Raw genomic sequence first — 57,671 nt, 5'->3', positions numbered from 1 at the left:
ACCCGACGCCCTCCAGCTCCTACAGCTACTCCGCGCCGTCCACCTACAACCCGGACGCCACGACCGAGACCAGCGGCAGCAACTGCCGCTACGACCAGTCCACCGGGCAGTTCAAGTACGACGTGAGGGTCACCAACACCGACTCCAGCCGGAGCTTCCGCTACTCGGTCAGCGTGAGCTGGAACGAGTACGGGGACGACGGACTGCTCGGCTACGACAGCCAGTACGTGACCGTCCTGCCCGGTCAGAGCGAGACCATCACCGCGACCGCCAACTACACCATCACCAAGCGGACCCAGTACACCTGCCAGGTCAGCATGGCCTCCAAGAGCCCGACCAGCTGAGCCCCGAGTCACGCCGCGTCAGCGGAGCCGGAAGCCGGGGCTGCGGGCGGCGAACCGCGCGGCCTGACGCTCCGGCGGCAGATTCCCCAGCGCGATCAACTGCGGGGCGTGGGCGAGCGCCTGGGTCAGTGCCGCCTCCTTCGCCGCCCACAGCGCCCGTACTGTCCCCTGCACCGCCTCCGTCGGGTACGACGCCATGACGGAGGCGGCGCGTACGGCGGCCGCCGTGGCCTCCCCGGCCCGGACCACCTCACTCACCAGGCCCGTCTCGTACGCCCGCCGGGCCGAGACCCGCTCCGCTGTGCCCATCAGCGCCATCCGCGCCACCTCGCCGAACGGCATGCGCTGCGCCATGTGGACCGCCTCGTAGGCGCTGACCATCCCGTAGCTGGTGTGCGGATCGAAGAAGGTCGCTGTCTCGTCGGCGACGATGAACTCCGCCTCGCCCAGCAGGTAGAACGCTCCGCCGCAGGCCATCCCGCCCACCGCCGCGACCACCGGCTTCCACAGGTCGTTCGCCTTCGGCCCGACCGCGCGCAGCGGATCGTCGAGGGCGTACGGCGACGGGGGCTGGGGCACCTCCACCGAGCGGTCGACCCCGGTGCAGAAGGCCCGTTCGCCCGCACCGGTGAGGACCAGGGCACGGACCGACTCGTCCCGGCGGAAGCGGCGCCAGACGGCGATGAGTTCGTCCGCGGTCTCCAGGTCGAGGGCGTTGTGCCGCTCGGGGCGGTCGAGGGTGACCACGGCGACACCGTCCCCCTCCGCCCTGGTGCGCACCGTCATGGCCGCTCCAGCAGCCAGCGCGGCACGGTGAGTCCGTCCGCCGCCCGGTGGAAGACCGCCTTCACCGGGGCGCCGATCCGGATCCGCCCGGGGTCGACGGAGCCGAGCGGGGCGTCGGCGGACTCGACGACATTGCCCACCAGCCGGATCCGCGGACGCTCCGCCAGCTCCACCAGGACCACGTTGTAGGGGGCCTGGGCGGCATAGCCGGGCAGCAGCGGCGGATGAGGCAGCACAAACGACCAGATCCGGCCACGGCCGTTGGTCCTGGCCCACAGGCTCTCGAAGGACTGGCAGTACGGACAGCAGGGCCGGGGCGGGAAGCGGGGCTCCGCGCAGCGCGCACAGCTCTGGACGCGCAGCTCACCGCGGGCCGCGTAGGTGAAGAAGGGCGCGCCGTCCTCGTCGGGGACGGGCTGGAGCAACTCGGCGGTCATGTCGGTCAACTCCTCAGCAGCAGGGCGGATGTGGGAACCCCCTCGCCCGCCGTGACCAGGCAGGTCGTGGCGCCGGGGACCTGTGCGGTGCTGGTGCCGCGCAGCTGGCTGACCCCCTCGGTGATGAGGTTGAAGCCGTGGACGTAGGCCTCGCTGAGCCCGCCCCCGCCGGTGTTGAGCGGCAGCCGTCCGCCGATCTCCAGCGCGCCCCCCTCGGTGAACGCGGCCCCCTCGCCCCGCCCGCAGAAGCCGTAGCCCTCGAGCGACAGCGGGATCAGGGCGGTGAAGGCGTCGTAGATCTGGGCCACGTCCACGTCCTGCGGCCCGAAGTCGGCGGATTTCCACAGCTGTCGGGCGGCGGTCCAGGAGGGTCCGGAGAGCGGGTCGTCGTTCCAGTAGTTGACCATCCCGTGGTGTTGGGCGGGCAGCCCCTGGGCGGCGGAATGGACGTAGACGGGCCGTCGCCGGCAGTCGCGCGCCCGCTCGGCGGAGACCACCACACAGGCCAGTGCGCCGTCCGTCTCCAGGCAGTTGTCGAACAGGCACAGCGGTTCGCTGATCCAGCGCGCGGTCATGTACATCTCGCGGGTCAGCGGGCGTTCGTACATCATCGCGGCCGGGTTCTGGTTGGCCCGGTTGCGGCAGGCGAGGGCGACATTGAAGAAGTGGTCGCGGGTGGCGCCGTACTCGTGCATATAGCGCCGGGCCAGCATTCCGATCTCGTCGGCGGGGCGCAGCAGTCCGTAGGGCCGGGTCCACTGGGCCGGGGTGGGCAGCTGAACGCGGGTGCTGGTCCACGGCCGCGGTCCGCTGCCGCGCTTGCGGGAGCGCCAGGCCACCCCGACGGTGGCCTGTCCGGTGGCGATGGCGGCGGCGAGATGGGCGACGGTGGCGCAGGAACCCCCGCCGCCGTAACCGGCCTTGGCGAAGAAGGTCACGTCCCCGGCGCCGATGGCCTTGGCCACCTCGACCTCGTCGGTCTCCTCCATGGTGTACGAGGCGAAGGCGTCCACCTCGGACGGGGCGATCCCGGCGTCGTCCAGCGCGGCGAGGACCGCACGGCAGGCGAGCGCCTTCTCGGACTCGGGGAGCCGTTTGGCGAAGGCGGTCCGGCCGATCCCGGCTATCGCCGTCGCGTCTTTCAGGGTCGCCGCCATCGCCACCTCCGTGGTCGCGGTCCCCGGTGCCCGCGGCCACCGGTGCTGACAGCGGGGAAGGCTACCGCTAATCTGACGGATAGTCAGGTAGTGGTCGGCCAGTGCGGTTCGGACGGAGAACCCCGGCGGGAGGCGGCTCATGGCGGAGGAGACCATCCCGGCACTGGTGCGGGCGGCGGCCGAGCGGTACGGCCCGACCGAGGCCGTGGTCGAGGGCCGCTCCCGGATCTCCTACGCGGAGCTGGGCGCGCGGATCGAGCGGGCCGCCGCGGCCTGTCTCGCCTCGGGCGTGGCACCGGGCGACCGGATCGCGGTGTGGGCGCCCAACACCACGGACTGGATCGTGGCGGCGCTGGGCGCGGTCACCGCGGGCGGGGTGCTGGTCCCGGTCAACACCCGTTTCAAGGGCGCCGAGGCCGCGTACGTGCTGCGCCGCACCCGTGCCACCCATCTGTTCATCACCGGCACCTTCCTGGGCACCTCCTACGTGGCCTCGCTGCGCAGGGCGGCGGGGGAGGGGCCGGGCCCCGGCCCGCTGCCGGGGCTGCCCCGGCTGCGGGAGGTGGTCGTCCTCGCCGACGACGCCCCGGACGACTTCCGCACCTGGAAGGAGTTCCTGGCGGCCGGTGCCTCCGTACCGGACCCGGCGGTCCGGGCCCGGGCGGACGCGGTACGTCCCGACGACCCCTCCGACATCACCTTCACCTCCGGCACCACCGGTGACCCCAAGGGCGTGGTGATCACCCACGCCCAGACCGTGCGGGTCTACAGCACCTGGAGCAGGATCACCGGGCTGCTGCGGGGCGACCGCTATCTCATCGTCAACCCGTTCTTCCACACCTTCGGCTACAAGGCCGGGATCATCGCCTGTCTGCTGCGCGGCGCCACGATGGTGCCGCAGCCGGTGTTCAGCGTGGAGACCGCGCTCGCCAACATCGCGGCCGAGCGCATCAGCGTGCTGCCCGGACCGCCCACCCTCCACCAGTCGCTCCTGGACCATCCGGCGCGCGCCGCCCACGACCTGTCCGCGCTGCGCCTGGTGGTCACCGGCGCCGCCGTCGTCCCGCTGGAACTGGTGGACCGGCTGCGCGGCGAACTGCGGATCGCCACCGTGCTGACCGCCTACGGTCTGTCGGAGGCGTCCGGCACGGTCAGCATGTGCCGCCGCGGCGATCCGCCGCGGGTCGTCTCCGGAACCTCCGGGCGCGCCATCCCGGACACCGAGATCAAGGTGGTGGGGCCGGACGGCGCCGCGCTGCCGCCGGGCACCCGGGGCGAGGTCCTGGTCCGCGGCTACCACGTGATGCGCGGCTACTTCGAGGACGAGGCGGCCACCGCCCGGGCGATCACTCCCGACGGCTGGCTGCGCACCGGTGACATCGGGGTGCTGGACCCCCGGGGCAATCTCCGGATCACCGACCGGGTCACGGACATGTTCATCGTCGGCGGGTTCAACGCCTATCCCGCCGAGATCGAGCGGCTGATCGCCCGCCACCCGGATGTGGCCGACGTGGCCGTGGTCGGCGTCCCGGACCCACGACTGGGCGAAGTGGCCAAGGCGTACGCCGTCCGCCGCCCCGAGTCCACGCTGACCGCGGACGATCTGATCGCCTGGTCGCGGCGGGAGATGGCGAACTACAAGGTGCCGCGGCAGGTGGAGTTCGTAGCGGTCCTGCCGCGCAACGCCAGCGGAAAGGTGCTCAAGACGGCGCTGCGGGCGCGCTGAGGCCGACCGCCCCGGCGCTGACCGGCCGTGTGCCGCTCAGCCGTCCAGCCGCAGGTCAGGCTCCTCTCACGGCCGGCGCGTCCGGCGCCGCGATGAGCCCCTTTGCAGACCTTGGCATCGGTGTCAGGGTCAAGCCGGCCGGGAGAGGAAGCGTGCGGACGCGAGGTTGCGTCAGCGGGGGCTGGGGGCCGGCGAGTGGCCCTCGCCCAGTGCGCCCGCGGCCGCGCCGTCGGCGGACGAGTCCGCCACGATCACGGGGGTGTGGCTGTCATTCGCGACCGCGAAGGTAGTTGACTGGCCGGTGCCGACCGCGGCGCCAATCGCAATAACCAAGGTAGCTATGCCTTTTGTGGTACGAGACATTCCAGTTCCTCCGGTACGGGGGGTGATGGATAGTTTTGTAGTGCAAATTGGCCATGGATGGGCTGATGGGTTCAGTCATCTGGCCTGAAATGGGCGAAGCTTGGCGAAAAGCGTCTCGCCCACGGCATAGAGGAGCCGATGCCGATGACGTCCCCTCCACGTCATCGACATCGGCTCCATGCGTCACCTCATGAGCTGCGACGGACCCCGCTCTCCTCAGGCGCCGGCGGCGTGTGGCCCTCGCCCTGCGTTGACAGCTGCGGCGGAGCGGGGGTGTGGCCCTCGCCCTGCGTTGACAGCTGCGGCGGAGCGGGGGTGTGGCCCTCGCCCTGCGTCGACAGCTGCGGCGGCGCCGGGGTGTGGCCCTCGCCCTGCGTCGACAGCTGCGGCGGCGCCGGGGTGTGGCCCTCGCCCTGCGTCGACAACTGAGGTGGCGCTGGGGTGTGGCCCTCGCCCTTGGTGCTCAGTGGCGAGGGAGCGGGCGTGTGCCCCTCACCCTTGGTGGAGAGGGAGGAGGGAGCCGGGTCGGCCTCCAGCGGCCGGTAGGCATCGGACTCGGGCTTGTTGTCTGCGTTCGTCACGGTGAACTCCATCGGATGCTGGTCGGCGGGGGCCCGTCGTGCCCGCCCGGCGACTCCCCCGTGGGTCGCCGGACGGGCACCTCAAAGGGCCGCCCACACTACGGTGTGACCTCACAACCGACCCGTCTGCCCCCCGCGGGGACGGATCGACCGTTAAAGAGAATCCCGGACCGCGATAAACGATTGATGAACGGGGGCGACGGGCGGCGTCAGACCGTCGCCGCGGGTGTCAGCAGCCCCCGCACATCCTCCGCCTCCGGAGTGCCCAACCGCTCGTGAATGGACAGGGCTTCGCGCCAGCACGCCTCCGCCCGCCCGTCCTGTCCGAGCTCCAGCAGGGCCCTGCCGAGCAGCGTCAGCACCACGGCCCGTCGCCACTCACCACCGATCCCCCGCAGTGCCAGGGCCTGTTCGGCGTGTGTGGCGGCCTTGGCGGGGCTGGGAAGGGCCAAGTGAGCCTCTGCCAGGCGCTGATGGGCCATGCCCTCCCACAACGGCTGGCGGTGCTCACGGAAGAGCTCCCGGGCCTCGTTGAGCTGCTCCAGCGCCGGTGCGAGGAGTCCGGCGCCGGTCAGCGCGATCCCCAGCGCGTACTTGCCGTTGGCCACGCGCAGGGTGCGCCCCTGGCTCTCGTAGATCTGGACGCCCTGCCGGGCCAGTTCGATGGCGCTGTCGATGCGGTCCATCTCCACATACGCGCGGGACAGGTTGCACAGCGCGCTGGCCTCGCCGGGCCGGTCGTCCACCGCCCGGTACGCCTCGATGGCCTGGAGGAAGTGGCGCTCGGCGTCGTCCCAGCGGGTACGGCTCAGGTGGGCGAGGATGCCGCGCTCGGTACGGGCGCGGCCCACGATCACGAAATCCCGCGCGGCGGTCCCCAGCTCGAGGGCGCGCTCCGCCTCCGCGTCGGCCTCGTCGAGTCGCCCGGCCAGCTGGCGCACCTTGGCCAGGCACACCCGTGAACGGCCCTCGGCCCGCGTGTCGCCGGCCTCGTGCGCGGCATGGCTGATGACCTGGGCCAGCGCCTCGTAGCGCGGGGCGTTGGCGCCGGACTCGGCGAGGTCGATGGCTGCCAGCAGCACATCCGCGGCCCGGCGCAGGGTCTCCCCGTGGGCCGCCTGCTGGGCGCACGCAAGCAGGCAGTCGGCCTCGGTGAACAGCCAGTCCAGCGCCGCGTCCTGATCGGGGAAGGCCAGCCCCGGGTGGTCGGTGGGGGACAGGTGGTCCACCAGGCGGTCGCCCGGCCGCTCCATGGCGTGCACGCGTGCCGCTGTCGCCAGGTAGAAGTCCAGCAGGCGCGACAGCGCGGCCTCGCGGTCGGCCGCCGACTGGTCCCGTTCCGCGCAGTCACGCGCGTAGAGGCGCACAAGATCGTGGTACCGGTAGCGGCCGGGGGCGGCGGACTCCAGCAGCGAAGTGTCGACGAGCGATTCGAGCAGCTCCTCCGCATCGAAGGCGTCCAGATCCAGGGCGACCGCCGCGGCGGCCAAGGAGATGTCCGGCCCCTCCGCCAGGCCCAGCAGCCGGAACGCCTGGGCCTGTTCGGGTTCGAGCTGTCCGTAGCCGAGTTCGAAGGTCGCCCGTACGGCCAGGTCGCCCACCCGCAGTTCGTCCAGGCGGCGGCGCTCGTTGGCGAGCTTCAGCGCCAGCGTCGAGACTGTCCACGTGCGGCGCGAGGCCAGCCGGGAGGCGGCGATCCGGATGGCCAGCGGCAGGAAGCCGCATGCGGCCACCACGTCCATCGCGGCCTCGCGCTCCGAACTCACCCGGTCCTTGCCGACGATGCGGGTGAACAGCACCAGGGCCTCGTCGGGGCTCATCACGTCGAGGTCGACCAGGTGCGCGCTCTCCAGATCCACCATCCTGGTGCGGCTGGTGATCAGAGCCGCGCAGCCCTCGGTGCCCGGCAGCAGCGGGCGTACCTGGGCGGCGTCGCGGGCGTTGTCGAGCAGGGTGAGGACACGGCGGCCGTCGAGGGTGGAGCGGTAGAGGGCGGAGCGCTCGTCGACGCCGTCGGGGATCGCGGACTCCGGGAGGCCGAGGGCGCGCAGGAACGCGCCCAGCACGGCTTCGGGCTCCGCGGGCACCGGGCCCGCGCCCTGGAGGTCCACGTACAACTGGCCGTCCGGGAAGTGGTGCCGGGCGGAATGGGCCACGTGCACGGCCAGTGTTGTCTTGCCGACACCGCCGATGCCCGCGACCGCTGACACGGCCATGACACGCCCGTCAGCGGAGGCGAGTTGGTCGCTCAGCTCGGTGACGAAGGCCGCCCGCCCCGTGAAGTCGGCGACCGTCGCGGGAAGTTGGGCGGGCCGGACGAAAGCGGGACCGGTGACCGCGCGGCCGTCCGGAGGCGCCGCCAGTTCGGCGTCCGCCTGGAGGATGCGCTGGTGCAGCTCGGACAGCTCGGGGCAGGGGTCCACTCCCAAGTCCTCGGCGAGCAGCCGTCGGGTGTCGTTGTAGACGGCCAGCGCCTCCGCCTGGCGGCCGCTGCGGTACAGCGCCAGCATCAGGAGCTCGCGCAGCCGCTCCCGCAGTGGATGGGCCGCGGTGAGGGCCGTCAGCTCGGAGACCACATCGGTGTGGTGGCCGAGCTCCAGGTCCAGGTCGAGCCGGGTCTCGGTGAGTACCAGCTGCCATTCCGACAGCCGCGCCCGCTGCGCCTCCGCGTACGGGCCGGGCAGGTTGGCCAGGGACTCGCCGTCCCACAGGCCCAGCGCCTGGGTGACCAGCTGATGGGCCTGGAGCCGGTCACCGGAGTGCCGTGCCTTCTCGGCGTCCGTCGCCAGTCGCTCGGCCACCTCGGTGTCCAGGGCCCCCACCCCTGCTCGCACCGCGTAGCCGCCCGACTCGCTCACCAGGACGTCCGAGTGCGGCGCGAACGCCTTGCGCAGCCGGGAGGCGTAGGTGCGCAGTGCGGCGATGGCCGCGTCAGGCGGGTCGTCACCCCACAGAGCGTCCACGAGCTCGGAGGCGGTGGCGGTGCGCCCGCCCCGTAGCAGCAAAGCGGCAAGAAGCGCTCTCTGCTGCGGTGATCCCGTACTGATCTGCTGCTCGCCCCGCCATGCGCGTACCGGTCCGAGCACGGTGAAGCGCAAGGGCTGGTCCTGCGCCTGCTCCTTCTCGCCGGCCATGGTCTCCCCCTGCCTCTGCCTCCCAGTTGCAGGGGCCAGTTTGCCTTGCCCGCGGCACCTACGTCAGTAGGGACCGGACCTCTCCACAGGGCCAACACGGTTTGCTGGGTTCCGTAGCCGATGCTGTGTCAGCTCGGTGGGCGCCTTTCGGACAGGGGGTCGCTCGGCCGGGGCATGCTGGTGTGGCCGGGAAGCGAATCCAGGCCCGGCGGCAGCGGCCAACGCGCATCCGAGAGCAGTCGGCGCACCTCGTCGGGCTCCGGGGGCCCCAGCCGTTCCCGGATCTCCCGCGCTTCCTGCCAGCACTCCTGGGCCCGTGTCGCCTGTCCCAGCGCCATCAGGGCCTTTGCCCGCACGGTGAGGAAGGAGAAACGTCGCCACTCGCCGCCGAGCCCGCCCAGGGCCAGCGAACGCTCCGCGTGTGCGAGCGCCTTGGCGGGGCGGTGGGCGGCAAGATGAATTTCGGCCAGCCGGAAATGGGTCATCCCTTCCCACAGCGTCTGACGGGCGTCCCGGAACAGCCCGAGGGCCCGGGTGAGATGGATGAGCGCCTCGTCCAGCCGCTGGGCCCGGGTAAGCGCGATCCCGAGGGTGTACATCCCGTTGGCCAGACGCAGCGGCGCCCCGAGCCGCCGGTAGATGGCCAGCCCCTGCTCGGCGAGGTCCACACCGGACTGGGTGCGGCCCAGGTCCACGTGGAGCCGCGAGAGGTTGGACAGGGCGCTCGCCTCGCCCGCCTCGTTGCCGTCCGCGCGGAAGGCGGCGAGCGCCTGTCCCAGGAAGCGTTCGGCGTCCTCGCGCCGCCCCTGGCCGCCGGCGACTATGCCGAGCTGGTTGGCGGCCCGGCTGGCGACCAACGGGTCGTCGGCGGCCAGCGCAAGGGCGCGTCGCAGCTCTTGGGCCGCCAGGTCGAAGCGGCCGGTGAAGCCGTACAGATGACCCAGTGCCGAGCGCGCGCGAGCCTCGGTGCGTGGGTCTTCCGCGGCGTGCGCCGCTTCGCTGACGGCCAGGGCGGCGCTCTCGTACTGGCGGGGGCGGGCGCCGGACTCGGCGAGGTCGAGCGCGGCCATCAGCAGGTCGGCGGCGCGGCGGCGGGTGCCCGGCCCCGTACATCGCCGCACGCAGGTGATCAGGCCGTCGGCCTCGTTGAACAGCCAGTCCAGCCCGGTCCTCGAGGAGGCGAAGTGGAGCCCGGGAGCACGGGTGGGTTCGAAGTGCGCGACGGTGCGGTCGCCCGGCCGCTCCAGGGCGTACACACGTGCGGCGGTGGCCAGGTAGAAGTCCAGCAGGCGTGAGAGCGCCGCGTCCTGCTCGTCCGGCGACTGGGCCTCGCGCTCCGCGCACACCCGCGCGTAGAGCCGGACGAGGTCGTGGAAGCGGTACCGGCCCGGTGCGGTGGATTCCAGAAGTGAGATGTCCTCCAGGGAGGTGAGGATCCGCTCGGTCTCCTCCGGAGGCAGGTCGAGGACCGCCGCGGCGGCGGTCAGCGAGACCTCCGGCCCCTCGGCGAGGCCCAGCAGCCGGAACGCCCGTGCCTGCGCGGGCTCCAATTGCCCGTAGCCGAGCTCGAAAGTGGCCTTCACCGCCAGGTCCCCGGCGCGCAGCTCGTCCAGTCTCCGGCGCCCGTCGGCGAGTTTGCGGGCCAGGACGGAGACGGACCAGGTGCGGCGGGCCGCGAGCCGGGAGGCGGCGATACGGATCGCGAGCGGCAGATAGCCGCAGGCCGCGAGGACCTCCATGGCCGCCTCGCGCTCCACCTCCGCCCGCTCTTCGCCCACGATGCGGGCGAAGAGGGTGAACGCCTCCTCGGGGTCCATCACCTCGAGATCCACCACATGGGAGCCGGTCAGGCCCGTCATCCGGGCACGACTGGTGACCAGCGCGACACAGCCGCTTCCACCGGGCAGCAGCGTGCGGATCTGCGCGGCGTCGCGCGCGTTGTCCAGCAGGATCAGCACGCGGCGGCCGTCCAGTACCGACCGGTAGAGCGCCGCCCGCTCCGCCGGGCCGTCGGGGATGGCGGAGTCGGGCGTGCCCAGCGCGCGCAGGAAGCCGCCGAGCACCGCCTCCGGTTCGGCGGGAGACAGGCCGGCGCCGCGCAGGTCGGCGTAGAGCTGACCGTCGGGGAAGCGGTGGCGGACGGCGTGGGCCACGTGCACGGCCAGCGCTGTCTTGCCGATGCCCCCGGTGCCCGTGACCGTCAGGACGGTGGCGGCGGGTCCCCGGGTGGCGACGCGGGCGCTGAGCTCGGCCATGAAGTCCGAGCGTCCGGTGAAGTCGGCGACGGCGGCGGGCAGCTGGGCGGGCCGCGTCGGTGCCGCCCCGGCTGCCGTTGGGGGCTGAGCGAGCGCCGGGTCGGACCGCTCGATGCGTCGCCGGAGCCCGGTGAGGGTGCTGCCCGGCTCGACCCCCAGCTCATGGGCGAGCCGCCGCCGGAGGCCGTCGTACACCGCCAGCGCCTCGGTCCGCCGTCCGTCGCGGTACAGGGCCAGCATGTGCAGCCCACACAGTCTTTCGCTCAGCGGGTGGGCCGTTGTCAGGCTGGTGAGCTCGGGAAGGACGTCGGTGTGGCGGCCGCGCTCCAACTCCAGTTCGATGCGGCCTTCGTCGAGGGCCAGGGTCAACTCCCCGCCCCGCCAATACCGCTTCGTGCCGGACGTGGCCGTCGCTCCCCGCCCCTCCGGCCGCTTTCCGCCGACCATGGTCCCCCCGCACGTGCCTTCTCGCTGTACAGCCAGTCTGCCGCTATCGCGGCCGTACGTCAGCACGAAGCGCGGGCTTGACGGCTTCCGCTAGCTGACGGACCGTCAGATCAGCGCTACCGTGACACCCATGGAGAGCTTCCCGAAGATCATCTCGGTGGACGACCACACGGTCGAACCCCCTCACGTCTGGCGGGACCGCCTCCCGTCGAAGTACCGCGACACCGCCCCGCGGATCGTCCGCGCGCCCCTGAAGGAAATGACCTTCGTCGGCGGCAGGTTCGCGCCGAAGATGGGTGCTCCCGGCGACGACGGACCGCTCGCGGACTGGTGGGTGTACGAGGAGCTGCGGCGGCCGCTGACGCGGCTGGACACCGCCGTCGGGTACGCCCGGGAGGAAGTCCGGCTGGAGGCCATCACCTACGAGCAGATGCGCCCGGGCTCCTACTCGGTGCCGGACCGGCTCGCGGACATGGACGTCAACCATGTGCAGTCCGCGCTCTGCTTCCCGACCTTCCCCCGGTTCTGCGGCCAGACCTTCACCGAGGCCCGGGACCGCGAGCTGGGGCTGCTGGGGGTGCGGGCGTACAACGACTGGATGGTGGAGGAGTGGTGCGGCCCCGAGGCGCGGGGGCGGCTGATACCGCTCATCATCATCCCGCTGTGGGACGCCGGGCTGGCCGCCGCCGAGGTGCGGCGGAACGCGGAGCGCGGGGTACGGGCCGTCTGCTTCTCGGAGATACCCCCGAACCTGGGGCTGCCCTCCGTCCACACCGACGAATGGGATCCGTTCCTCGCCGCCTGCGACGAGACCGGCACGGTCGTCGCCATGCACATCGGCTCGTCCTCGCGGATGCCCTCGACCTCCGCGGACGCGCCTCCGGCGGTCGGCTCCACCATCACCTTCGCCAACTGCTGCTTCTCGATGGTCGACTGGCTGATGAGCGGGAAGTTCGAACGCTTCCCGAACCTCAGGGTCATGTACGCCGAGGGGCAGATCGGCTGGATCCCCTACATCCTGGAGCGCGCCGATGTGGTCTGGGAGGAGAACCGCGGCTGGGGCGGGGTGGCCGGGAAGGTGCTGCGTCCGCCGTCGGAGCTGTTCGCGGAGCATGTGTACGGGTGCTTCTTCGACGACGCCTTCGGGCTGCGCAACCTGGACGCGATCGGGGTGGGCAACGTCCTGTACGAGACGGACTATCCGCACTCCGACTCCACCTGGCCCAAGTCCCGGGAGGTCGGCGAGGCGCAGATGGGCCATCTGGCGCCGGACGTCGTCGAGCGGATCGTCCGCCGCAACGCCATCGAACTGCTGGGACTGACGGACGAGGGGCTGTGGGCGGGGCCCGGAACGTGAGCCGGTGGGCCCGGGGCGCTGTCGGTGGCGCCCGGTAGCGTCCGGGACGTGGCGATGATGGTGCTCCCCCTCGACGGCCGATGGCTCGACCGGATCCTGGAGTTCGCGGATCTGCCGTGGAGCCGGCAGGCCCATGACGACGTGTTCGTGCGGAACGGCTGGCATCTGGAGGGCGAGGACGGTGAGCCGGTCGTCCACTGGGTGGACATGTGGCCGCTGGCCGGGGACTTCGGCAAGGGCTGGCACATCGCGCTCGGCGAGTACCCCGGCTGCGATGAGCGGGGTGCCGCGCCCGCGGTGGTGTGCGACCACCCGGAGTGCCGTGCGGACTGCTCGGTGATGCTGCCCGTCGCCTACTGCGCGTTCGGGGTCGTCGACCATGACGATGAGCCGATACCGCCGGAGGACTACTGGGACCTGGACTCCATGGGCGGCGGCATCTGGCTGCCGCACGCCGTGGAGGACGACTGGGAGGTGGAGTACCGGCGGGTGGAGGGGCTGCTGCGCGGGCGGCTGGGCGAGCCGTCGTCGCTGGAGGTCCCGGAGTCGCTGGACGCCGAGCGCGCGCTGATCTGGGAGCGCGGCGGGTATCTGGTCACGCTCTTCTCCGGGCCGGAGTGGTTCGCGTACGGGACGTACGACTGGATCGGCATCGAGGTGCGTCCCCGGGTCCGAGGTGCGCCCCCGTGAGCTGACGTGCACCCCCCCGCTTGTGGCGCGCCGCCGGGCCCGAGGGCCCGTCCCCGGTACCGCCCCGCCCGCCGTTCCGGTGCGGGCGGGGCCTTGTCTGATGGGGCATCAGATATGACGATGGCGGTCCACCGACAAGGAGGCACGCCATGCGCGTCCTGCCCCCGGGACGGCTCAGTTACGGAATGCAGCTGCCGGTCCAGTCGCAGAGCTCCCTCTACGCCGAGCCCTGGGAGGCGGCGGCGGGCCCGGCCGATCTGCTCGCGCTCGCCCGCGCCGCCGACCGGCTCGGCTTCGCGTACCTCGCCGTCTGCGACCATGTCGCGATCCCGCGGCGGCTGGCCGGCGCGATGGGCACCGTCTGGTACGACCCGGTGGCCACGCTCGGCGCGCTCGCCGCCGCCACCGAACGGGTCCGGCTGCTCAGCCATGTCGCGGTGGCCGCGCTGCGCCATCCGCTGCTCAACGCCAAGCAGTACGCGACCCTCGACCACCTCTCCGGCGGGCGGCTGATCCTCGGGGTCGGGGCCGGACACGTACGCGAGGAGTTCGACGCGCTCGGGGTGGACTTCGCCGCCCGCGGACCGCTGCTGGACGAGTCGATCGACGCGCTCAAGGCGCTGCTGGGGCCGGAGGAGTTCCCCGCGTTCCACGGTGAGCGGTTCACCTTCAGCGGGCTGGCGGTGGCGCCGCGCCCGGTCCAGACTCCGCGCCCCCCGCTGTGGGTGGGCGGCTCCTCGCCCGCCGCGGTGCGCCGGGCGGCGTACCGCGGCGACGGCTGGCTGCCGCAGGGCGACCCCCGGGAGCTGCTGCCGGGCCGGCTCGCCCGGCTGCGCGCGCTGCGGGAGGAGGCCGCCCGGCAGGACCCCGGCTGCGCGGAACCCCTGGAGATCGGGGCCATCACCGAACCGCTGTACGTGGGCGAACCCGGCTGGGAGGTGGGGCGGCGGACGCTGACCGGCGCTCCGGACCGGCTCGCCGCCTCGCTGCGCGCGTACGCGGACATGAGGGTGGACCAGATCCAGGTGCGGTTCCGCAGCCGCGGCCGTGCCGAACTCCTCGACCAGATGGCGGCGTTCGCCGCCGATGTCGCTCCGCACCTGGGCGACTGACCGGAACCCCGGAAACCACTGACCAGGAGGCAGAAGTGGGCAAGCTGGACGGGCGGGTCGTCATCATCACCGGTGCGGCGCGCGGACAGGGGGAGCAGGAGGCGCGGCTGTTCGCCGCGGAGGGCGCACGGGTCGTGCTCGGCGATGTGCTGGACGGGCGGGGCGAGGCGCTGGCCAAGGAGCTGGGCGAGGAGCGAGCCCGCTATGTCCGTCTTGACGTGGGCCGCGAGGAGGACTGGAGCACGGCCGTCACCGCCGCCAAGAACACCTTCGGCAGGGTGGACGGCCTGGTCAACAACGCCGGAATCCTCCGCTTCAACGAGCTGACCGGCACCCCGCTGGAGGAGTATCTGACCGTGGTGCGGGTGAACCAGATCGGGGCGTTCCTCGGGATGCGTGCGGTCGCCCCGGAGCTGGAGGCCGCGGGCGGCGGCACGATCGTGAACACCGCCTCGTACGTCGCCCTGTCCGGGATGGCCTTCCTGACCTCGTACGCCGCCACCAAGGCGGCCGTCGTGGGGATGACGCGGGTGGCGGCGATGGAGCTGGCGGACAAGGGGATCCGCGTCAACGCGATGTGCCCGGGCGCGATCGACACCCCGATGACCAACCCCGCCCAGCTCGACCCCGACGCGGACCCGGCGGAGGCGTCGGCGGCGGTCGACGAGCTGTACCGGAAGCTGGTGCCGATGGGGCGGATCGGCCGCCCGGAGGAGGTGGCGCGGCTGGCGCTCTTCCTCTCCTCCGACGACTCCTCGTACATCACCGGCCAGCCGTTCGTGGTGGACGGCGGCTGGCTGAGCGGGGTGTCGGTGTTCTGAGGGACAGCCCTCGGGCCCCGCCCTTGACGCTCCATCCTCGCGGTGCCAGAGTCAATCAAAATCTGACGGTGCGTCAGTTCAGTCGGAGAATCGCAAGCGGGCGATGCCAGAGGCGGTGAACCTCCATGGAATTCGGACTGTTCGTGCAGGGGTACGTACCGGAGCGCCGACGCCGCGCCGACCCCGAGGCCGAGCACCACGCGCTGGTCGAGGAGACCGAGTACGTCATCCAGGCCGACCGGTCCGGCTTCAAGTACGCCTGGGCCTCCGAGCACCACTTCCTGGAGGAGTACTCCCATCTCTCCGCCAATGACGTCTTCCTCGGCTATCTCGCCCACGCCACCGAACGCATCCACCTCGGCTCCGGGATCTTCAACCCGCTGCCGCAGGTCAACCACCCGGTCAAGGTCGCGGAGAAGGTCGCGATGCTCGACCATCTCTCCGGCGGGCGGTTCGAGTTCGGGTCCGGGCGCGGTGCGGGCAGCCACGAGATCCTGGGCTTCATCCCGGGTGTGACCGATATGAACCACACCAAGGAGATCTGGGAAGAGACCATCGGCGAGTTCGCCAAGATGTGGCTCCAGGACGAGTACCCGGGCTTCACCGGCAGACACTGGTCGCTGCCGCCGCGCAAGGTGCTGCCCAAGCCGTACGGGGCCGGGCACCCGGCCATGTGGTACGCGGCGGGATCGCCCTCCTCGTACGCGATGGCGGGCGAGAAGGGGCTCGGGGTGCTCGGCTTCTCCATCCAGAAGGTCTCCGACATGGAGTGGGTGCTCGACTCCTACAAGACCGCCGTCGAACGGGCCGAGCCGGTCGGCGGCTTCGTCAACGACAACGTGATGGTGACCTCCACCGCGATCTGCGCGGAGACCCACGCCAAGGCGGTCGGGATCGCGGTCGGCGGCGGGCTCAACCACCTCCAGTCGCTGCTGTTCCGCTACCACGACACCTTCCCCCGGCCCGACGGCATCCCGCAGTGGCCGGAACTGCTGCCGGACTACACCGAGGAGATCATCGAACTCCTCATCGCCGAGGAGCTGATGGTCTGCGGCGACCCGGACGAGGTCTTCCGGCAGTGCAAGCGGTGGGAGCAGGCCGGGGCCGACCAGCTGTCGTTCGGGCTGCCGATCGGCATCGGCTACGAGGACACCATGAACACCATCAAGCTCATCGGTGAGCAGGTGATCCCGAAGATCGACACCGATCCCGTCCACCGCACCACGCGCTTCCGCCGCACGGCGGGCCGATAGGCCCTGTCCTGCCGCCGAGACGAAGGGATGTCCAGCCGTGCTCGACCACCTGATCAAGGGCGCCACCCTCGCGGACGGTACGGGCGCGCCGTCCCGCACCGCCGATGTCGGCCTCCGCGACGGGCGGATCGTCGCCGTCGCCGGGCCCGGGTCCGTCACCGAGCCCGCCCGGTCCACCGAGGACGCCACCGGGCTGGTGCTCGCGCCCGGCTTCGTCGACCCGCACACCCACTACGACGCCCAGCTCTTCTGGGACCCCTGCGCCACCCCTTCCATGAACCACGGGGTGACCACGGTGGTCGGCGGCAACTGCGGCTTCACCCTGGCACCGCTCAACCCCGAGCGCCCCGGCGACGCCGACTACACCCGGCGGATGATGAGCCGGGTCGAGGGGATGTCGCTGGTCGCGCTGGAGGAGGGGGCGCCCTGGGACTGGCACGGCTTCGGCGAGTACCTCGACGCGCTGGACGGCCGGACCGCCGTCAACGCGGGCTTCATGGTGGGGCACTGCGCGCTGCGCCGCCATGTGATGGGCGAGGACGCGATCGGCGGACAACCCGGCCCCGCGCAGATGGAGGAGATGCTGCGGCTGTTCCACGAGGCGATGGACGCGGGGGCGTGGGGCCTGTCCACCACCCAGTCCGCCACCCACGCCGACGGCGACGGGCAGCCGGTCGCCTCCCGGCACGCCCGGCCCGAGGAACTGATCGCGCTGTCCCGGGCCGTCGCCGACCACGAGGGGACCCAGATCGAGGCGATCGTCGCGGGCTGTCTGGACCGGTTCGCGGACGAGGAGATCGATCTGCTGGTGGAGATGAGCGCCGCCGCCGGACGCCCGCTCAACTGGAATGTGCTGACCATCGACGCGGCCGTGCCGGAGCGGGTGCCGCGCCAGCTCCTGGCCAGTGAACGCGCCCGCAAGGCGGGCGGCCGGATCGTCGCGCTCACCATGCCGATCCTCACCCCCATGAACATGTCGCTGGGCACCTTCTGTGCGCTCAACCTCATTCCCGGATGGGGCGACGTCCTCGGGCTGCCGGTCGCCGAGCGCATCGCGAAGCTCCGCGACCCCGCCGTACGGGAGGAGATGCTGCGCGGCGCCCGGAGTCCCGAGGCCGGGGTCTTCCGGCGACTGGCCGACTTCGAGCGCTATGTCATCGGCGACACCTACAGCGAGGCCAACGCCGGGCTCACCGGCCGGGTGGTCCGTGACATCGCGGCCGAGCGCGGACAGGACGCGTTCGGCTGCCTGGTGGAGATCTGCGCCGCCGACGGCCTGCGTACGGTGCTGTGGCCGATGCCGACCGACAACGACCCGGCCAGCTGGGAGCTGCGGCGGCAGACCTGGGAACACGAGGACGTCCTGCTCGGCGGTTCGGACGCGGGGGCCCATCTGGACCGGATGTGCGGCGCCCCGTACACCACCCGCTTCCTCGGCGACTGTCTGCGCGGCCGGAAGCTGGTCGGTCTGGAGCGGGCGGTACGGATGCTGACGGACGACCCGGCGCGGCTGTTCGGACTGCGGGACCGGGGCCGGATCGCCGAGGGCTACCACGCCGACCTGGTCCTCCTCGACCCCGAGCGGATCGACGCGGGCCAGGCCACCCTGGTCCACGACCTGCCCGGCGACAGCCCGCGGCTGGACTCGCGGGCGGTGGGCGTGGTGAGCGTCCGGGTGGGCGGGGTGGAGACCGTCCGGGACGACATGGTCACGGGGGCGGTCCCCGGTACGGTGCTCCGCTCCGGCCGCCATACCCGGACGGTCACCACCCGAGCCTGAGCGGGCCCGGCCCGGGCCCGGCCCGGGCCAGGCCCCGGCCCGCTTCGGCCCGGTGGTGTGCGTAAGGACACGCTGCCGCGCCGCTCGTCGCATTAGGCTCATCGGATGATTGATCACATAAACGCCTGAATGTGCGTGGAAAGGAGGACGAGATGAGCAAATCTTCCAGGAGATTGCCCGGTTCGAATCCCTAAGGAGTATGGAATGCGTCCTCACAGCAGGGCCGTATCGCCGCGGGTGCGGTGTTCGTGGCGGTCCACACGGCTGGCGCTCGGCGGCCTCACCTCACTGACCGCCGTCTCGCTGGTGGGTGTACTGGGTGCCCTACCTGCCGAGGCGCAAAGCCTCGGAGAGAAGGAGCAGTCGGCTTCGACCGTCGTGTCCGCCGACCGGGCCTTCTCCTTGGCTGACCCTGACCCTGTCGCGGACGCTGCCGGACCCGGTAGGCCGAAGCCGCCGCGGCCGGGGGCCAACGGGTGCTTCGACATCGACACCGTTCGTCAGGAAGCCGCCGGCGGTGGGGGCTTCTACGCGGCCGTCAGTTTCGGGGTCCCCTACGTCGGGGACGAGTCCGGTCCCGGCGGGGACATCGACTGGGACGACCTCTCCGACGAGGGGGGAGACGTACCCGTGGGTGCCTGCGGTGTGTCCATTGACGTCGGCCCAAGCAGCACCGGCAGTGACATTTTCATCGACGTGATCACCACGTCAGGGACCGTGCACGGCATCACCTGCGACCGCACGGGGGCGGTGATCACGTCCTGCGGCACCTGGGTTCAGCGCGCGACCCCGACGCCCGGCGACACGTTGACACCGTAGGTCGTGCCCGCACTCTCCGGACCGTTGACGCGGGCAGCCGGCAACGTCCGGCTGCCCCGACGCGGCGGACACGTCTTGTCAGTGGCCGCGCTCGCCCAGCCAGATGGGGTTGGTCATGGCCGCCATCCGGCCGGGGACACCGGACGCTCCGCCGTCGGCCGGGGCGTGGCGCACCTCGGCGCGTACATAGGCGGCGTACGAGGGCGTGGTGCGCCACTCCGCCGTACCCGCCCCGGAACCCGGCAGCGCCGTCCCGTACAGCTGGCCCTGGTCGGTGATGAACCGCACCGAGCAGTCCGGTCCGACGCCGGAGACCCGCAGTCGGACCGTGACCTCCGCCGCACGGTCCACTGTCAGCCGCTCGCCGATGCCCGCGTGCTCACCGCGCCCGCCGACCGCCTCGAAGGACAGGTCGATCGCCGAGGACTCGGCGATCCAGCTGCGGCCCCCGCGGATGCCGTCCTGGATGGCGGTGCGGGACAGCTCGTCGGCGAGCACGACCGTCTGCGGCAGGCCGACGACCTGCGGTTCGCGGTGGGCGTCGCTGTTGCCCACGGCCGGGAGCCAGCGGCCGTCGCCCCGGGCCGCGGCGACCAGTGTGTTGTCCCACTCGGCGACCGAGACCTCGTCGTCCGGGGTGAAGTCCGCGTTCCACACCTCGACCGCGTCCGCCTCATTGAAGCCGAACTTCCAGTTGCACCCGACACAGGTGCCGTGCGGATGCGCGGGGACGACCAGACCGCCCGCCTGACGGATCTTGCGGGCGTAGCGCCCGAAGGCGTTGTCCCGGGCGCGGTAGCGCCAGTCGATGAAGACACCGGGGTCGGTGCCGAGGGCCACCACGTGGCCATTGCGGGTGGTGACCTCCTCACCGGTGAGGATCAGCAGGTCATCGCCCCACAGCCCGTCCCACGCACCGTGCCCGGAGGTGGTGTTGTGCTCGGTGGTGGTGATGAAGTCGAGCCCGGCGGCGCGGGCCGCGGCGGCCACTTCGGCGGGCGTGCGTTTGCCGTCGGAGTGCACGGTGTGCAGATGGGAGTCGCCCCGGTACCAGGCCCGGCCACGCCCCTTCGCCCGCTGCGGCGGATAGACCGGCCTCGGCGTCTCCCCCGGCCTGCCGAACCGCAGGGTGATGGTGACCTCGTAGTTCAGGCCCTGCGGCGCGACCGTGTACGGGCCCAGCACCACATGCCAGGTGCCCGCCCGCACCGGCCCCGCCAGATACGCCGGTGTCGCCTTCTCGGCGCTGATCGCGAACTCCGTACGCGCCCCGCCCGACCAGCCGCGGAAGCCGCGGCCGCCCAACTCCGTGCCGCGCTCGTCGAAGATGCCGATGTCACAGGCGTTTCCCTGGGTCCCGGCCGGGACCGACGGCTTGTCGTAGCGGTACGACACGGCGATCTCGCGGACCCCGCCGGGCACCTCGACCGGCAGGTAGACGAAGTCCGGTGAGCCGGTGGGCAGATGGCCGGAGACGGTGCGCGTCTTCTCCCCGCCGCTGCCACCGCCGCCGCCCTCACCCCGCTCGTCGGCCTGTGCGAACGTCACGGGATCGAGCGTAAGCACACCCGCCGTGCCCGCAAGCGCGGAGAGCCTGAGTACATCGCGTCGCTGCATCTGATGCCCCCACCGTCGTCGCCCCCAACGTCACGCGGGTGTCGCACGACACCCGCGTGACACCGTTGTACGCGTGGGTGACTTCCACGGAAAGCCCTGTGGATAACTCCATGGCGGCGGGGGAACATACGCGCAGCCCCAACGGCCCACGCGGAGGTGCAGTCCCGTGCGCATCGCGACCACCGTCTTCCTCACCGATGAGTCCGTCCGCCCCGCCCGGCTCGCCCGGGAGCTGGAGCAGCGCGGTTTCGCCGGGCTCTACCTGCCCGAGCACACCCACATCCCCGTCAGCCGCGACACCGCAGCCCCGATGGGCGAGCCGCTGCCGCGTCAGTACGGCCGCACCCTCGACCCGTTCGTGGCACTCGCCCAGGCGGCCGCGGTCACCGAACAGCTCGGCGTCGGCACCGGCATCACCCTCGTCGCCCAGCACGACCCCGTCAGCCTCGCGAAGCGCGTCGCCACCCTCGATCATCTGTCCGACGGCCGCCTCACCTTCGGCATCGGCTACGGCTGGAACGTCGAGGAGGCGGCCGACCACAACGTCTCCTGGCCCGACCGCCGCGACCTCGTCCAGGACCGGATGGCGCTGATGCGCGCGCTGTGGGCGCCGGAGCCCACCGCCTACCGGGGCCGGTTCGGATCGGTACGGGCCAGCCTCGCCCACCCCAAACCGGTGCGGCGGCGCTCCGCGGCCGACCCCCTCACCGGTCCGCGCACCCTCATCGGCGGGGCGGCCGGGCCCAAGCTGTTCGCCCACGTCGCCGCGTACGCGGACGGCTGGATGCCCACCGGGGGAGGCGGTCTGACGGAGGCGATCCCCGTGCTGCGCCGGGTGTGGGAGGAGGCGGGCCGGGACCCGGCGGCCCTGGAGGTGGTGCCGTACGCGGTGCTGCCCTCGCCCGGCAAACTCGCCCACTACGCCGACCTCGGCATCGAGGAGGCCGTCGTCCAGCTCCCGGCCCCCGAGCCCGGGATGTCCGGCGCGGCCCACGGCACCGAGATCCTGCGCACCCTCGACGCCTACGCCCAGTACCTGTGACCCGCGCGGGCCGCGCCCCGCCCGCCGTTCCGTATTCCCGTCCGGCTCCGTGAACCATCGTGATCAGACCCACAAAACCGCAGGCCCGGGCGATCTGGCGGTGTTCCGCACCGCTCGTATCCTCGGAGGATGACCACGAGCGCGCCGGGAACCCCATCGCCCGCCCCGAACGGCCCCACCGCCAACGCGATGCGCCGCGCGCTGAAACGGGCCCGCGACGGCGTGGCGCTGGACACCGCCGAGGCGGCGGTACTGCTCCAGGCGCGCGGTGACGACCTGAAGGACCTCACGGCCTCCGCCGCCCGGGTCCGTGACGCCGGGCTGGAGGCCGCGGGCCGCCCCGGGGTCATCACCTACTCGCGCAGTGTCTTCATCCCGCTCACCCGGCTGTGCCGGGACAAGTGCCACTACTGCACCTTCGCCACCGTCCCCGGCAAGCTGCGCCGCGCGGGCCACGGGATGTACCTGTCCCCCGACGAGGTCCTCGCCATCGCCCGCCGCGGCGCCGAAATGGGCTGCAAGGAAGCACTGATCACCCTGGGCGACCGCCCCGAGGACCGCTGGCCCGAGGCGCGCGAGTGGCTGGAGGCCGAGGGCTACGACGACACCATCGCCTACGTACGGGCCATGGCCATCCGCATCCTGGAGGAGACCGGGCTGCTGCCCCATCTCAACCCCGGTGCCATGACCTGGACCGACTTCCAGCGGCTCAAGCCGGTCGCGCCCTCCATGGGCATGATGCTGGAGACCACCGCCGAGCGGCTGTGGAGCGAGCCCGGCGGTCCGCACTACGGCTCGCCCGACAAGGAGCCCGCCGTGCGGCTGCGGGTCCTGGAGGACGCCGGGCGCAGCTCCGTCCCCTTCACCAGCGGACTGCTGATCGGGATCGGCGAGACCCATGAGGAGCGCGCGGAGTCGCTGTTCGCGCTGCGCCGCGTCTCCCGGGCGTACCACGGCGTCCAGGAAGTCATCATCCAGAACTTCCGCGCCAAGCCGGACACCGCGATGCGCGGGATGCCCGACGCCGAACTGGCCGACCTGGTGGCCACGGTCGCGGTCGCCCGCCACATCCTGGGCCCCGCCGCCTGCATCCAGGCCCCGCCCAACCTGGTGGACGCCGAGTACGAGCAACTCATCGGTGCCGGGATCGACGACTGGGGCGGGGTCTCCCCGCTCACTCCGGACCACGTCAACCCCGAGCGCCCCTGGCCCCAGCTGGACGAGCTGGCCGAGCGCTCGGCCGCCGCCGGCTTCGCGCTGCGCGAGCGGCTGGCCGTCTACCCCGAGTACATCCAGCGCGGCGAACCCTGGCTGGATCCGCGGCTGCTGCCCCATGTCCGGGCGCTCGCCGACCCGGACTCCGGGCTGGCCCGCGAGGACGTCCTCCCGGCCGGGCTGCCGTGGCAGGAGCCCGATGAGGCGTTCACCTCCGCCGGCCGCACCGATCTGCACCACACCATCGACACCGAGGGCCGCACCGGCGACCGCCGTGAGGACTTCGACGAGGTGTACGGCGACTGGGAGGCGCTGCGCGAGGCGGCGGCCCCGGGCATGGTCCCCTCCCGGATCGACACCGACGTCAAGTCCGCCCTCGCCCGGGCCGCCGACGACCCGACCCGGCTGACCGACCCCGAGGCGCTGGCCCTGCTGCACGCCGACGGACCGGCGCTGGACGCGCTCTGCCGGATCGCGGACGACCTGCGCCGGGCGGCCGTCGGCGACGACGTGACCTACATCGTCACCCGCAACATCAACTTCACCAATGTCTGCTACACCGGCTGCCGCTTCTGCGCCTTCGCCCAGCGCCGCACCGACGCCGACGCCTACACCCTCTCGCTGGCCCAGGTCGCCGACCGCGCCCAGCAGGCGTGGGACGTGGGCGCGGTGGAGGTGTGCATGCAGGGCGGTATCCACCCGGACCTGCCCGGCACCGCCTACTTCGACATCGCCCGCGCGGTGAAGGAACGGGTGCCCGGGATGCATGTCCACGCCTTCTCCCCGATGGAGGTCGTCAACGGCGCGACCCGCACCGGACTGTCCATCCGCGAGTGGCTGACCGCCGCGAAGGAGGCCGGGCTCGACTCCCTCCCGGGGACGGCCGCCGAGATCCTCGACGACGAGGTGCGCTGGGTCCTCACCAAGGGCAAGCTGCCGACCGCCACCTGGGTGGAGGTCATCAAGACCGCCCACGAGCTGGGCATCCGCTCGTCCTCCACGATGATGTACGGCCATGTGGACCAGCCGCGCCACTGGCTCGGCCACCTCCGGCTGCTCTCCTCCATCCAGCAGGAGACGGGCGGTTTCACCGAGTTCGTCACCCTGCCGTTCATCCACACCAACGCCCCGGTCTACCTCGCGGGCATCGCCCGCCCCGGCCCCACCACCCGCGACAACCGCGCGGTCACGGCCATGGCCCGGATCCTGCTCCACCCCCATATCCCCAACATCCAGACCAGCTGGGTCAAACTCGGCACCGACGGCGCCGCCGAGATGCTCCGCTCCGGCGCCAACGACCTGGGCGGCACCCTCATGGAGGAGACCATCTCCCGGATGGCGGGCTCCTCCTACGGCTCCTACCGCTCCATCCAGGACTTGATCGCCATCGCCGACCTCGCCGGCCGCCCGGCCCGCCCCCGCACCACGTCCTACGGCCCGGTCCCCGAGGAGCGCCAGGCCGCGGCCCTGGCCTCGGACGGCCATCTGCCGGAACTGCTGCCGGTGCTGGGGGACTGAGGGCCCCGGACGTCGGCGGACGGTACCTTCCGGCCCGCGACGGCCCTCTGTCGCCCCGTGCGGCCGGTCCAGGAGACTGATCCCTCCGCGCACGTTCCCCGACGGCCGGCGTGCCCGAGCGGCCCCGGCAGAGAGGTGTGATGCCGTGCTCGACCGCAGGTCCCTCGTCGAGAGGGAGTACCGGGACGACAGCCATCTCGCGGCGCGTCAGGCGCTGTACGCGTACCAGCGCCCGCGGCACGATCTGCCGGGGCTGGCCGTCGCCGAACTGCGCGGGGTGCGGGGCGCGGTGGTGGATGTCGGATGCGGCAACGGGGTGTTCAGTGCGCGGCTGCGGGCGGAGCGGCCGGACGTGAGCGTGCTCGGGCTCGATCTGTCGGCGGGCATGCTGGCCTCGGCGGCGGGCCGGGCGGCGGTGGCGGACGCGCAGGCGCTGCCCCTGGCGGACGGGGTGTGCGGCGGGGCGCTGGCGATGCACATGCTCTACCACGTACCGGATATTCCGCGGGCGATCACGGAGCTGCGCCGTGTGCTGGCGCCGGACGGGGTGGCCGTGGTGTCGACCAACAGCCGCCGGGACAAGGCCGAACTGGCCCGGCTGTGGGAGCGGGCGGCGGGGGAGGTGCTGGGCGGGGCGGCCGGATCCGGACGGCCCTCGTTCAGCGGGCGGTTTCCGCTGGAGGAGGCGGCCGGGCTGCTGGGGGCGGAGTTCGCCGAGGTGCGGACGGTGGGGCTGTCGGCCACGCTGACGGTGCGCGACCCGGCACCGGTGATGGCGCACATGGCTTCCTACGAGACCTGGTCCGGTGCGCTCGGGGTGGCCGCGGACGAGGTCCTGCGGCGCGCTGAGCGGCTGGTCCGCGAGGGGATCGAGGAGAAGGGCGCCTTCGAGGTCTCGACCCGGGCCGGGCTGCTGGTCTGTTCCGGATGAGGTGATCTGCCGGTGCGGCGGGAAGAACCGGGGAGGGGTGGCGGGAAGAACCGGGGAGGGGCGGCGGGAACAACCGGGAAGGGCGGCGCTATTCGCACAAACGCCGTTCCGCATGGCGAACACATGGGCCACGGTGTGGCCAACGGTGAGGAAAACGCGCGGATACGGCGGAGGAAATGCCGGTGCCGATCACGGTGCGGAATGAGCACGTCCGCCGGTTCCCGCGTGATGGCGCCTTCACATGCGGGTTCCTCGTGGACGGTGGCCCAAGGCGATCATTCTGTGTCCATTACAGTGCGAAGGCAGTCCGGGGCCGTACACACCGCCAGGGCCGTACACACCACCAGGAAAGAAGAGGGGAAGGGTCGTGACCGCAACCGCCAGCGCAGCGACCGGCGTATGGGGCCGCGCCGAGCAACAGGATTTCCGCAGCCGGGTACGCGGCTGTCTGCTCGGGGGCGCCATCGGGGACGCGCTGGGGGCGGCCGTCGAGTTCTCCTCACTGGCCGACATCCGGGCGGAACACGGACCGGAGGGCGTCACCGACTTCCTGCCCGCCTACGGGCGGCGCGGCCGGGTCACCGACGACACCCAGATGACCCTGTTCACGGTCGACGGGCTGATACGCGCACAGGTGCGCCGGGACACCGGCGCCTGGCATCCGCCCACCGACATCCACGCCGCCCACCGTCGCTGGTACGCCACCCAGCGCGACTGGGGCCCCGACGAGCGGCGCGAGGACGCGGGCTGGCTGGCCCGTGAGGAGTGGCTGTACGCGCAGCGCGCCCCCGGCCGGGCCTGTCTGAACGGGCTCGCCGACGAGACCATGGGCACCCTGGACGCGCCCAAGAACCCCGACTCCAAGGGTTGCGGCGCCGTGATGCGCTCCGCGCCGTTCGGACTGCTGGTCGGCTGGGAACCCCAACTGGTCTTCCAGCTCGCCATCGAATGCGCCGCCCAGACCCACGGCCACCCCACCGGCTATCTCGCGGCCGGTGCGTTCGCCCTGATCGTGCACGGTCTGGCTCGCGGCGAGGGGCTCGACGGCGCGGTCCAGCGGGCGCTGGCCCATCTGGCCACCCGCCCCGGCCACGAGGAGACCACCCAGGCGCTCCGGCAGGCGCTCGGCGCCGTACGCCAGGGCCTGCCGACCGCCGAGCGCGTCGCCTCCCTGGGCGAGGGCTGGATCGCCGAGGAGGCCCTGGCGATGGGGCTGTACTGCGCGCTGGTCGCCGAGGACGTACGCCACGGACTGCTGCTGGCGGTCAACCACGGCGGGGACAGCGACTCCACGGGCGCCATCTGCGGCAACCTCCTGGGCGTACTGCACGGTGAGACGGCGCTGCCGCCCTCCTGGCTGGCCGAGGTGGAGGGGCGCGGCACCATCCTGGAGCTGGCCGACGACTTCTCGATGGAGATGACGCAGGGCCCCGCCCTCCACGGCCCGGGCGGCTCCTCCGCCGCCTGGCTCACGCGCTACCCCCGCGCCCAGGGCGAGCGCCCGGGTACGTAGGGCGAGCGACCGGGCGCGTCACGCGGCTCCGCGCCGGGGCGAGGCGCGGCGGGCCGGTGACGGGCCCGGCCGGGGCGGCGGGCCGCGCGCAGGACCGGCGTGTGCGTTCGGCCGCCGCCGTTCGTCCATGACCTGGGCCGCGACCGCCGCGGTCAGGCCCACGCAGCCGACCAGCGCCGCGGCGACGATCCACCACAGCCCCGGGTCGGGGGTGTGCAGCAGCCGGGCGAGGACGCCGAGGAGGTTCTGGTTGCCCGCGCCCTCGACCTTCCCGGGGCGGTCGGTCGCGAACACCACGTCGGTCCAGAACCGCCGCGAGTCGTGCGGCAGCGCGAGCGCCGAGAGTCCGACCGTGGCCGCGAAGACGGCGGTGGCGACGATCGCACGCCGCAGATGGCCATTGCGGAAGGCGGTCAGCGGCCCGCCGTACAGCCGCACCCGGCGCACCCCGGCCTAGGTTCCGGAGGAAGGCCCGGGCCGGAGAGAGGTTGCTCACGGGATCGGGCGAATTGACCATGACCTATGAGGTCATCGACGGGTCCCGGGACTTCGGCCAGGATCGTTGCCGAACACGGACGAGAGGGGATCACTCGTATGACCTGCACCGATGCCGGCACCGACACCGTCACCGCCCCGGCCGCCGCCGTCACCGAGCGCACCCGGGCCGCCGTCCAGGAGCTGCTGGGACGGCTGGTGGCGGGTGACCCGGAGCGGATCGCCGCGCTGTTCGCGGAGCGGGTCGACTGGCAGATCGCCGAGAACCCGGCCGCCTGGTGGATCCGCCCCCGCTCCACGCGCGCCGATGTCGCGGCCCACTTCCGCGACCTGGCCGAGGGGGTCCAGCCGTACCCGGACGGCAATACGGTCGACGCGGTGGTCGTGGACGGACCGGAGGCGGTGCTCACCGGGACGCTCGCGGGGATCGTCCGCGCCACCGGCCGCGCCTACCACTCGCCCTTCGCGATGCGCCTCACCGTCGAGAACGGGCTGATCACCCGCTACCGCGTCTACGAGGACAGCCTCGCCATCGCCGCCGCCTGCGCCCCTGTCGGCCAGGAACCGCCCGCGATCTAGAGTGTGCCCATGGTCGAATCCGCCCCAGTGATACGCGACGCCACCCCCTCCGACCTCGAGACCGTGGCGGCGATCTACGCCCACTACGTCACGGAGACCGTGGCCACGTTCGACGAGACGCCGCCCACCCCGGCCGACTGGGCGCGGCGGCTGGCCGAACTGACCGAGCGCGGACTGCCGTTCCTCGTCGCGGAAACCGGAACCGGAACCGGGATCGGGTCCGGAGCCGGGTCCGGGGCGGGCGGCGGCATCGCGGGATACGCGTACGCGGGGCCGTTCCGGCCGAAGCCCGCCTACCGCCACACCGTCGAGGACAGCATCTACCTCGCCCCGGGCCGTACCGGCGCCGGTCTGGGCCGTGCCCTGCTCGAGCCCCTGCTCGACCGCTGTGCGCGGGCGGGGGTCCGGCAGGTCGTCGCGGTCATCGCCGACAGCGGCGACGAGGCTTCGGCCGCGCTGCACCGCCGCTTCGGCTTCACCGCGGCGGGTCGGCTGGCCGCCGTCGGCCACAAGCACGGCCGCTGGATCGACACCGTGATGATGCAGCGCGATCTCACAGCGGCCGGGCCCGGTACGGCGGCCGGGGACACCGCCGGCTGATCAGGCGTCAGCCGCCGCGTACACCCGCTGACCCCCCCACGAAGGTCTGGACCACCCGGCGGGCGGCGATCTCCTCCGGCGGGCCGTCGAAGGGGTCACCGTGCACCGGGCCACCGGTGAAGACGGATCCGTAGCGCTGCGCCTGGTTCCCACGTACCGCCGTTGTCCTCAAAGGTCTTGATGAAGAGATAGGCGAGCAGGAAGGTGAGGGTGCGGGGGCCGACGGTCGGCTGGTGGTGTGGGCACCGGGGCGTGAACCCACCATGGCCGGTCCCCCCGTCCGACGCTCGGCCACGCCCACGGGCGGTACGGGAGCGGGATCCCGGAGGCCGGACGGGAGGGGTGCCCCTCGGCTAACGCATCAACTCACCGGCGTTGACCAGCAATGACTGCCCGGTGATCGCTCGAGCCCGGTCGGAGGCCAGAAACACCACGGCCTCCGCCACCTCGCCGTCCGTCGCCAGTTCGGGCAGCGCCATCCGGTGTGCGAGCCGGTTCCGCACGTCGTCCTCGGGGATCCCCTCGGACCGCGCCGCGAGGGAGACGTACGACTGCACCGGAGGCCCCCACATCCAGCCCGGCTGCACGGTGTTGACCCTGATCCGGTGCGGACCCAGTTCCCTCGCCAGTCCGTACATCGCCGAGACCAGGGCGCCCTTGGAGGCGGCGTACGCGGTCTGCCGCACCTCTCTGGGGGCGGCGACCGACGACTGGGTGCCGATCAGGACGACCGAACCGCCCCGTCGTCCGAGCGCGGGCAGACAGGCGCGGGTCATTCGGAGGGTGCCGAGCAGATTGATGTCGAGGACCCGGGTCCAGGCCGCGAAGTCGGCGTCCTCCAGGCCGCCGAAGTGGCTGTCCAGGGCGGCCACATGGACCACGGCGTCGATTCCGCCGAACCGCTCGACGGCCAGGGCGGCCAGTGCTTCGCACTGGCCCTCGTCCGCGATGTCGGTGACCCGCCAGGCGGTGTGCGCGCCGCCCGGGTCGAGCTCCGCCGCGGCCCGGGACAGCCGCTCCTCGGTGCGGGCGCCGAGCACGGCGTTGGCGCCGTCGCGGACGGCCGCCGCGGCCACCCGGTGGCCGAGGCCGGGGCCGACTCCGGAGACGACCACGGTCTTGCCGCGCAGCAGCATGGCGTACCTCCCCGGAGCGGACCCTCGTCCTGACGGTGCGTCAGGTTAAGGGTGCCGCCCCGAGAAGACCAGAGTCCGGCGGGAGTGACCGTGTCCGTGGTGTCAGCGCAGCGCCTTGGCCAGCCGGCGCAGCCCCTCGGCGATCTCGTCCGGGGTGTGGGTCACGAAGGACAGCCGCATCGCCGCCGGATCCGGATCGGCCGCGAAGAACGGCGCTCCGGGAACGAACGCCACGTCGTGCTCCACCGCCACCCGCAGCCGCTCCGTCGCGTCGTACCCCTCCGGCAGCGACGCCCACACGAACATCCCGCCCTCCGGCCGGTTCCAGCGCGACCCCTCGGGCAGCGCCCCGGCCAGCCCGTCGAGCAGCGCGTCCCGGCGCTCCCGGTAGCCGATGCGCACCCGGGACAGATGGGCGTCCAGGTCGGCGTCGGCCAGATAACGGGCCGCCGCGAGCTGGTTGACCGTCGGGCAGTGCAGATCCGCGGCCTGCTTGACGATCACACAGGCGCGGCGCAGCGCCGCCGGGGCGCGCAGCCAGCCGAGCCGCAGCCCCGGGGCCATGATCTTGGAGTAGCTGCCCAGCAGCACGGTGCGGTCGGCGGCCCGCGGACCGGCCGCGATCCACGGCACCGGCTCACCGGCGAACCGCAGCTCCCCGTACGGATCGTCCTCCGCGATCCACAGACCGTGGCGCTCGGCCACCGCCGCCACGGCCTCCCGGCGGGCGGCGGACAGGGTGCGGCCGGTGGGGTTCTGGAAGGTGGGGACGGTGTAGAGGAGCTTCGGCCGCTCACGCCGGACGAGCTCCGCGAGCGCGTCGGGGTCCAGCCCCTCGTCGTCACCGGGCACCGGCACCACCCGGGCCCCGGTGAACGCGAAGCACTGGAGCGCGGCGAGATAGGTGGGGCTCTCCACCAGCACCGTGTCACCCGGCTCCAGCAGCGCGGTGGCCAGCAGGGTCAGCGCCTGCTGTGAACCGCCGGTGATGAGCAGGTCGTCCGCCCCGGTGGGCAGTCCGCGTGCGGTCAGCCGGGCGGCGGTCGCGGTGCGCAGCCCGGGGTCGCCCTCGGTGGTCGAGTACTGGAGCGCCTCGCGCGGCACCTCGGCCAGCACCCGCCCGAAGGCGGCGGCGATGCCCTTGGTGTCGAACAGGTCGGCCGCGGGCAGCCCGCCCGCGAAGGAGATCACCTCCGGACGGGCGGTGAGCGCGAGGATGTCGCGTACCGGCGACCCGGCCACGGACGCGGCACGGGCGGCAAGGGCGGGGACATCGGCGCGCATGGGACTCCTGGCTCCTCGGCTCGGCGGACGGTGCACGCAGCCTACGGTGGACCGGTCGAGCACGACCGAACTGTCCGCGATCCGGTCGTGCACCCCCCTCCACAACTGACGGTGCGTCAGCTAAACCTGGGGAGATGAGAAGCGACTCCAGCGACTCCGGCGCGGACCGCGGTGCGGACGGTGGTGGTGACCCGCACCCCGAGCGGTACGCGGAACTGGCCGCCACCGGCCCGTACGGGATACGCCCCGGGCACGCCCTGATCACCATGGTCGAACCGCATCCGGGCCATGAGTATGCCTACAACCGCTGGTACGAGGACGACCACTTCATCGCGGGCGCGATGGCGATGCCGTGGATCTACGCCGGGCGCCGCTGGGTGGCCACCCGCGATCTCCAGCTGCTGCGCTATCCGGAACGGTCGGCGGTCGCCCGTCCCGTCACCACGGGCTGCTATCTCAGCGTCTACTGGATCACCGAGGGGCGCTATGCGGAGCACATGCGGTGGACCGTCGCGATCAACAAGCGGCTGAACCGCGACGGGCGGGTGTACCGCGAGCGCACGCATGTGTTCACCGCCTTCCAGGACCATGAGCTGACCGTCTACCGGGACGGGGCGGCCGGCCCGCGCGATCACCACGCGCTGGACCACCCCTACGCCGGGCTGGTCCTGGAGGTCATCGACACCGACGGCCCCGGGCGGCGCGCGGCGTTGCTCGACTGGCTCGGCTCCCGCCATCTGCCGCGGCGGCTGGCGGGCTCCGCCGCCGCGATGGTCACCGTCTTCCGCCCGACCCCGCTGCCGGGGGACCGGATGTCCTATGTCAAACAGGTCGAGGGCGTCGGCACCAGGCTGACGCTGCTCTGGTTCCTGGAACGTGATCCACGGGAATGCTGGGAGGGTTGTCTCACCGGACTCGACGGGGAGGTGGCGGAGTCCGGACTCGGCCGGGTGGAATTCGTGGCACCCTTCATTCCGACGATTCCCGGTACGGATCAATTCGTGGACCGGCTCCGCTGAAACCGGAAATGCCGCGAGCCCTCTCGGCAGGGACGGCGGCCGGTCGAGAGGGCTCGTAGGCAATACGGTGGATCCGCACCGCCGACCGCTCTACCGCGGCCGTGCGTAACGGAGATCAGTCGAGGTCGAAGGCGCCACGACGGACGTCGGACACAAAGGCCGACCACGATGCGGGGGCGAAGCCGAGCGTCGGTCCCTGCGGGTCCTTGGAGTCGCGCACGGCGATCTCGCCGACGACCGGGGACGAGATTTCCACGCACGCGCCGTTTCCTGCGGAGTACGAGGACTTCACCCACATACTCGTCTTTCCCTGCTGAATGGACACAATTACTCCGATGCGTTCTGTTGAGGAAGTGCACCCCGTGTTTCGAGGCGAGAACGACGTTACTCGGCAACATCGTTGGCGCAGGGGACCGTTCACTCGACCGGATGGCATATTCCCCTGGCCCCTTCCTTGGGGCGGTGCGGAGGTGTAACCTCCGCTCGCTTCCACCGCTCGGAGCCGCGTCGTCAGCCCTCCCCGTGCCGACGCGCGTGGTCCTGGGCCACGTCACTGATGAACTGGCGGCTCTGGTCCACATTGAGCGCCTGCGCGCGCAGATGCTCGTACATCATGCTGTAGCTCTGCACATCGCTGAGCTTCTCCAGATAGAGGTCGCTGGTCACCCCCTCGAGATAGACCACGCTGGTGTCCGACTCGTCGGAGAACTCGAGAATGGTGAACTGCCCGCTCATCCCCGGATGCGAGCCCATGCCGAACGGCAGCGCCTGCACCGTCACATGCGGCTCATGGCTCATCCGGACCAGATAGTCCAGCTGATCGCTCATGACCTTCGGGCTGCCGACCACCCGCCGCATCGCCGCCTCGTCCACCACCGCCCACAGCCGCAGCGGCGCCAGCGGGTCGGTGATGCGCTCCTGCCGCCGCAGCCGGACCTGCACCCGCTGGGCGATCTGGTCCTGCGGCGCCTCCGGCAGCGCACCGCTGATGACCGCCTCCGCGTAGTCCGGTGTCTGCAACAGACCGGGCAGCACCTGGGGTTCGTAGACCCGCAGCGACGCCGCGTCCGTCTCGAATCCGATGTAGACGCTGTACGGTACGTCACCGAAGGCGTTCCACCAGCCCTGCTGGCGCGACTCCTTGGCCATTTGCATCAGGGAATCGACCAGCGCCTTGTCCTCGACCTTGTAGGTCCGGCAGAGGTCGCGCACATCGCGCTGGCTGATGCTGCGCCGCCCGTTCTCCAGTCTGCTGATCTTCGACTGGGAGACCATCAGCTCCTCCGCCACCTCCTCCGCCGTCATGCCCTTCTCCTGGCGGAGTCTGCGCAGCTCCTGGCCCAACCGGCGTCGCCTGACGGTGGGGCCGACGTTCGATGTCACGGGACGTGCACCTCCGGCTTCATAGCGCTGATATCTGCTGTTCAGCCTGCCACTACCAGCCGGGGCCGCGCTGGGAATTGGCCCCACAGGTGCGCGAACGCACGCGCGGGGCGGTGGGACGGCCGTCGTCCGGGTCGGCCGTCCCACCACCCCGCGCGCTTCAGCGGCTCCCGAACCGGGTCGGTGGGGACTGCGGTGCGGTCGGTGGAGCGGATTGCTGCACGGTATCGATCGATGTGCCGCGGATGGTGCTCAACTGTTGTTCGGCGCCCCGGCGGTGCCGGGAACGGTGCCCGCCGCCCTGCTGGCGGGTCCGCGGCGCCGTGGTGCCCCGAGAGGCGTCAGCGCGCTCCGACGCGGGCCATGCCCACGCGGCGGGACGGCTGGGCCGGAACGCCGGCCGCGGGCTCCGCCGCGGCCCGTGCCCCGGGCTGTCGGCCTGCGACCGGTGCGCGCCGTGGCTGCGCCGCGACACCGTTCTGCACGTCCATCACGGCGTGCGCCACAAGACCGCCCATCGGGTCGTGCCGGATCAGATCCCGGAGCCTGGAGCGCGAGGAGCGCCCCTCGTTCCCGGGATACAGGTGCTTGCCCAGCCCGACCGCGTGGGCCAGGGCGGCAAGCGCGGCGGTCCGCGGGTCCGGCGGTACGCCGGTGCGGATCGCGTTGTCCAGCCGGTTCCTGATCTCCCGGCTGATCGCCGTATCCGTCGCCTGGTAGCGAGTGGTCGGCAGCACCCCGCACATCTGGCCCGCCACGGCATGCACCATGCCGCATCGCTCCAGGTGCGTGAGGTACGTCTGGCGCAGCCCCAGGCGGGGCCCGCCGATCCAGTGGACAGCCCGAACCGGGCTGCCGCGTCGGCGCAGCAGCTCCAGTGCGGAGTCCAGAGTCGGATCTCCTGTCGGCCGTGGCAGCACCACGGCGATACGATCCCCGTCAGGGGCTATCCGTCCGGCCAGAGCCAGCTCTACTAGCTGCGCTCCGGCAAGACCGAGGTCGAGCGACTGCGGCTGCGCCGTGGTACCCGTGGTCGGGTCCAAAGCGAGCAGCAGAAGCTCCTCCGGAATTGTTCTGCGGCTCCTGCCCATCCATGCCTCCCCGCGTGGATGAATGACAGGGTGACCCCTCTCACATTGGTCTGTCGAGAGCGCCTGGGGGATTTAGGTGGGAACCGGTAGGTATGTCGTTCTCGTCTAGCAGGTGGGCGAGCCCCTGAAGGCGCTCTCCGGCGGTGCCGCTGCGCGGCTGCGTGCCGGACACACAGGACACTGGTAGAGGTTGGGCTGCGGGACGAGGTGCCAGGAGGCGCTGTACGTCCCGCGAGACGTACGAGGAGGCATCGGTGGCGGGCGAGTCCCCCGGCAAGTCGGAGCAGCAGAAGTCGTCGGGGGAGACGGCTCGGGGAGACCGCGATCCGCGGCTCGCGGTCTTCCGGGAAGGGGGGGCGGCCGGGGGCGCGTCGGCGGTCGCCGTGGCGTCCGGGAACCCGGAGGCCGAGCCCGAGCCGGCTCCCGACGAGACCGGTTCGCCGGAGGCGGACCGGGCGACGGCGGTCTTCCGCGCCACGCGGGACGAGGCGTCGCGCGACACGAAGGGCGCCGAGGGCGCCGAGGATGCCTCGGAGGCCGAAGCGGAATCCGAAGCGGAAACAAAGCGACCGGATGCCGCCGCGGACGGGGCGGGCGGCGAGGACGCCGAGGACGCCGAAGTGGCCGATGACGCCGGGGACGGCGAGGCGGTCGATGTTCGCGATGGCGAAGACGCCGCCCCCGTGGAGGAGTCGCGGGCGGAGTCCGAGCCGGAGGCCGAACCGGAAGCCGGGGCCACGGCCTCGGGGCTGCCGACCCGCCCCCAGGCCGGGAAGGCCGGACGGGAGAGCGCGACATCGGGGGGTGAATCCGGCAAAGCGGAAGAATCCGGCGAAGCGGCCGCGGCCAATGCCGCTCCCGAGGAGCGCGACGCCCGGCTGCGCCAGGCGGTGGCGGCCTGGGTCGCCGGCACCGACACGGACGAAGGCGCAGGCGCAGCCGAAGACACGGACACGGACGCGGACTCCGGCGACGGCACCGAAACCGACGCCAAAGCTGACGCCGACGCCGAGACGGACGCGGACGACAGCGAGCCGTCCGCCCCGTCGGTCGACCAGCGGACCGCGGTGTTCCGTGCTCTGAAGCCGGCCTCTGCCGTCAAGGACGAGGACAAGGAGGACAAGAAGGACGCCTCGGACGAGCCCGGGGACGGCGAGGACAGGCCCGTCGACCGGGCCACGGCCGCCTTCGGTGTGCTGCCGCGCAAGGGCGCCCCGCAGGACGACAACGACGACAAGGGCAGCAAGGACGGCAAGGACGGCAAGGACGGCAAGGACGGCAAGGGCGACGAGAAGCGCGTCGACCAGCCGACCACGGCCTTCAAGGCGCTCGGCACCGACACCAAGAAGCCCGACACCGAGAAGAAGAAGCCGACGGGCGAGTCCGAGAACGAGCGGACCAGCAAGTTCGTACCGCTCCGCTCCGCCGACGCACCGCCCGCCAAGCCCGCCGGCCCGCCCGCCAAGCCCGCTGGCCCGCCCGCCAAGCCCGCCGAAGCGCCGTCCGCCAAGCCCGCCGCCGGGTCCTCCGGGGCGCCCGCGCTTCCCGAGGCCGAGCGGACCAAGCAGCAGCCGCTGCCGCCCCTGACGCCCGACGGAAAGCAGCCCGCGCCGCTCGATCTGCTGGCGCAGCTGACCAACACGCCGCCCAAGCCCGAGACTCCGATCCGTACGGCGGTCCGCCGGGTCAAGATCTGGACGCCGCTGGTCGTGCTGCTCGTGATCATCCTGGGCGTCGCCCAGGCCGTGCGGCCGCTGCCGGAACCGACGTTGCAGCTCACCGCCGACGCCACCTACGCCTTCGAGGGCGGCAAGCTCGCCATGCCCTGGCCCGGCCAGGGCCAGTCCGCCGTCGCGGTCGACGGTGTGGGCAGCCTCGGCACCTCCGGGGCGCAGAAGCCGGTGCCGATCGCCAGTGTCACCAAGGTGATGACGGCCTATGTGGTGCTCCGGGACCATCCGCTGAAGGCGGACGCGGAGGGTCCGCGCATCACGATCGACGCCCAGGCCGCCAAGGAGTCCGCGGCCGCCGACGAGTCGCGGGCGTCGGTCAAGAAGGGGCAGACCTTCACCCAGCACCAGCTGCTCCAGCTGCTGCTGATCAACTCGAGCAACAACATCGCCCGGCTGCTGGCCCGCTGGGACGCCAAGTCGCTGGACGCGTTCGTCAAGAAGATGAACGACGCGGCCAAGGACCTGGGCATGAAGAACACCACCTACACCGACCCCAGCGGTCTGAAGGCCACCACCAAGAGCACCGCCGAGGACCAGCTGAAGCTGGCGAGGGCGGCCATGCGGTCCGATGCGTTCCGGGCCGTCGTGGCCACCCCCAACACCCAGATCCCCGGTCTCGACGACCGGATCTACAACAACAACAATCTGCTGGTGAAGCCGGGTGTGATCGGTATCAAGACCGGTTCCAGCACCCCGGCCGGCGGTGCGCTGATGTGGGGCGCCGAGAAGACGGTCGCGGGCAAGAAGCAGCGGATCCTCGGCGTGGTGCTGGAGCAGCGCAGCGGCGGCACGCTGGACGAGAGCCTCCAGCTCGTGCAGACCAACAGCTACAAGCTCATCACCGCGTTGCAGAAGGGGCTCACCTCGGCCACGGTGGTGAAGAAGGGTGATGTCGTCGGTCAGGTCGACGACGGCCTCGGCGGCACGACACCGGTCGTCGCCACCAAGGATCTGACGGCGGTCGGCTGGTCCGGGCTGACCGTGGACCTGAAGCTGACCGACGGCGGCAGGACCGTTCCGCACTCCGCCAAGGCGGGCACGGTCGTCGGCGAGGTGACGGTCGGCACCGGTCCGGGGCAGCTCAAGGCGCCGGTGGCGCTCCAGGACGACCTCTCCGAGCCGTCGTTCGGCTCGAAGCTGATCCGGATCACCTGACGCGCGGGGGCCCGGAGGTGAGGGAAACGGCCCCGGCGCGGGACGCGCGCCGGGGCCCGAGACGGTTCTCCACGGCCCGCGCGTGCTAGCGTCGCTCCGTCCCCGGCCCAAACCCGCCGTGGCGAACCGGAGGAATCCGGTACAGGGTTGAAAGACGATGGGGGCAGACCTCGGGGGAAGACGGGGAGAGCCGCAGTGACCACCGTGGATCCGACACGGGCCGAGAAAGGCGGAAGCTCGGAGGAGAGCACCGCCACGCGAATACGCGTACCCGCGCAGCGCTGGCCTGCCGAGCCGGAGGGCCCGGCGGAGGCGGGAGGCGGGGGCGGGGGCCCCGTTCGGAGCGGACCGTTCGGACGCGTCTGGCGGGCCCTGCGTCATCCGGTACCCGCCGCCCTGGCCCTCGCCGCGGTGCTGCATCTGCTGTGGGTGGCGCTGCTCGCGAACAGCGGCGGTGACCTCGCCGCGCAGGATGCCTGGGCGGAGTTCGCTCTCCAGCATCCCGACTCGGCGTACAACCTGGCCTGGTACGGCGGGATGCACCCGGTGTCGTACAGCGTCATCTCGCCGTATCTGATGGCGGTCCTCGGCGTCCGCTCGACGATGATGATCGCCGGGACGCTGTCGGCGGGGCTGCTGGCCCTGCTGCTGGTGCGCAGCCGTGCCGTGCGCCGGCCGCTGTGGCCCGCCCTGTACGGGGCGTTCGCGCTCACCTGCAACGCGATCTCGGGCCGGGTGACCTTCGGGCTCGGTGCCATGTTCGGACTCGCGGCGGTGGCCGTGATCTTCGCATGGCCCGCGAAGTGGCGCTCCCGCCGCTGGCACCACCGGACCGGGCGGTTCCTGCTGGCCGCCGCGCTGTCCGCGCTGTCGACCATGTCCAGTCCGGTGGCCGGGCTGTTCGTCGGCATAGTGGCCGCCGCACTGTGGCTGACCAGGCGGCGCCCGGCCGCGTACGCGCTCGGGGTCACCCCGGTGATCGTGGTGGGCCTGTCCGCCTGGCTGTTCCCGTTCTCCGGTGAGCAGCCGATGGGGATCGGCTCGGTGATCCTGCCGTTCATCACCGGTGCCACCGTCTGTCTGTGCGCGCCCAAGGCGTGGACGACGGTCCGGGTCGGCGCCGGGGCCTACGCCCTCGGCGCGGTGCTCACCTGGCTGATCCCCTCGCAGATCGGCACCAACATCTCCCGGCTCGGCATGATCTTCGGCGGTGTGGCGCTGATCGCCGTGTTGCCCGCGCTGCGCACACCGCCCCGGGCCGAGCTGCACTCGACCGACGCGGGCCGCCGGTGGACCGCGCTGGTGCTGGCCCTGGCCACCGTCACGGTGTGGCAGGTGGTCAAGACCGGCGACGACGTCATCCACACCACCCCCTCCGCGTCCTGGGCCCGTGAGCTGGCACCGCTGGTCGACACCCTGAAGCGGGAGAAGGCGGACCGGGGCCGGGTCGAGGTGGTCCCGGTGCGCAGCCACCGCGAGTCCTCCGCGCTCGCCCCGTACGTCAATCTGGCCCGCGGCTGGAACCGCCAGCGGGACCTGGACCGCAACCCGCTGTTCTACGACCACACCCTGAACGCGGCGACCTATCACGAGTGGCTCAGGCGCTGGGCGGTGCACTACGTGGTGCTGCCCGCCGACGACCCGGACACCGCGGCCGAGGAGGAGGCCGAGCTGCTCGCCACCGGTCTGCCGTATCTGCGGGAGGTCTGGTCGGACGCCAACTGGAAGCTGTACGAGGTCAAGGACCCCACCCAGATCGCCGACGCCCCGGCCACCGTGGAGCGCGCGGGCGCCGAGCAGCTGGTGCTGAAGGTGCGCTCCGGGGGCCCGGTGCTGATCCGTGTCCCGTACTCGCCGTGGCTGGGCCTGGTGGACGAGGACGGGCACAGCGTCCGCGCCCCGAAGGCGGAGAACGACGACGAGCTGCCGGTGAACCGCGAGGGCTGTCTGACCAAGCAGGTCCAGGGCGGTGAGGAAGGGCAGCCGGAGGACGAGTGGACCGTGCTGCACGCCCCGCGCGCCGGTACCTACCGGATAGCGGGCAAGTACCAGCTGCCGCGCGGTACCCCCTGTCCGGACGAGATGGCTCCGTAGTGCCGGGACGTTGAACGCGGACCGCAGCCGGGCCGTAACGGATAACGGCGGCCCGGACCTCCCGTGCCTGGTCCGCCGTGCCACCACCGGGCTCCGCACGGAAGGACCTTCGGCATGCTGCCGCTCTTCTCGCGCTCTCGTCAGCGTTCCACGCCCGACGGGACGACCCCCGCCGGCCAGGACGGCGCCGCGGACGACACCGCCGGTGCCCGACCGCAGCGGGCGGGGACCGGCGGCGGCTGGCGGATGCGGTACCCGGCCGTGGCGCGGGCGGTGGCCTGGACGGTCACCGGACTGTCGGGGGCGCTGGTGTTCATCGCCCTGCTGATGCCGACCACCCTGCCCGCGCTCACCGTCGAGACCTTCCTCCGGATACCGGTGGAGGCGATCTTCGGTGCGGCGCTGCTGCTGCTCCTGCCACCGGTGTCCCGGCGGGTGGTGGCGGCACTGGGCGGTGCGGTCCTCGGTGCGCTGACCATCCTGAACCTCCTGGACATCGGCTTCAACGAATTCCTCGGCCGCGGGTTCAACGTGGTGCTCGACTGGATACTGCTGGACGACGCCGAGTCGTACATGAAGGACTCGCTCGGCTCGACGACCGCCACGGCCGTCTCGATCGGGGCGGTGGTGCTCGCCCTCCTGGTGGTCGTCGGCATGGCGCTGGCGGTCGTCCGGATCAGCAATGTCATGGCCCGCAACAGCGCGGTGGCGACCCGGGGCACCCTGGTGCTCGGCACCGTCTGGGTGGTCTGCGCGGCGTTCGGGGTGCAGTCCGTGGGAGGCCAGGCGTTCGCGTCCCGCACCACCGTCGCACGGGTCCACGACCGTGCGCAGCGGGTGGGCAAGACGCTGGAGGACGAGCGGAAGTTCGCCAAGGAAGCCAAGATCGACGCCTATGGCAGCACTCCGGGCGACCAGCTGCTGACCGGACTGCGCGGCAAGGACGTCATCTTCACCTTCATCGAGAGCTACGGCCGCGCCGCGATCGAGGATCCGCGGATCGGCCCCGGGGTCGGCACGGTGCTCGACCGGCAGACCAAGCGGCTGCGCGAGGCCGGGTTCGCGTCCCAGAGCGGCTGGCTCACCTCCGCGACCTACGGTGGCAGCAGCTGGCTGGGCCACTCCACCTTCCTGACCGGCCTGTGGATCGACAACCAGAACCGCTACCGCACCGTCACCGCGGGCGACCACCTGTCCATCACCCGCGCCTTCAAGCGCACCGGCGCCTGGCGGACGGTCGGCATCATGCCGGGCGTCCAGAAGAGCTGGCCGGAAGGCACGTTCTACGGCCTCGACCACGTCTACGACTCGCGCGAGCTGGGCTACAAGGGGCCGAAGTTCAGCTGGTCGACCATGCCCGACCAGTACGCGCTGAAGGCGTTCGAGCAGCTGGAGCACGGCAAGAAGCACGACAAGCCGCTGATGTCACTGAACATCCTGACCTCCAGCCACCAGCCCTGGGCGCCCATCCCCAAGACCATCCCCTGGAGCCGGGTCGGCGACGGCTCGGTCTACAAGTCCATCCAGAAGGCGGGCAAGGACCCCAAGGACGTCTTCACCGACTCCACCGAGGTGCGCACCGAATACGGCCGTTCCATCCAGTACTCGGTGAACAGCCTCATCGACTACGTGCTGAAGTACGGCAAGAAGAACACCGTGCTGGTCTTCCTCGGCGACCACCAGCCGCTCGCCCGGGTCAGCGGAGAACACGCCAGCCGGGACGTGCCGGTGGCGATCGTCGCCCGCGACAAGAAGGTGCTGGACCGGATCTCCGGCTGGCACTGGCAGGACGGTCTGAAGCCCGGCCCGAAGGCCCCGGTGTGGAAGATGAGCTCCTTCCGCGACCGCTTCCTGCACGCCTACGGGCCCAACGGCGGCGCCGGGCCGTCCCCCTCGGCCTCCCCGTCGGAGAAGCCGTCCGGGAAGCCGTCCGGGAAGCAGACGAAGAAGCCGTCCGAGCAGCCGTCGGAGGAGCCGTCGGCGTCCCCGTCGAAGAAGTGACGGGGCGGCGCCGCGCCCGGTCAGCCGCACACCGTCGACAGCCACGGCCCGCCGGGCTCGCCGCGGATCCCTTCACGGACCCGCTCCAGGCTGCGCAGCAGCCGGGTGGGGCCCGAGCCGGTGTCGCTGAGGTACTCCAGTACGGCCCGCTGGAAGGCGAGCCGCATCCGGGTCGGCATCGCGTCCGAGGCGTCCAGGCACAGCGAGCCGGACTCCCGCAGGGCGCGGGCGATCTGCCGGGTCACCCGGTCGTGGGACTGGACATCCGGCGGCACCTCGCGGTTGGCGAAGAACGGCCGGGTGCGGCCCGACGCGCTGTGCTTCGCCCACGCCCGCTGGGCGGTGGCCGAGGCGAGATAGCGCATCAGCTCCCTGGCCTGCGGGGAGTCACCGAACATCGCCGCGAAGTCCCCGGACACCTCCCGGGCGGTGGACCGCCGGTCGGCGCCCGGCAGCAGCCCGGCGGAGAACGCGAAGTCCGCCCGGGAGGGCGATGGGTAGCCGCCGCGGATGAACGAGCCCTGGTGTTCCAGCGCACACGGCTGACCGGTCCCGAACAGCCCGCGGCCCGCCGCGCGGAAGTCGGTGACCAGCGCCCGCTTCGCGTCCGCGGCGCCGAACAGCGTGCCCCAGCTCTTCCAGACCCGCACCATCCGCGGATCGTCCCAGGCCAGCCGCCCGGTCGCCCATCGCTGGTAGACGTCCTCGCCCTGCTGCTGGAGCAGCAGGTCCTCGATCCAGTCGGTGCCCGGCCAGCCGGAGGTCGCGTCCCCGCCCATCCCGACGCACCAGCGGCGGCCGTCGGCGGCCAGCGCGGGCAGTTCCCCGGGCCGCCGCCGGGCGTCGTACCAGACGATGCTCTTCAGATCGGCCTTGATCGCCACACCGTAGGTGCGCATTGTTCCGCCCACCCGCACCCGGGGCGTCCACAGCCGTTCGTACGCCGCCCGTTGCCGCGCCGGAACCACTCCGTCCAGTGGGGTCAGCCGACCCGCTGCGGCGTAGGCGGCCAGCTCACCGGAGCTGGGCAGCACGGCGATGTCGGGCGGGGTGCCCGCGTCCACCTCGGAGGACAGCACCTCGCGCAGCGCCGTGGTGCCCTGGTAGTCCACATGGATCCGGTGGGTGCGGCTGAAGGTGTCCAGCATGTCGCGGAAGGCGTCGCCCTCCTCCCCGGTCCAGGTGGCCAGCACGCTGACCGTGCCGCGGGACTGACGGCCGCCCAGGTCGCCCGCGCCGACGACGGCCAGCACCAGCAGCCACAGGCTCAAGCCGACCGCGGTCACGTTCCGGGAGCGGGCCGCGGCGCTCATCGGGGCTGGAACCTGTACTCGTCGATCCGCGGCTGGAGTCCCACCAGGATCAGCGCGGCCAGGACCGTGCCGCCCAGGGGTATCCAGCCGACCGCACCGGCCCGCCAGTGGGTGTCCCGCATGGTGTCCGCCACCTCCTCGGCGGTCCGGGCGCTGTGGCGGCCGATGTCCTCCCGGCTCAGCGTGGTGCGCGCCGAGGCCAGCCGTGCCTGCGTCTGCCAGGTGAACAGGGCCAGCGGCAGCACCGCCAGCAGCAGTGTGGTGGCTGCCGCCAGCCAGGGGCTGACCAGGCGGCGGAAGCGGCGCCGGATGAAGCGCTGGGTGGCCAGCAGCAGCCCCGCCAGGGTCAGGAACAGCACCGGCACCAGCACCCACCAGGCGAACGACAGCAGCCAGCCGAACGAGGTCTGTCCGTCCAGCACAGCGCGCTGGGTCCGCTGCACCGTGTCCAGCCGCTCCAGGATGCCGCCGTCGGCGCGCCGCAGCATGGTCTCGGCGTAGCTCAGATAGGCGTCGCGCAGATCCTCGTTGCCGCGGTGCACATACGCCTGCTCGATGATGTCGCCGTAGGAGGAGACCAGTCCGGCGACGGTGAGCAGCGACTGCCGCCCCGCCTCGCCCCCGGTGGTGCTCTTCACCGCCTGCGCCAGGCTCTGCCCCGCGGCCGACAGCTCCTTGCGGTAGTCCTCGCCGAGGCCCTCCACATCGGCGGTGGAGCCGGTGAGGCTGCCCTCCGCCTCGCGGTAGGAGCGCTGGAGGGCGGTGGCCGCCGCGGCCACCTGGAGGATGGCCGGGGTCGATCGCTCGGTCACCGCACGGGAGTTGCGGCTGACGCCGTAGTACGCGCCGAGCAGCGCGGTGACCGCCACCGCGGAGACCACCAGCAGCGCGGTCAGCCTGCGCACCAGGAACGCGCGGGTGCCGCTCATGGTGCCCCGCCCGGCTCGCCGGGGCGCAGCGGGGTGTCGCAGCGCTGGCAGAAGGCGGCGGAGGCGGGCGAGGTGCGCCCGCAGCCGGGGCAGTCCATGTCCGGTCCGGCCGGTGCGGCGGCGCCGGGGCGCTCCGTGCCGGTGAAGCGGACACTCTCGTCGGACACGATCAGCGCGGAGTTGAGGTCGAGCGGTCGGACGGTCTCCCGGATCCGCACGACGCCGGTGGCGGCGTCGACGATGTGGACCAGGCCGCGCAGCCGGGACAGCGTCTTCTCGCCGCCCAGTTCGTGCGCCAGCCGAACGGCCAGCCCCCACTGGCGCCGCGCCTCCTCCCGGTCCCCGGCCTCGTAGGCGTCACAGCCCGCGGTGACGGCCCGGCCCAGGTCGGAGTCGGCGCCGTAGTGCAGCAGCCGGGGGTCGACCCGGGACGACAGCAGCGCGTCGTCGGTCCACTGCACCAGCACGGACTGCGCTTCGGGCGGGGCCAGGCCGCTGTCGCCGTCCAGCACCAGTTCCACCGCGGCCAGTTCGACGTCCTCGCCCGCCGGGTCGCCCCGCGGGTCGGCCAGGACGCACACATGGAACTCGCGGACCTCGTCGCCCCAGGCGTCGGTGCGGCACTCCCAGGTGCGGGCGTCCGGCCGGGTGCCCTCGGCGGTGAGGTCCACCCGGGTGGGATGCACCTGCTTGACGAAGTTGATCCGGCCGCCCGCCCGGGTGCGCACCCGGATCCGCACCCCGGCCAGCGCCTTGGCCATCGAGGCGCTCACCATCTCCTCGAACGCGGCGGTCAGCGCGGAGTCCTCCAGAACCGCGTCCGCCCGGCCGTGCAGCCGCCGCACGATCTCCCTCAGTTCAGTGGCGTCCCAGCCGTCGCCGATCCCGCGGGCGTCGCAGGTGAAATGCGGTGCGCAGGCGTCCAGCACCTGGTGCAGATGGCCGGGCGGGTCGTGTTCGTTGCGGCCGTCGGTGAGCAGCAGGGTGTGCCGGATCGCGGCGGGCCGCTCCAGGTGCAGTCGGCGTGCGAGGTCGAGCCAGCTGCCGATGGCCGTACCGCCGACGGCGGGCAGGACGGCGGCGGCGCGGGCGGCGGCGGCCCGGGTGTCGGCCCCGGCGACCGCCATCCCGCCGCCGGGCGGATAGACGACGTCCGCCCGTTCGGTGCCCTGGACGATCGCGAAGCGGGTGCCGTCGCGCAGCAGCTGGACGGCGGTGGCGGTGGCCCGGCGCGCCGCCGCGATCTTGGTGGGTGGCCAGCTCATCGACCCCGAGCAGTCGATCACGATGACCTCGGACGCGGTGGTGCGGGCCGCGGCCGGGCCGAGGCCATGGGCCGCGACGCCGATGACGGCGTGCATCTCGGCGGGGCCCGCGGCGGCGGGCAGGTACTTGTTCTGGTGCACCCGCAGGGTGATGGCCGCGTCCCGCGCCGGTGCCGCGGTCCGCTCCGCCCGCTCGTTCATCCGATCCCCCTGTCAGACACGGGTCATGGGCCTGATCGCGTTGGCGCGGTCGACCAGCACCTCCAGCGCGTCGGGGCTGTCCGCCTGCCGGGCCAGCCGGCGCAGGGCCCGCTCCAGCCGGGTGCGCACCGCCCGCTCGTCGTCCGCCTCGCCGAACAGCAGACCGGGCTCGGAGCCGGTCGCCCTGGCGGTGGCGCCGAGCGCCCAGTCGAGCGCGTTCTCCAGCACCTCGGCGGTCAGCCGGTCCCGGGCGGGCCCGGAGGGGCGCCCGTCGTCCAGGTACAGCCGCGGCAGCCGGGTCAGCACCTCCACCAGCTCCTCGGCGGCGGGCAGTCCGCCCGGGGCGGCGAGCCGCCCGGCGAGCACCCGGACCGTGGCGATCCGCGCGGCGTCGTAGTGGCGAGAGACCTTCGGCACCCCGCCCAGGATGTCCGCCGCGCCGCCGCGGTCGCCCGCGGCCAGCCGCAGCCGGGCGAGCCCGAAGGCGGCGCTGCCCTGGGAGCGGTTGCGCTCCCACACCGCCTCGTAGAAGCGGTGGGCGGCGTCGTGGTCGCCCAGGTGCTCGGCGCAGTAGCCGAGCGCCAGCTTGGGCGCGTACTCCCCGGGCAGCACGCTGTAGACGGTGTCGAACGCAGCTTGCGCGGCGGCCACATGGCCCTCGGCGAGCCGCACCAGGGCGCGGTGCCACCACAGCCGCCAGTCGTGGCGGGCGGCGCTTCCGATGATCCGCGCGGCGGCCGTCAGCGCGCGGTCCGCGCCGGCCACCTCGCCCAGTTCGAGATGGGCCCGGCCGATCCGGAACCGTATCTCCGCCGACGGTCGCGGAAACGCCTTCAGCTGCTCGATCAGCCGCCGCGGACCGCTCTCCGTCGGTGTCCTCAGCAGCGCAGCGCCCGGGTCCGCGTCGTCCGGGAACGGCACCGGAAGCCCCGGCGGCACCTGTTCGGGCCGGGGCAGCCCATGGGCGAGGGCCGGACGCGGTTCCTCCGTGAGCCAGCGCTCCAGCCCCGGGATCCGGCCGAGCGAGACGTCCAGCAGCGCCGCGGTCGGGGCGAACAGCGTGGACGGCTCGGGCTGTTCGCGCCGCAGCCGCAGCGCGTGGATCTCCCGCAGCACCCCCCACAGCTGCTCGGACATCTCGGCCGCCGAACCGAACCGCCGGGCCGGGTCGGCGGCGGTGGCGCGGGCCAGGACCCGGCGGTAGGACTCGGCGCCCAGGCCCGGCGGTCGCTGCCCCGGGTGGGTGGCCTTGTCGGACAGCTCCTTGAGGGTCGTGCCGACGCCGTAGAGGTCATGGCGCTCGGTGAGCGCGGCGGCGCCCCGCGCCAGCACCTCGGGGGAGGCGAACCGCTCGGTGATGACCGGCTGTTCGCCGTCGTCACGGCCGAGCCGCCGGACGGCGCCGAGGTCGATCACCTTGACCCGGTCCTCGTGGTGCATCACATTGCTCGGCTTCAGATCGCAGTAGAGCAGCTTCTCGCCGTGCAGATAGCCGACCGCACGCAGCGCCAGACAGCCGTAGGCCAGGATGTGTTCGTACAGCCGCGGCCCGTCGAACGGCGGTACGGCGTCCGCCACACAGTCCCTGATCTGGGCCAGCGTCATCCCGTCGACGAACTCCATCACGATGTGGCCGGTCAGCCGTCCGCTGCCCCGGGGGTCGGGCTGGGTGACGTAGTTGATGATCCGGACGATGCCGGGGTGGTCGAGCATGGTGAGATAGCGCCGCTCCTCGACCGCGGTTCGCAGTGCCGCCTCGTCCTCGTCGTCGATCAAGCCCTTGATGGCGACGGGCTGGTTGTCCAGCTGGGTGTCCTCGGCGAGATACACCCAGCCCAGGCCGCCGTACGCGACACAGCCGACCACCCGGTACTGGTCGCCCAGCAGATCCCCGGGGCGCAGCCGCGGGGTGAAGTCGAACGGATGGCGGCAGCGCGGGCAGTAACCCGACGGGAGCGCGGGCTGACCGGCGTACGGGGCGCCCACCGTCTCCCCGCAGCCGGGCCGTCCGCAGGTCCGGCCGCGGGACGGGGGCCGCGGATCACGCAGGACGAGGTCGCGCGGCGAGGGGAGTTCGACGCGTGGCAGATCGAGCAGCCCCTCGCCCGCCGGGCGCACCGTGAACTTCCGCGCCGCGTCCCTCCGGCGGGCGCGGTCGGTGTCCGCGGTCGCCTCCGACGACAGGCTCCCGGCCGCGCCGGGGGCGCGCGATCCGGGCCGCCGGGACGGTGGCGGCGGGGCCGGGGGGAGTGGCGGCGGTCTGCGGCCGCACTCCGCGCAGAAGCCCCGGGGGTTGATCCGGCCGCGGCCCGCCCCCTCGCAGTCCGGGCGCGCGCACACCCGGTCGGTCATGATGACCCTCCCCGCGGTGGGTTCTCCGGCGGCGGCTGCGGACCCCCCGGCGGGGTGTGCACGGCCCGGACGAAGCGGTCCACGGCCCGCCGCGCCTCCGGCACATCGCACGGCACCGCGTCCAGCCGGGCGTGCGCGGCGCGCTGGAGCGGGAAGAGCTCCGCGCGCTCCGATGCGGCCATCGCCCCGAGCATCGCCGAGTACGCGGTCAGCAGCCCCCTCAGCTCCTCCACCGCCGCCTGCTGGACGGCCGCCGCGCGCAGCGTGGCCTCGGCCCGCGCGGCCACGGTGCGCACCGCGTGCTCGAAGGCGGCCAGCTTGGCGACGATGTGGTGGGAGCGCAGCTCGGGGTCGCCGCGCAGCCGTAACAGGTTGATGCGTAAGCCGGAGGCGTCCCCGCGCGGGCCGGACAGCGACGCGAATCGGGCACCGCGCTCGGCCGCCTCCCGCTCGCGCTCCCCGGCGTGGGCCACGCTCGCGGCCAGCTCGTCCAGCCAGGCGTCGACCCGGGCCGGATCCGGCCGGAACAGCCGCTCGGCCAGCCGGAGTCCGGGCGCGTCGGGGTCCCGGAAGACCAGCATCAGCCTGCTGCCCCGCTCGGCGAGCACCCGCAGGAAGCGCACCAGGGCCTCCTGGTCCACGGCCCGGTCCACACCCACCGCCACGACGGTCAGCGGCACCGCGTTGGCTCGGATCCGGCTGAGCGGGGAGGTGTCGCCGTCCGCGCGCAGATCCATCCGGTCCGCGACCCGCCGGGCCACGTCGGTGTCGGACCAGCCGGTGACGTCGATGGCCAGATCCAGACTGCCGATCGGCGGCACGGTGCCGTGCGGGGCGGCCGACACCGCCTCCTGGTCGCCCCCGGACAGCTCGCGGTCGGCGAGCGTCACGGCACGGCTGAGCGCTTCGTAGCGGTCGCTGTCGCCGGCGGCGATCACTACGGTCTCCACGTCCGCGATGCCCTCCCGTCCCGCCGGACCGCCGCGCCGCAGCCACAGCGCGAGCCGCTGGGCGAAGCCGACGTCCTGCACCCCGCCGACGAGACGGGAGACCAGCGGGGGATCCACCCCGCGGTCCCCGCTCACCCAGCGCCGGACGCCCGGGAGATGACGGACGATCGTCTCGACCGGGATCATGTACGACAGCCGGCGGCGCTCGGCGATGGGCACCCGGGAGGAGTCGTCGTAGCGGCTGACGATCATCCCGATGATGTGGCGGCTGCTCTCGTCCTGCACCCCGGCGCCGCTGAAGCCGCGCCGGACCACGTCCCCGGGGGAGTCGGGGTTGAGCTGCACCCACTCCGAACGCGGCCCCGCGGGCCCGGCGATCCGCCCGGTGAACCACAGACCGCTGGGGTTGTCCTCCGGGAAGCCGAACATCCACACCGGGCGCCGGGGGAGCGGGGGCAGCCGGTAGAGCGGCGCCCCGTGCTGGGCCGGCTGCGGCTCGCTCAGCCGCAGCAGCGCCACATCGCCGCAGCTGTCGGGGAGTTGGGGCACCCAGCAGCCCTCGGCCACCCGCGCGGGCACCGGACGGGCGTCGTGCACCCCGACCAGGTCGACCAGAACGGGCGTGGCGGGCACCGCACTTCCGTCGTCGGGAATCACATGGGCGCAGGTGAGCACCGTGTCACTGCCCAGAAGAATGCCGGCGCCCAGGACGTCACCGGCCGCACTACGGATCCGCACCCGCCAGGTCCCCCCACAGAGGGGATCATCGACGGGAATGCCCCTTTCCGCCCCCATGTGGCACGAGGATACGCCCGGGATCTGCGGAAGGACCCCGTCCGGCGAGGGGGTCACGGGAAAGGGTGAGGGGCGCGACGGAGCTGACCTACGCGGGGGCTGCGGGCCCGGCGCATCCAAGGTGACGATGTCCCCACGTCACGCGCCCGGCCATTCGGGTGACGTAGCGTCACCCTTCTTGTCCAGGCCTACGTCAGATGGATTACTGAAAGTGCGCGGCAAGTCCCCGTCGGTGTCTCCGGCGCCTGGACGGCCGTCGCATCCTCGTCGGTCCCGGGCGCCAGGTGCACCACGAGCACGCACACAGTCACCCATCACCTTCGGCAACGCGTCCCCCCAGGACGCCGTCTTCGAGGAGTCACCGTCATGCCCATCTCTCCGAATCAGGGATCCACCGGCGGCGGTACCACGGTCACCATCACCGGGACCAACCTCGGCGGAGCCACCGCCGTGCACTTCGGCAGCAAGCTGGCCACGATCACCGCGAACACCGACATCTCGGTCACCGTGACGTCGCCCTCCGGCACCGGCGTGGTCGACGTGACCGTGACCACCCCGGGCGGCACCAGCAACCCGCTCCAGTTCTTCTACGTGGGCGCGCCCTTCAAGTCCGCGCTGAGCGCCAGTTCGGGCCCGCTGGGCGGCGGCAACACCGTCACCATCAGCGGCACCGGGCTGTCCACCGCGACCGGTGTGAGCTTCGGCGCCAACACCGTGACGCCCACCATCGTCTCCGACAGCAGCCTCTCCGTCACCGTCCCGCAGGGTGCCGCGGCCGGACCGGTCGGGGTCACCGTCACCACCGCGGGCGGCTCCAGCAACGGCCTGACGTACACCTACGTGGACGTGCCCACCGTCACCGGCTTCTCCCCGACATCGGGCCCGGCCAGCGGCGGCACCGCGGTGACGATCACCGGCACCAGCCTCGGCACCACCCAGTCGGTCACCTTCGGCGGAATCGCGGCACCGTTCACGGTCATCAACTCCACCACCGTGGCCGCGATCACGCCTCCCACCGCGGACGGACAGCCCGGCCCGGCCGACGTCACCGTCACCAACGCGGCGGGCAGTGCCACCGCCGCGACCCAGTTCAGCTACCTCGCCGCTCCCGGCATCTGATCACACATGGGACGACCCGCCGAAGGAGAAGCACGTTGAGCATGCCCCATGCAGGTGCGGACACCGGCCCCACGGCGGCCCTGGCGTCCCCTCCCGTGATCAGCTCCGTGAGTCCCGCCACCGGTTCGCCCGGTGGCGGGACCCTCGTCACCCTGAACGGGAACAACCTTCAGCAGACCACGGCCGTACGGTTCGGGACCACGCTCGCCACGTCGTTCACGGTCGTCTCGGCGACCCAGATCACGGCCGTCTCCCCGCCGGGGACCGGCTCGGTCCAGATCACCGTCACCACGCCGAACGGCACCAGCAACGGTGTGCCGTTCAGCTATGTGGGGGCACCGGCCCCGGTGCTGACGTCCGTGGTGCCGAACCAGGGGCCCGCCGGCGGCGGCAACGCGGTCACCATCACGGGCACGTCGCTCTCCGGCGCCACGGCGGTGCGGTTCGGCGCCACCAACGCCGCCTCGTTCCTGGTCGTCTCGGCGACCCAGATCATCGCGGTCGCTCCGGCGGGCAGTGGCTCGGTCCAGGTGACGGTGGTGACTCCGGGTGGGACGAGTAATGGGGTGTCCTACAGCTATGTGGTGGCGCCGTCGTTGACGTCGGTGGTGCCGAACCAGGGTCCGGGCGCCGGTGGGAACACGGTGACGCTGACGGGTTCGGGACTGTTTGGTGCGACGGCGGTGCGGTTCGGTTCGGCGTCCGCGACGTCGTTCACGGTGGTGTCGCCGACCCAGATCATCGCGGTCGCTCCGGCGGGCAGTGGCTCGGTCCAGGTGACGGTGGTGACTCCGGGTGGGACGAGTAATGGGGTGTCCTACAGCTATGTGGTGGCGCCGTCGTTGACGTCGGTGGTGCCGAACCAGGGTCCGGGCGCCGGTGGGAACACGGTGACGCTGACGGGTTCGGGACTGTCCGGTGCGACGGCGGTGCGGTTCGGTTCGGCGTCCGCGACGTCGTTCACGGTGGTGTCGCCGACCCAGATCATCGCGGTCGCTCCGGCGGGCAGTGGCTCGGTCCAGGTGACGGTGGTGACTCCGGGCGGGACGAGCAACGGTCTGCCGTACAGCTATGTGGTGGCGCCGTCGTTGACGTCGGTGGTGCCGAACCAGGGTCCGGGCGCCGGTGGGAACACGGTGACGCTGACGGGTTCGGGACTGTCCGGTGCGACGGCGGTGCGGTTCGGTTCGGCGTCCGCGACGTCGTTCACGGTGGTGTCGCCGACCCAGATCATCGCGGTCGCTCCACCCGGCAGTGGCTCGGTCCAGGTGACGGTGGTGACTCCGGGCGGGACCAGCAACGGTCTGCCGTACAGCTATGTGGTGGCGCCGTCGTTGACGTCGGTGGTGCCGAACCAGGGTCCGGGCGCCGGTGGGAACACGGTGACGCTGACGGGTTCGGGACTGTCCGGTGCGACGGCGGTGCGGTTCGGTTCGGCGTCCGCGACGTCGTTCACGGTGGTGTCGCCGACCCAGATCATCGCGGTCGCTCCACCCGGGAGCGGCTCGGTCCAGGTCACGGTGGTGACCCCGGGCGGCACGAGCAACGGGGTGAGCTACACGTACGCCTCCGCCCCCGTGCTGACCTCGATCGCGCCCAGCCAGGGTTCGGTCAATGGCGGTAACACGGTGACCCTGACCGGCTCCGGGTTCACCGGCGCCACCGCGGTGACGTTCGGCTTCCAGCCGGCCGTCTCGTTCACCGTCGTCTCGTCCACCCAGATCACCGCCGTCGTACCGCCCGGCAGCGCCGGAGCGGTGCCGGTGACGGTGACGACCCCCGGTGGTACCAGTGGCAGCGTCACCTACATCTATCTGGCCATTCCCACGCTGACCAGTGTCGTTCCCAGCGTGGGGCCGACCTCGGGCGGCACGACGGTCACCCTCACCGGCACCGGCCTCCTCGGTGCCACGGCGGTGTTGTTCGGTTCGACGCCCGCGACGTCGTTCACGGTGGTGTCCTCGACCCAGATCACGGCCGTCGTGCCGCCGGGGACCGGAACCGTCCAGATCAGCGTGGTGACGCCGGGCGGGACGAGCAACACGGTGCCGTACACCTATGTGCCGGTGCCCGTGCTGACCTCCGTGGTTCCCACGCAGGGTCCGCTCACCGCGGGGACGACGGTCACGCTGTTCGGATCCGGTCTGGCGGCGACGAACGGGGTCCTCTTCGACTCCACGCTCACCTCCTTCACGGTCGTCTCCGACAACTGGGTCACCGCCGTCGCCCCGGCCGGGTCCGCCGGACCGGTCTCCGTCACGGTCACCTCGCCCGGCGGAACCAGCACCGCCGTCATCTACACCAGGGTCGGCTCGCCCGGTATCTAGTGCCGCGACAGCCAAGGTGTGCCCGGTGGCGAGGCGTCCTGGTGCGTGCGATCGCAAGGCGGGGAAGCCCTCGTAGTGGGCCTGCTCGGGCTTTTGGCCAACGCGGCGAGAGGGGGCACCTCCCAGCGGTGGCTGGGGGAGCGTGCCAGGGCGGCGAGCGGGGCGAACCTCGGCTGACGCGGCACTAGGGCAGCCGCCCCGCGTGCGCGGCGGAGAGCGGGCGGTCGGCGCACGGCCGGGACCACCACACTCCCGTGCCGTGCGTCAGACCGGGCAGAGCCCGCTCGACGCCATGCACCCGGCGGGCCGGGAGCTCACCCCGGAGCAGCCAACCCGTGTCACCGTCCACACTCTCCGCGATGTCCGCCTCGGCGGCGGAGAGGTGGGCGGCGACCGCCGCGAGCGCGTCCGCCGGAACCTCCGACTCGAAGGCGTGGTACGGCTCGTAGACCAGCCACCCGGCCCGGTCAAGGGCCTGCTGGAGCACCGTTGGGGTGACACCGCGGAAGTCGGCGGCGGTGCTCACCGGGCCGATGAAACCGGAGCGGACCAGGACGACCCGGCAGTCGGTCACCGCCCGGCCGCGGAAGCCCTGGAGCAGCGTGGTGTGCACCGTCTCCTCGATCGCGTTGTGGAACGCGCGGGGCAGCGCGCCCAGTTCCGTCTCGTAGCCGAAGACGGTGCCGGTGCCCGCCGGGGCCGGTTCCACCCGCAGCCCGACCGTCGCCCACAGCCCGCCGTGGTCGAACCGGGCGATCTCATGGCATGCCTCGCCGACCCCCGTGGGCCGTTCCACCAGCACCGGGCGGCTCGGCTCGAAGTCGGCCTCGACGCCGTACTCCTGGGCCAGCGTGGCCGCGATGATCTCCTTCTGCACCTCGCCGTAGAGCAGCACCGACGTGGCGCCGCCGGGCAGCGCCCGGGTGTGGATCAGCGGATCCTGGTCGGCGAGGTCGAGCAGGGCGCTGTGCAGCCGGGCCGCCGCGGCGGACCCCTCCGCACGGGCGCGGACGATGGTCTGGAGGCTGGGCGCGGCGAAGTGCGGCCGGTCGCGGTCGCCGTCTTCGGTGTTCTCCTCGCCGCCGGGCCGGGGTCCCAGCCGGTCGCCGACCCGGACCCCGGGCAGCCCGCGGACCTTCGCGATGTTCCCGGCGGTCAGCGGGCCCGGGGTGTCCCCGGCCCGTCCGACGACCTCCAACGAAGTGATCTGCCCGGTGAGTTCACGGTCCGTGCCGCCCGCCTCGCGCCGGTACAGGGTCACCCGCTGACGTGGCGACACCTGGCCGGAGAACAGCCGCAGATACGCCGTCTTCGGTCCGGACCCGCCGCCACGTGTCCCGCCGCCATGTGCCCCGCCGCCATGTGTTCCGCCGCCATGTGTTCCGCGTTCGACGGCGAAGACCGTGCCGCGCGGTTCCTCACCGCCGGGCGCGGCCGGTACCAGCCGCGCGATCCCCTCGACCAGCGCTCCGACCCCCTCGCCGCTCAGCGCTGAGCCGAAGAACACCGGATGCACGGAGCCCTCCGCGGTGGCGGCGGCCAGCGCCGTCCACAGCTCGCCGGACGAGGGGAGCGGACCGTCGACGACCCGGGCGAGCATCGTGTCATCGGTCTCGGCCAGCACCTCCGCCGTCTCGGCGCGGACCGCCTCGTCCTCGACGGGGCGGGCGACGACGCGCGCGTCCCGCGTGCCCGCGTGCCGTACCGCCGTCAGGGGTACGAGCAGCGGGGCGAGGGTCCCCCGGATCTCCGCGAGCAGCGAGGCGTCACGGGCGCCCGCGCGGTCGATCTTGTTGATGAAGACCAGCACCGGCAGCCGCAGCCGCCGCAGGGTCTTCATCAGCACCCGCGTCTGCGCCTGGACGCCCTCGACGGCCGACAGCACCAGGACGGCGCCGTCCAGCACCCCGAGCGCGCGCTCGACCTCGGCGATGAAGTCGGAGTGCCCGGGGGTGTCGATCAGATTGATCTGGGTGGTGCCGGTGGTGAAGGACGCGACGGCCGTGCGGACGGTGATGCCGCGCTGCCGTTCGATGACGCCGCTGTCGGTCTGGGTGTCGCCGGTGTCGACGCTGCCGAGCCGGTCGATCGCTCCGGCGTCGAACAGCAGCCGCTCGGTGAGGCTGGTCTTACCGGCGTCGACGTGCGCGAGCACGCCGATGTTCAGGGTCCGCGAGACCCGTGGAGAGCTGGGCATGGATGCTGATGTCCTCGAGAACGGTCGTCCGGTGGGGGCGCTGGTTCGTTCCGAGGAATCGGCGCATCGCATGCTCCTGTCGGGTGACGGATGTCGGTCGCGGACATCCTGGGGGCGGCGGTGTGCGGGCGCAACCGAATAATCGGGCGCGCCCGCCGATGGCGCAGCCGCCGCACGGGCGCTGCCCCAGGGCTACGCCGCACGGGCGCTGCCTTACGGGCTACGCCGCCAGGCGGCGCACGATCCGCCGCACCTGCTCCGCGTAGTGCTCGCGGAACTCGGGCGATTCGGGGTCGGCGCCGAAGAACCGCCGCACGGCGTGCGGCATCGCGAGGGGCGCGCTGACCAGACTGACGCACAGCAGCATCGCCATGGCGGGGTCGATGTCCTCGGCGATCTCGCCGTCGATCTGGCGCCGCCGCAGGTCGGAGAGGTCTTCGGGGGCGTCGTCGGGCACCGCCCCGGCCAGCCCGCACCAGGCATTGAGGCGGGTGCCCCGGGGGTCGGCGAAGGCTGCCTCGAGATAGCGCAGGACCAGCTCGTCGAGGGGGAGGGCGGGGTCGTTGAATTCCGCCTCGCGCCGCAGCCACTGACGGCCGAGCTCCTCATACAGGCCCTCTTTGCCACCGAAGTGGTAGTTGATCAGCTGCTTGTTGACGCCCGCGCGGTCCGCGATGTCCTGGACGCGGGCACCCGCGTACCCCTTCTCGGCGAACTCGTCCATGGCCGCTTCCAGCAGCAGCCGCCGGGAGCGCTCCGGGTCCAGCTTGCGCTCGTCGGGCGCGGGGGCACGGCGGGGCTTCTTCGGTGTCCCCTGCATCTCGTTCATCTCCTCTTGCTCGGCCGGGCAGGTCCGCTGACCGGCCGGACCAGGCTAACCGTGCCGGTCAGACCATCAACCATCTATATGTTTGACAAGTTCACCCAGCTGGTTGAATCTAGCGGCAGCATCACAACGTGATTCATACCCAAGGAGATTCGTCATGATCGTGGTCACCGGAGCCACCGGGAACGTCGGCCGGTACGTCGTGAAGGAGCTGGCCGAGGCGGGCGCCGAGGTCTGTGCGCTCACCCGGAACCCCGAGACGGCACAGCTGCCGTCGGGCGTCCGCGCCGCCCGTACCCAGGATCTGCCCTTCGACGGCGCCACCGCGCTCTTCCTCAACCCCGCCGTGGTGTGGGACGGAGCGGACGCGCTGCTCCAGCGGGCCAAGGAGCGGGGGGTGCGGCGGATCGTCATGCTGTCGTCGTCCGCCGCCGTCGACCCCGGCCCCGGCAACCCCATCGGCACCCACCACCGCGACCTGGAGCTCGCGATCGAGGCTCTGGACGTGGAGTGGACCTTCGTCCGGCCGGGTGCCTTCGCGGTGAACGCCCTCCAGTGGGCGCACCAGATCAAGTCCGGCGATGTGGTCCGCGGCCCGTACGCGGAGTGCCAGACCGCTCCGATCCACGAGGCCGACATGGGCGAGGTCGCCGCCCGTGCGCTGCTCGGTGACGACCTCGTCGGCCAGGCGCCGGTGCTCAGCGGGCCGGAGTCGCTGACCTTCGCCGACCAGGCGCGGATCGTGGGCGAGGCCATCGGGCGTCCGCTGCGGTACGAGGAGCTGCCGCGCGAGGTGGCGCGCGAGGGGATGCTCAAGGGATTCGCCACCCCGGAGATCGCGGACTCGCTGCTGGACATGTTCGCGGCGGGCGTCGGGCGGGCCGCCGAGATCTCCCCGGAGACCGAGCGCATCACGGGGCACCCGGGGCGTACGTTCGCCCAGTGGGCGGCGGACCACAAGGCCGACTTCAGCTGACGGGAAGGGTGGGGGACGACGGGGGAGAGGGGGATACCGGGGGAGAGGGGGATACCGGGGGAGTTGCCGGGGCGGATGTCAGGACGCGGTCCTGGAACCCCCCTTGCCGGTCCGCTTCTTCGCCGCGGTCTTCGCGGCGGCGGTCTTCGCGGTCGTCTTCTTGGCCGCGGTCTTCTTGGCCGCGGTCTTCTTCGGAGCCGCCTTCTTCTCCGTGGTCTTCGCGGCCGTCTTGGCGGTCTTCTTCGCCGCCTTCCCGCGCGTCGCGGAGGCGGTCCGTTTGGCGGCCGGGGCCTTCTTCGCCGCCTTCTTGCGGCCGCGCAGCTCGGTGACGGTCGCCTTTTTCCCTTCTCCCTCCGCCGCTTCCGCCCCTTCTTCCTCCTCGGCCGTCTCGCCCCGGGCCTCCCGGGCGCTGCGGACGCTGTCCTTCAGGGCGGCCATCAGATCGACGACCTGGGCGCCCCTCGGTTCCTCACCGGGCTCGGCGGTGGGCGTGGTCCCGGACACCTTCGCCGCCACCAGGGCTTCCAGCGCCTCGTGGTACTCGTCGTGCAGCTCGTTCAGATCCACCTCGCCGAGCGTCGCCATCAGGGTGTCGGCCAGGTCCAGTTCGGCGGGCTTCACGGTCACCTTCGCCTTGGGCGCCACCCCCGTGGGCTCCCGCACCTCGTCCGGCCACAGCAGCCGGTGCAGCGCGATGGCGTCACCCACCACCCGCAGCATCCCCAGCCGCTCCCGGCCGCGGTGGACGTACTTGGCGATGGCCACCTTCTCGCTGCGCTTGAGCGCCTCCCGCAGCAGCGCGTACGGCTTGGCCGCGGTCGTGCCGTTGGCCCCCAGGTAGTAGGCGTCACCCATCTGCAGCGGATCGATCTCCGAGGCGGAGATGAACGCCTCGATCTCCAGGGCGCGGGTGGTGGGCAGCGGAAGGACCGCCAGGTCCTCGTCGGTGATCG

General features: G+C 72.4%; 44 protein-coding genes (2 of these 44 only partly in view). 22 read left to right on the top strand and 22 right to left on the bottom strand.

Annotated elements, in window-relative coordinates:
- Positions 1-344: the 3' portion of a hypothetical protein gene (locus HUT19_RS16485; protein ID WP_176181223.1), read on the top strand. The gene continues 217 nt to the left of window position 1, outside the view; only the last 344 of its 561 coding nucleotides appear in the window; its start codon lies off the left edge, out of view; its stop codon occupies positions 342-344.
- An 18-nt stretch (positions 345-362) separates the two neighbouring features.
- Here HUT19_RS16485 and HUT19_RS16480 read toward each other — a convergent pair whose 3' ends face one another.
- The 3 genes from HUT19_RS16480 to HUT19_RS16470 are packed head-to-tail and all read right to left on the bottom strand — an operon-like array spanning position 363 to position 2,724.
- Positions 363-1,130 carry an enoyl-CoA hydratase/isomerase family protein gene (locus HUT19_RS16480; RefSeq protein ID WP_176181222.1) on the bottom strand — a complete coding sequence of 256 codons (768 nt, stop codon included), beginning with the start codon at positions 1,128-1,130 and terminating at the stop codon, positions 363-365.
- Positions 1,127-1,567, bottom strand: coding sequence for a Zn-ribbon domain-containing OB-fold protein (locus tag HUT19_RS16475; RefSeq protein ID WP_176181221.1), 441 nt, complete (start codon positions 1,565-1,567; stop codon positions 1,127-1,129). The genes HUT19_RS16480 and HUT19_RS16475 overlap by 4 nt, the downstream gene beginning before the upstream one ends.
- Before the next feature lie 5 nt (positions 1,568-1,572).
- On the bottom strand, positions 1,573-2,724 hold the full coding sequence (locus HUT19_RS16470) for a lipid-transfer protein (RefSeq protein ID WP_176181220.1): 1,152 nt from the start codon (positions 2,722-2,724) through the stop codon (positions 1,573-1,575).
- 139 nt (positions 2,725-2,863) lie between these two features.
- Between HUT19_RS16470 and HUT19_RS16465 the strand changes: the two genes are divergently transcribed.
- Complete coding sequence (locus HUT19_RS16465) at positions 2,864-4,450, top strand: FadD3 family acyl-CoA ligase (protein ID WP_176181219.1); 1,587 nt, start codon at positions 2,864-2,866, stop codon at positions 4,448-4,450.
- Between the two features lie 171 nt (positions 4,451-4,621).
- Here HUT19_RS16465 and HUT19_RS16460 read toward each other — a convergent pair whose 3' ends face one another.
- The 4 genes from HUT19_RS16460 to HUT19_RS16445 form a co-directional block, all read right to left on the bottom strand.
- Positions 4,622-4,783: a hypothetical protein gene (locus HUT19_RS16460; protein ID WP_176181218.1), complete on the bottom strand. Its 162-nt coding sequence runs from the start codon at positions 4,781-4,783 to the stop codon at positions 4,622-4,624.
- Between the two features lie 218 nt (positions 4,784-5,001).
- A complete protein-coding gene (locus tag HUT19_RS16455) occupies positions 5,002-5,394 on the bottom strand; it encodes a hypothetical protein (RefSeq protein WP_176181217.1) in 393 nt (130 codons plus the stop codon).
- 209 nt (positions 5,395-5,603) lie between these two features.
- On the bottom strand, positions 5,604-8,528 hold the full coding sequence (locus HUT19_RS16450; RefSeq protein ID WP_176181216.1) for a BTAD domain-containing putative transcriptional regulator: 2,925 nt from the start codon (positions 8,526-8,528) through the stop codon (positions 5,604-5,606).
- Positions 8,529-8,656: 128 nt separating this feature from the next.
- Positions 8,657-11,230, bottom strand: coding sequence for a BTAD domain-containing putative transcriptional regulator (locus HUT19_RS16445; RefSeq protein ID WP_176181215.1), 2,574 nt, complete (start codon positions 11,228-11,230; stop codon positions 8,657-8,659).
- A gap of 130 nt (positions 11,231-11,360) precedes the next feature.
- Between HUT19_RS16445 and HUT19_RS16440 the strand changes: the two genes are divergently transcribed.
- The 7 genes from HUT19_RS16440 to HUT19_RS16410 all read left to right on the top strand — a co-directional run bounded on the left by HUT19_RS16440 (position 11,361) and on the right by HUT19_RS16410 (position 19,062).
- Positions 11,361-12,587, top strand: a complete 1,227-nt coding sequence (locus HUT19_RS16440; protein WP_176181214.1) for an amidohydrolase family protein — start codon at positions 11,361-11,363, stop codon at positions 12,585-12,587.
- 54 nt (positions 12,588-12,641) lie between these two features.
- Positions 12,642-13,277, top strand: coding sequence for a hypothetical protein (locus HUT19_RS16435; protein ID WP_254886175.1), 636 nt, complete (start codon positions 12,642-12,644; stop codon positions 13,275-13,277).
- A gap of 149 nt (positions 13,278-13,426) precedes the next feature.
- Positions 13,427-14,389, top strand: a complete 963-nt coding sequence (locus tag HUT19_RS16430) for a TIGR03619 family F420-dependent LLM class oxidoreductase (protein ID WP_176181212.1) — start codon at positions 13,427-13,429, stop codon at positions 14,387-14,389.
- Between the two features lie 35 nt (positions 14,390-14,424).
- Entirely contained in the window at positions 14,425-15,210 is a 786-nt protein-coding gene (locus HUT19_RS16425; protein ID WP_176181211.1) for an SDR family NAD(P)-dependent oxidoreductase, read from the top strand.
- A gap of 125 nt (positions 15,211-15,335) precedes the next feature.
- A complete protein-coding gene (locus HUT19_RS16420) occupies positions 15,336-16,463 on the top strand; it encodes an LLM class flavin-dependent oxidoreductase (RefSeq protein ID WP_176181210.1) in 1,128 nt (375 codons plus the stop codon).
- A 37-nt stretch (positions 16,464-16,500) separates the two neighbouring features.
- On the top strand, positions 16,501-18,243 hold the full coding sequence (locus HUT19_RS16415; protein WP_176181209.1) for an amidohydrolase family protein: 1,743 nt from the start codon (positions 16,501-16,503) through the stop codon (positions 18,241-18,243).
- Between the two features lie 204 nt (positions 18,244-18,447).
- Positions 18,448-19,062 (top strand): hypothetical protein, encoded by a 615-nt coding sequence (locus HUT19_RS16410; RefSeq protein WP_176181208.1) that lies wholly within the window; start codon positions 18,448-18,450, stop codon positions 19,060-19,062.
- 78 nt (positions 19,063-19,140) lie between these two features.
- On the opposite strand, the gene HUT19_RS16405 is transcribed toward HUT19_RS16410, so the two are convergent.
- Positions 19,141-20,679 carry a CehA/McbA family metallohydrolase gene (locus HUT19_RS16405; RefSeq protein ID WP_176181207.1) on the bottom strand — a complete coding sequence of 513 codons (1,539 nt, stop codon included), beginning with the start codon at positions 20,677-20,679 and terminating at the stop codon, positions 19,141-19,143.
- 166 nt (positions 20,680-20,845) lie between these two features.
- Between HUT19_RS16405 and HUT19_RS16400 the strand changes: the two genes are divergently transcribed.
- From HUT19_RS16400 to HUT19_RS16385, 4 genes are all read left to right on the top strand, one after another.
- A complete protein-coding gene (locus HUT19_RS16400) occupies positions 20,846-21,721 on the top strand; it encodes a TIGR03619 family F420-dependent LLM class oxidoreductase (protein ID WP_176181206.1) in 876 nt (291 codons plus the stop codon).
- A 129-nt stretch (positions 21,722-21,850) separates the two neighbouring features.
- Positions 21,851-24,454, top strand: a complete 2,604-nt coding sequence (locus HUT19_RS16395) for a bifunctional FO biosynthesis protein CofGH (protein ID WP_176181205.1) — start codon at positions 21,851-21,853, stop codon at positions 24,452-24,454.
- Between the two features lie 145 nt (positions 24,455-24,599).
- Complete coding sequence (locus HUT19_RS16390) at positions 24,600-25,385, top strand: class I SAM-dependent methyltransferase (protein WP_254885612.1); 786 nt, start codon at positions 24,600-24,602, stop codon at positions 25,383-25,385.
- A gap of 367 nt (positions 25,386-25,752) precedes the next feature.
- On the top strand, positions 25,753-26,898 hold the full coding sequence (locus HUT19_RS16385; protein WP_176181204.1) for an ADP-ribosylglycohydrolase family protein: 1,146 nt from the start codon (positions 25,753-25,755) through the stop codon (positions 26,896-26,898).
- 18 nt (positions 26,899-26,916) lie between these two features.
- On the opposite strand, the gene HUT19_RS16380 is transcribed toward HUT19_RS16385, so the two are convergent.
- The gene (locus HUT19_RS16380) at positions 26,917-27,345 is read right to left on the bottom strand and encodes a glycosyltransferase 87 family protein (RefSeq protein ID WP_176181203.1); all 429 of its coding nucleotides are present in this window, start codon (positions 27,343-27,345) and stop codon (positions 26,917-26,919) included.
- Positions 27,346-27,492: 147 nt separating this feature from the next.
- On the opposite strand from HUT19_RS16380, the gene HUT19_RS16375 reads away from it, so the two are divergent.
- Together HUT19_RS16375 and HUT19_RS16370 are read left to right on the top strand one after the other, a co-directional pair.
- Complete coding sequence (locus tag HUT19_RS16375; protein WP_176181202.1) at positions 27,493-27,972, top strand: nuclear transport factor 2 family protein; 480 nt, start codon at positions 27,493-27,495, stop codon at positions 27,970-27,972.
- Between the two features lie 9 nt (positions 27,973-27,981).
- On the top strand, positions 27,982-28,572 hold the full coding sequence (locus HUT19_RS16370) for a GNAT family N-acetyltransferase (RefSeq protein WP_176181201.1): 591 nt from the start codon (positions 27,982-27,984) through the stop codon (positions 28,570-28,572).
- A gap of 353 nt (positions 28,573-28,925) precedes the next feature.
- On the opposite strand, the gene HUT19_RS16365 is transcribed toward HUT19_RS16370, so the two are convergent.
- Both HUT19_RS16365 and HUT19_RS16360 read right to left on the bottom strand, forming a co-directional pair.
- Positions 28,926-29,708, bottom strand: coding sequence for an SDR family oxidoreductase (locus tag HUT19_RS16365; protein WP_176181200.1), 783 nt, complete (start codon positions 29,706-29,708; stop codon positions 28,926-28,928).
- A 102-nt stretch (positions 29,709-29,810) separates the two neighbouring features.
- A complete protein-coding gene (locus tag HUT19_RS16360; RefSeq protein ID WP_176181199.1) occupies positions 29,811-30,992 on the bottom strand; it encodes a PLP-dependent aminotransferase family protein in 1,182 nt (393 codons plus the stop codon).
- A gap of 134 nt (positions 30,993-31,126) precedes the next feature.
- Between HUT19_RS16360 and HUT19_RS16355 the strand changes: the two genes are divergently transcribed.
- Positions 31,127-32,011: a hypothetical protein gene (locus tag HUT19_RS16355; RefSeq protein ID WP_254885611.1), complete on the top strand. Its 885-nt coding sequence runs from the start codon at positions 31,127-31,129 to the stop codon at positions 32,009-32,011.
- 115 nt (positions 32,012-32,126) lie between these two features.
- On the opposite strand, the gene HUT19_RS16350 is transcribed toward HUT19_RS16355, so the two are convergent.
- From HUT19_RS16350 to HUT19_RS16340, 3 genes are all read right to left on the bottom strand, one after another.
- Positions 32,127-32,336, bottom strand: coding sequence for a DUF397 domain-containing protein (locus HUT19_RS16350; protein WP_176181198.1), 210 nt, complete (start codon positions 32,334-32,336; stop codon positions 32,127-32,129).
- A 185-nt stretch (positions 32,337-32,521) separates the two neighbouring features.
- On the bottom strand, positions 32,522-33,394 hold the full coding sequence (locus HUT19_RS16345; RefSeq protein ID WP_176181197.1) for a helix-turn-helix transcriptional regulator: 873 nt from the start codon (positions 33,392-33,394) through the stop codon (positions 32,522-32,524).
- A gap of 341 nt (positions 33,395-33,735) precedes the next feature.
- Positions 33,736-34,485 (bottom strand): GPP34 family phosphoprotein, encoded by a 750-nt coding sequence (locus tag HUT19_RS16340; RefSeq protein WP_176181196.1) that lies wholly within the window; start codon positions 34,483-34,485, stop codon positions 33,736-33,738.
- A gap of 254 nt (positions 34,486-34,739) precedes the next feature.
- Here HUT19_RS16340 and HUT19_RS16335 point away from each other — a divergent pair, with 254 nt between their 5' ends.
- The 3 genes from HUT19_RS16335 (at position 34,740) to HUT19_RS16325 (ending at position 41,468) form a co-directional block, all read left to right on the top strand.
- Positions 34,740-37,373 carry a D-alanyl-D-alanine carboxypeptidase gene (locus HUT19_RS16335; RefSeq protein ID WP_176181195.1) on the top strand — a complete coding sequence of 878 codons (2,634 nt, stop codon included), beginning with the start codon at positions 34,740-34,742 and terminating at the stop codon, positions 37,371-37,373.
- A gap of 195 nt (positions 37,374-37,568) precedes the next feature.
- Positions 37,569-39,467, top strand: coding sequence for an MFS transporter (locus HUT19_RS16330; protein ID WP_176181194.1), 1,899 nt, complete (start codon positions 37,569-37,571; stop codon positions 39,465-39,467).
- A gap of 246 nt (positions 39,468-39,713) precedes the next feature.
- Complete coding sequence (locus tag HUT19_RS16325; RefSeq protein ID WP_254886174.1) at positions 39,714-41,468, top strand: sulfatase-like hydrolase/transferase; 1,755 nt, start codon at positions 39,714-39,716, stop codon at positions 41,466-41,468.
- A gap of 20 nt (positions 41,469-41,488) precedes the next feature.
- Here the strand turns inward: HUT19_RS16325 and HUT19_RS16320 are convergent, their stop codons facing one another.
- From HUT19_RS16320 to HUT19_RS16300, 5 genes are read right to left on the bottom strand one after another with little or no spacing between them, the layout of a single operon-like run.
- Positions 41,489-42,781: an ABC transporter substrate-binding protein gene (locus HUT19_RS16320; protein ID WP_176181192.1), complete on the bottom strand. Its 1,293-nt coding sequence runs from the start codon at positions 42,779-42,781 to the stop codon at positions 41,489-41,491.
- Positions 42,778-43,710, bottom strand: a complete 933-nt coding sequence (locus HUT19_RS16315; protein ID WP_176181191.1) for a hypothetical protein — start codon at positions 43,708-43,710, stop codon at positions 42,778-42,780. Before HUT19_RS16315 ends, HUT19_RS16320 begins: the two co-directional genes overlap by 4 nt.
- A complete protein-coding gene (locus tag HUT19_RS16310; protein ID WP_176181190.1) occupies positions 43,707-45,176 on the bottom strand; it encodes a VWA domain-containing protein in 1,470 nt (489 codons plus the stop codon). Before HUT19_RS16310 ends, HUT19_RS16315 begins: the two co-directional genes overlap by 4 nt.
- A 12-nt stretch (positions 45,177-45,188) precedes the next feature.
- Positions 45,189-47,528: a serine/threonine-protein kinase gene (locus tag HUT19_RS16305; protein WP_176181189.1), complete on the bottom strand. Its 2,340-nt coding sequence runs from the start codon at positions 47,526-47,528 to the stop codon at positions 45,189-45,191.
- Positions 47,525-49,216, bottom strand: coding sequence for a serine protease (locus HUT19_RS16300; protein ID WP_254885610.1), 1,692 nt, complete (start codon positions 49,214-49,216; stop codon positions 47,525-47,527). The genes HUT19_RS16305 and HUT19_RS16300 overlap by 4 nt, the downstream gene beginning before the upstream one ends.
- A 423-nt stretch (positions 49,217-49,639) precedes the next feature.
- On the opposite strand from HUT19_RS16300, the gene HUT19_RS16295 reads away from it, so the two are divergent.
- Both HUT19_RS16295 and HUT19_RS16290 read left to right on the top strand, forming a co-directional pair.
- Positions 49,640-50,392: an IPT/TIG domain-containing protein gene (locus HUT19_RS16295; RefSeq protein WP_176181187.1), complete on the top strand. Its 753-nt coding sequence runs from the start codon at positions 49,640-49,642 to the stop codon at positions 50,390-50,392.
- Positions 50,393-50,433: 41 nt separating this feature from the next.
- A complete protein-coding gene (locus HUT19_RS16290; protein WP_176181186.1) occupies positions 50,434-52,719 on the top strand; it encodes an IPT/TIG domain-containing protein in 2,286 nt (761 codons plus the stop codon).
- 184 nt (positions 52,720-52,903) lie between these two features.
- On the opposite strand, the gene HUT19_RS16285 is transcribed toward HUT19_RS16290, so the two are convergent.
- Both HUT19_RS16285 and HUT19_RS16280 read right to left on the bottom strand, forming a co-directional pair.
- Positions 52,904-54,916 (bottom strand): GTP-binding protein, encoded by a 2,013-nt coding sequence (locus HUT19_RS16285; protein WP_176181185.1) that lies wholly within the window; start codon positions 54,914-54,916, stop codon positions 52,904-52,906.
- Between the two features lie 220 nt (positions 54,917-55,136).
- Entirely contained in the window at positions 55,137-55,745 is a 609-nt protein-coding gene (locus HUT19_RS16280) for a TetR/AcrR family transcriptional regulator (protein WP_176181184.1), read from the bottom strand.
- Positions 55,746-55,899: 154 nt separating this feature from the next.
- Between HUT19_RS16280 and HUT19_RS16275 the strand changes: the two genes are divergently transcribed.
- A complete protein-coding gene (locus tag HUT19_RS16275; protein ID WP_176181183.1) occupies positions 55,900-56,718 on the top strand; it encodes an NAD(P)H-binding protein in 819 nt (272 codons plus the stop codon).
- 78 nt (positions 56,719-56,796) lie between these two features.
- On the opposite strand, the gene HUT19_RS16270 is transcribed toward HUT19_RS16275, so the two are convergent.
- Positions 56,797-57,671, bottom strand: partial view of a Ku protein gene (locus tag HUT19_RS16270; protein WP_176181182.1) — the 3' portion only. Its footprint extends 217 nt past the window's final position; 875 of the gene's 1,092 nt are visible here — the last part of the coding sequence; the start codon falls outside the window, past its right edge; the stop codon is at positions 56,797-56,799.

Source organism: Streptomyces sp. NA02950 (genome assembly GCF_013364155.1).
GTDB lineage: Bacteria > Actinomycetota > Actinomycetes > Streptomycetales > Streptomycetaceae > Streptomyces.
The sequence above is the reverse complement of the archived record's forward strand: the minus strand, read 5'-3'. Positions and strand labels throughout refer to the sequence as shown.

What these genes read in the sequence shown, in the direction of transcription:
- HUT19_RS16480 (WP_176181222.1), bottom strand. Translation starts at nt 1,130, where the DNA reads ATGACGGTGCGCACCAGGGCGGAGGGGGACGGTGTCGCCGTGGTCACC.
- HUT19_RS16475 (WP_176181221.1), bottom strand. Translation starts at nt 1,567, where the DNA reads ATGACCGCCGAGTTGCTCCAGCCCGTCCCCGACGAGGACGGCGCGCCC.
- HUT19_RS16470 (WP_176181220.1), bottom strand. Translation starts at nt 2,724, where the DNA reads ATGGCGGCGACCCTGAAAGACGCGACGGCGATAGCCGGGATCGGCCGG.
- HUT19_RS16465 (WP_176181219.1), top strand. Translation starts at nt 2,864, where the DNA reads ATGGCGGAGGAGACCATCCCGGCACTGGTGCGGGCGGCGGCCGAGCGG.
- HUT19_RS16450 (WP_176181216.1), bottom strand. Translation starts at nt 8,528, where the DNA reads ATGGCCGGCGAGAAGGAGCAGGCGCAGGACCAGCCCTTGCGCTTCACC.
- HUT19_RS16445 (WP_176181215.1), bottom strand. Translation starts at nt 11,230, where the DNA reads ATGGTCGGCGGAAAGCGGCCGGAGGGGCGGGGAGCGACGGCCACGTCC.
- HUT19_RS16440 (WP_176181214.1), top strand. Translation starts at nt 11,361, where the DNA reads ATGGAGAGCTTCCCGAAGATCATCTCGGTGGACGACCACACGGTCGAA.
- HUT19_RS16435 (WP_254886175.1), top strand. Translation starts at nt 12,642, where the DNA reads ATGATGGTGCTCCCCCTCGACGGCCGATGGCTCGACCGGATCCTGGAG.
- HUT19_RS16430 (WP_176181212.1), top strand. Translation starts at nt 13,427, where the DNA reads ATGCGCGTCCTGCCCCCGGGACGGCTCAGTTACGGAATGCAGCTGCCG.
- HUT19_RS16420 (WP_176181210.1), top strand. Translation starts at nt 15,336, where the DNA reads ATGGAATTCGGACTGTTCGTGCAGGGGTACGTACCGGAGCGCCGACGC.
- HUT19_RS16410 (WP_176181208.1), top strand. Translation starts at nt 18,448, where the DNA reads ATGCGTCCTCACAGCAGGGCCGTATCGCCGCGGGTGCGGTGTTCGTGG.
- HUT19_RS16405 (WP_176181207.1), bottom strand. Translation starts at nt 20,679, where the DNA reads ATGCAGCGACGCGATGTACTCAGGCTCTCCGCGCTTGCGGGCACGGCG.
- HUT19_RS16395 (WP_176181205.1), top strand. Translation starts at nt 21,851, where the DNA reads ATGACCACGAGCGCGCCGGGAACCCCATCGCCCGCCCCGAACGGCCCC.
- HUT19_RS16375 (WP_176181202.1), top strand. Translation starts at nt 27,493, where the DNA reads ATGACCTGCACCGATGCCGGCACCGACACCGTCACCGCCCCGGCCGCC.
- HUT19_RS16370 (WP_176181201.1), top strand. Translation starts at nt 27,982, where the DNA reads ATGGTCGAATCCGCCCCAGTGATACGCGACGCCACCCCCTCCGACCTC.
- HUT19_RS16365 (WP_176181200.1), bottom strand. Translation starts at nt 29,708, where the DNA reads ATGCTGCTGCGCGGCAAGACCGTGGTCGTCTCCGGAGTCGGCCCCGGC.
- HUT19_RS16360 (WP_176181199.1), bottom strand. Translation starts at nt 30,992, where the DNA reads ATGCGCGCCGATGTCCCCGCCCTTGCCGCCCGTGCCGCGTCCGTGGCC.
- HUT19_RS16355 (WP_254885611.1), top strand. Translation starts at nt 31,127, where the DNA reads ATGAGAAGCGACTCCAGCGACTCCGGCGCGGACCGCGGTGCGGACGGT.
- HUT19_RS16340 (WP_176181196.1), bottom strand. Translation starts at nt 34,485, where the DNA reads ATGGGCAGGAGCCGCAGAACAATTCCGGAGGAGCTTCTGCTGCTCGCT.
- HUT19_RS16325 (WP_254886174.1), top strand. Translation starts at nt 39,714, where the DNA reads ATGCGGTACCCGGCCGTGGCGCGGGCGGTGGCCTGGACGGTCACCGGA.
- HUT19_RS16320 (WP_176181192.1), bottom strand. Translation starts at nt 42,781, where the DNA reads ATGAGCGCCGCGGCCCGCTCCCGGAACGTGACCGCGGTCGGCTTGAGC.
- HUT19_RS16315 (WP_176181191.1), bottom strand. Translation starts at nt 43,710, where the DNA reads ATGAGCGGCACCCGCGCGTTCCTGGTGCGCAGGCTGACCGCGCTGCTG.
- HUT19_RS16310 (WP_176181190.1), bottom strand. Translation starts at nt 45,176, where the DNA reads ATGAACGAGCGGGCGGAGCGGACCGCGGCACCGGCGCGGGACGCGGCC.
- HUT19_RS16305 (WP_176181189.1), bottom strand. Translation starts at nt 47,528, where the DNA reads ATGACCGACCGGGTGTGCGCGCGCCCGGACTGCGAGGGGGCGGGCCGC.
- HUT19_RS16295 (WP_176181187.1), top strand. Translation starts at nt 49,640, where the DNA reads ATGCCCATCTCTCCGAATCAGGGATCCACCGGCGGCGGTACCACGGTC.
- HUT19_RS16290 (WP_176181186.1), top strand. Translation starts at nt 50,434, where the DNA reads ATGCCCCATGCAGGTGCGGACACCGGCCCCACGGCGGCCCTGGCGTCC.
- HUT19_RS16285 (WP_176181185.1), bottom strand. Translation starts at nt 54,916, where the DNA reads ATGCCCAGCTCTCCACGGGTCTCGCGGACCCTGAACATCGGCGTGCTC.
- HUT19_RS16280 (WP_176181184.1), bottom strand. Translation starts at nt 55,745, where the DNA reads ATGAACGAGATGCAGGGGACACCGAAGAAGCCCCGCCGTGCCCCCGCG.
- HUT19_RS16275 (WP_176181183.1), top strand. Translation starts at nt 55,900, where the DNA reads ATGATCGTGGTCACCGGAGCCACCGGGAACGTCGGCCGGTACGTCGTG.